Annotated in this window: 44 protein-coding genes (2 of these 44 only partly in view); 27 read left to right on the top strand and 17 right to left on the bottom strand. The window is 56.9% G+C overall.

Going from position 1 to position 57,671, the window contains the following annotated elements:
• From PMYSY11_RS18895 to PMYSY11_RS18880, 4 genes are all read left to right on the top strand, one after another.
• On the top strand, positions 1-533 hold the end of the coding sequence (locus PMYSY11_RS18895) for a cyclic di-GMP phosphodiesterase (protein WP_150547721.1). It extends 724 nt beyond the left edge of the window; 533 of the gene's 1,257 nt are visible here — the last part of the coding sequence; its start codon lies off the left edge, out of view; the stop codon is at positions 531-533.
• Between the two features lie 68 nt (positions 534-601).
• Entirely contained in the window at positions 602-1,117 is a 516-nt protein-coding gene (gene rloA2, locus PMYSY11_RS18890) for a retropepsin-like aspartic peptidase RloA2 (protein WP_069898175.1), read from the top strand.
• A gap of 202 nt (positions 1,118-1,319) precedes the next feature.
• Entirely contained in the window at positions 1,320-2,036 is a 717-nt protein-coding gene (locus tag PMYSY11_RS18885; RefSeq protein ID WP_090509396.1) for a hypothetical protein, read from the top strand.
• A gap of 124 nt (positions 2,037-2,160) precedes the next feature.
• The gene (locus tag PMYSY11_RS18880) at positions 2,161-4,191 is read left to right on the top strand and encodes a methyl-accepting chemotaxis protein (protein WP_150547720.1); all 2,031 of its coding nucleotides are present in this window, start codon (positions 2,161-2,163) and stop codon (positions 4,189-4,191) included.
• A gap of 142 nt (positions 4,192-4,333) precedes the next feature.
• Here PMYSY11_RS18880 and PMYSY11_RS18875 read toward each other — a convergent pair whose 3' ends face one another.
• Positions 4,334-4,963, bottom strand: a complete 630-nt coding sequence (locus tag PMYSY11_RS18875) for a glutathione S-transferase (protein ID WP_150547719.1) — start codon at positions 4,961-4,963, stop codon at positions 4,334-4,336.
• 244 nt (positions 4,964-5,207) lie between these two features.
• Here PMYSY11_RS18875 and PMYSY11_RS18870 point away from each other — a divergent pair, with 244 nt between their 5' ends.
• Together PMYSY11_RS18870 and PMYSY11_RS18865 are read left to right on the top strand one after the other, a co-directional pair.
• Positions 5,208-5,474, top strand: a complete 267-nt coding sequence (locus PMYSY11_RS18870) for a DUF4212 domain-containing protein (protein ID WP_069898171.1) — start codon at positions 5,208-5,210, stop codon at positions 5,472-5,474.
• Positions 5,475-5,484: 10 nt separating this feature from the next.
• Positions 5,485-7,251, top strand: coding sequence for a sodium:solute symporter family protein (locus PMYSY11_RS18865; protein WP_069898170.1), 1,767 nt, complete (start codon positions 5,485-5,487; stop codon positions 7,249-7,251).
• 76 nt (positions 7,252-7,327) lie between these two features.
• Here PMYSY11_RS18865 and PMYSY11_RS18860 read toward each other — a convergent pair whose 3' ends face one another.
• From PMYSY11_RS18860 to PMYSY11_RS18840, 5 genes are all read right to left on the bottom strand, one after another.
• The gene (locus tag PMYSY11_RS18860; protein WP_170827712.1) at positions 7,328-7,492 is read right to left on the bottom strand and encodes a hypothetical protein; all 165 of its coding nucleotides are present in this window, start codon (positions 7,490-7,492) and stop codon (positions 7,328-7,330) included.
• Complete coding sequence (locus tag PMYSY11_RS18855; protein ID WP_150547718.1) at positions 7,489-8,619, bottom strand: PepSY-associated TM helix domain-containing protein; 1,131 nt, start codon at positions 8,617-8,619, stop codon at positions 7,489-7,491. Before PMYSY11_RS18855 ends, PMYSY11_RS18860 begins: the two co-directional genes overlap by 4 nt.
• Positions 8,620-8,672: 53 nt before the next feature.
• Positions 8,673-11,066 carry a TonB-dependent receptor gene (locus tag PMYSY11_RS18850; RefSeq protein ID WP_150547717.1) on the bottom strand — a complete coding sequence of 798 codons (2,394 nt, stop codon included), beginning with the start codon at positions 11,064-11,066 and terminating at the stop codon, positions 8,673-8,675.
• A gap of 97 nt (positions 11,067-11,163) precedes the next feature.
• Positions 11,164-12,147 carry a FecR domain-containing protein gene (locus PMYSY11_RS18845; protein WP_150547716.1) on the bottom strand — a complete coding sequence of 328 codons (984 nt, stop codon included), beginning with the start codon at positions 12,145-12,147 and terminating at the stop codon, positions 11,164-11,166.
• Positions 12,144-12,662: a sigma-70 family RNA polymerase sigma factor gene (locus PMYSY11_RS18840; protein ID WP_172970637.1), complete on the bottom strand. Its 519-nt coding sequence runs from the start codon at positions 12,660-12,662 to the stop codon at positions 12,144-12,146. The genes PMYSY11_RS18845 and PMYSY11_RS18840 overlap by 4 nt, the downstream gene beginning before the upstream one ends.
• A 264-nt stretch (positions 12,663-12,926) precedes the next feature.
• On the opposite strand from PMYSY11_RS18840, the gene trhP reads away from it, so the two are divergent.
• From trhP to PMYSY11_RS18820, 4 genes are all read left to right on the top strand, one after another.
• Positions 12,927-14,240 (top strand): prephenate-dependent tRNA uridine(34) hydroxylase TrhP, encoded by a 1,314-nt coding sequence (gene trhP, locus PMYSY11_RS18835; protein ID WP_150547714.1) that lies wholly within the window; start codon positions 12,927-12,929, stop codon positions 14,238-14,240.
• Between the two features lie 518 nt (positions 14,241-14,758).
• The gene (locus tag PMYSY11_RS18830) at positions 14,759-15,754 is read left to right on the top strand and encodes an ABC transporter substrate-binding protein (protein WP_150547713.1); all 996 of its coding nucleotides are present in this window, start codon (positions 14,759-14,761) and stop codon (positions 15,752-15,754) included.
• Positions 15,755-15,827: 73 nt separating this feature from the next.
• Positions 15,828-16,694: an ABC transporter permease gene (locus PMYSY11_RS18825; RefSeq protein WP_069898163.1), complete on the top strand. Its 867-nt coding sequence runs from the start codon at positions 15,828-15,830 to the stop codon at positions 16,692-16,694.
• Positions 16,691-17,878 carry a quaternary amine ABC transporter ATP-binding protein gene (locus PMYSY11_RS18820; protein ID WP_090509415.1) on the top strand — a complete coding sequence of 396 codons (1,188 nt, stop codon included), beginning with the start codon at positions 16,691-16,693 and terminating at the stop codon, positions 17,876-17,878. Before PMYSY11_RS18825 ends, PMYSY11_RS18820 begins: the two co-directional genes overlap by 4 nt.
• A 213-nt stretch (positions 17,879-18,091) precedes the next feature.
• Here the strand turns inward: PMYSY11_RS18820 and PMYSY11_RS18815 are convergent, their stop codons facing one another.
• From PMYSY11_RS18815 to PMYSY11_RS18805, 3 genes are all read right to left on the bottom strand, one after another.
• Positions 18,092-18,796, bottom strand: coding sequence for a 3'-5' exonuclease (locus tag PMYSY11_RS18815; RefSeq protein WP_150547712.1), 705 nt, complete (start codon positions 18,794-18,796; stop codon positions 18,092-18,094).
• Positions 18,793-20,721 carry a putative nucleotidyltransferase substrate binding domain-containing protein gene (locus tag PMYSY11_RS18810; protein ID WP_150547711.1) on the bottom strand — a complete coding sequence of 643 codons (1,929 nt, stop codon included), beginning with the start codon at positions 20,719-20,721 and terminating at the stop codon, positions 18,793-18,795. Before PMYSY11_RS18810 ends, PMYSY11_RS18815 begins: the two co-directional genes overlap by 4 nt.
• A 160-nt stretch (positions 20,722-20,881) precedes the next feature.
• Positions 20,882-23,059 (bottom strand): malate synthase G, encoded by a 2,178-nt coding sequence (locus PMYSY11_RS18805; protein ID WP_069898159.1) that lies wholly within the window; start codon positions 23,057-23,059, stop codon positions 20,882-20,884.
• Positions 23,060-23,357: 298 nt separating this feature from the next.
• Between PMYSY11_RS18805 and PMYSY11_RS18800 the strand changes: the two genes are divergently transcribed.
• Together PMYSY11_RS18800 and PMYSY11_RS18795 are read left to right on the top strand one after the other, a co-directional pair.
• On the top strand, positions 23,358-23,819 hold the full coding sequence (locus PMYSY11_RS18800; protein WP_150549613.1) for a GNAT family N-acetyltransferase: 462 nt from the start codon (positions 23,358-23,360) through the stop codon (positions 23,817-23,819).
• 59 nt (positions 23,820-23,878) lie between these two features.
• Positions 23,879-24,397 (top strand): glycine cleavage system transcriptional repressor, encoded by a 519-nt coding sequence (locus PMYSY11_RS18795; protein WP_069898157.1) that lies wholly within the window; start codon positions 23,879-23,881, stop codon positions 24,395-24,397.
• 295 nt (positions 24,398-24,692) lie between these two features.
• Here PMYSY11_RS18795 and rarD read toward each other — a convergent pair whose 3' ends face one another.
• The gene (rarD, locus tag PMYSY11_RS18790; RefSeq protein ID WP_150547710.1) at positions 24,693-25,598 is read right to left on the bottom strand and encodes an EamA family transporter RarD; all 906 of its coding nucleotides are present in this window, start codon (positions 25,596-25,598) and stop codon (positions 24,693-24,695) included.
• Between the two features lie 261 nt (positions 25,599-25,859).
• On the opposite strand from rarD, the gene PMYSY11_RS18785 reads away from it, so the two are divergent.
• On the top strand, positions 25,860-26,837 hold the full coding sequence (locus PMYSY11_RS18785) for an SdiA-regulated domain-containing protein (RefSeq protein WP_150547709.1): 978 nt from the start codon (positions 25,860-25,862) through the stop codon (positions 26,835-26,837).
• 40 nt (positions 26,838-26,877) lie between these two features.
• On the opposite strand, the gene PMYSY11_RS18780 is transcribed toward PMYSY11_RS18785, so the two are convergent.
• From PMYSY11_RS18780 to PMYSY11_RS18765, 4 genes are all read right to left on the bottom strand, one after another.
• A complete protein-coding gene (locus PMYSY11_RS18780; protein WP_150547708.1) occupies positions 26,878-27,852 on the bottom strand; it encodes a serine/threonine protein kinase in 975 nt (324 codons plus the stop codon).
• Positions 27,853-28,059: 207 nt separating this feature from the next.
• Positions 28,060-29,961: a PhoX family protein gene (locus tag PMYSY11_RS18775; RefSeq protein WP_150547707.1), complete on the bottom strand. Its 1,902-nt coding sequence runs from the start codon at positions 29,959-29,961 to the stop codon at positions 28,060-28,062.
• 81 nt (positions 29,962-30,042) lie between these two features.
• Complete coding sequence (locus PMYSY11_RS18770) at positions 30,043-30,807, bottom strand: TOBE domain-containing protein (protein ID WP_150547706.1); 765 nt, start codon at positions 30,805-30,807, stop codon at positions 30,043-30,045.
• Between the two features lie 82 nt (positions 30,808-30,889).
• Entirely contained in the window at positions 30,890-31,609 is a 720-nt protein-coding gene (locus PMYSY11_RS18765; protein ID WP_150549612.1) for a ComF family protein, read from the bottom strand.
• A 236-nt stretch (positions 31,610-31,845) separates the two neighbouring features.
• Here PMYSY11_RS18765 and bioB point away from each other — a divergent pair, with 236 nt between their 5' ends.
• From bioB to PMYSY11_RS18725, 8 genes are all read left to right on the top strand, one after another.
• Positions 31,846-32,901 carry a biotin synthase BioB gene (gene bioB, locus PMYSY11_RS18760; RefSeq protein ID WP_090509445.1) on the top strand — a complete coding sequence of 352 codons (1,056 nt, stop codon included), beginning with the start codon at positions 31,846-31,848 and terminating at the stop codon, positions 32,899-32,901.
• A 132-nt stretch (positions 32,902-33,033) separates the two neighbouring features.
• On the top strand, positions 33,034-34,206 hold the full coding sequence (gene bioF / locus PMYSY11_RS18755; protein WP_150547705.1) for an 8-amino-7-oxononanoate synthase: 1,173 nt from the start codon (positions 33,034-33,036) through the stop codon (positions 34,204-34,206).
• The gene (locus PMYSY11_RS18750) at positions 34,199-34,930 is read left to right on the top strand and encodes an alpha/beta fold hydrolase (RefSeq protein ID WP_150547704.1); all 732 of its coding nucleotides are present in this window, start codon (positions 34,199-34,201) and stop codon (positions 34,928-34,930) included. Before bioF ends, PMYSY11_RS18750 begins: the two co-directional genes overlap by 8 nt.
• Entirely contained in the window at positions 34,923-35,741 is an 819-nt protein-coding gene (gene bioC / locus PMYSY11_RS18745; RefSeq protein WP_150547703.1) for a malonyl-ACP O-methyltransferase BioC, read from the top strand. Before PMYSY11_RS18750 ends, bioC begins: the two co-directional genes overlap by 8 nt.
• A complete protein-coding gene (bioD, locus tag PMYSY11_RS18740; protein WP_150547702.1) occupies positions 35,738-36,427 on the top strand; it encodes a dethiobiotin synthase in 690 nt (229 codons plus the stop codon). The genes bioC and bioD overlap by 4 nt, the downstream gene beginning before the upstream one ends.
• 546 nt (positions 36,428-36,973) lie before the next feature.
• Positions 36,974-38,779: a phenylacyl-CoA dehydrogenase gene (locus PMYSY11_RS18735; protein WP_069898145.1), complete on the top strand. Its 1,806-nt coding sequence runs from the start codon at positions 36,974-36,976 to the stop codon at positions 38,777-38,779.
• Positions 38,780-39,016: 237 nt separating this feature from the next.
• Entirely contained in the window at positions 39,017-40,813 is a 1,797-nt protein-coding gene (locus PMYSY11_RS18730; RefSeq protein ID WP_150547701.1) for an acyl-CoA dehydrogenase C-terminal domain-containing protein, read from the top strand.
• Positions 40,814-40,983: 170 nt separating this feature from the next.
• Positions 40,984-42,762, top strand: a complete 1,779-nt coding sequence (locus PMYSY11_RS18725; protein WP_090509460.1) for an acyl-CoA dehydrogenase C-terminal domain-containing protein — start codon at positions 40,984-40,986, stop codon at positions 42,760-42,762.
• 67 nt (positions 42,763-42,829) lie between these two features.
• Here the strand turns inward: PMYSY11_RS18725 and PMYSY11_RS18720 are convergent, their stop codons facing one another.
• On the bottom strand, positions 42,830-42,967 hold the full coding sequence (locus PMYSY11_RS18720) for a hypothetical protein (protein WP_172970636.1): 138 nt from the start codon (positions 42,965-42,967) through the stop codon (positions 42,830-42,832).
• A gap of 243 nt (positions 42,968-43,210) precedes the next feature.
• On the opposite strand from PMYSY11_RS18720, the gene PMYSY11_RS18715 reads away from it, so the two are divergent.
• The 5 genes from PMYSY11_RS18715 to PMYSY11_RS18695 all read left to right on the top strand — a co-directional run bounded on the left by PMYSY11_RS18715 (position 43,211) and on the right by PMYSY11_RS18695 (position 52,114).
• Positions 43,211-43,729, top strand: a complete 519-nt coding sequence (locus PMYSY11_RS18715) for an Hcp family type VI secretion system effector (protein WP_069898142.1) — start codon at positions 43,211-43,213, stop codon at positions 43,727-43,729.
• Between the two features lie 136 nt (positions 43,730-43,865).
• Entirely contained in the window at positions 43,866-45,914 is a 2,049-nt protein-coding gene (locus PMYSY11_RS18710; RefSeq protein WP_150547700.1) for a type VI secretion system Vgr family protein, read from the top strand.
• Positions 45,915-46,016: 102 nt separating this feature from the next.
• Positions 46,017-49,229 (top strand): toxin VasX, encoded by a 3,213-nt coding sequence (locus PMYSY11_RS18705; protein WP_150547699.1) that lies wholly within the window; start codon positions 46,017-46,019, stop codon positions 49,227-49,229.
• Positions 49,226-50,236: a hypothetical protein gene (locus tag PMYSY11_RS18700; RefSeq protein ID WP_239655504.1), complete on the top strand. Its 1,011-nt coding sequence runs from the start codon at positions 49,226-49,228 to the stop codon at positions 50,234-50,236. Before PMYSY11_RS18705 ends, PMYSY11_RS18700 begins: the two co-directional genes overlap by 4 nt.
• Positions 50,237-50,653: 417 nt before the next feature.
• A complete protein-coding gene (locus PMYSY11_RS18695) occupies positions 50,654-52,114 on the top strand; it encodes an anion permease (protein WP_069898139.1) in 1,461 nt (486 codons plus the stop codon).
• 158 nt (positions 52,115-52,272) lie between these two features.
• Here the strand turns inward: PMYSY11_RS18695 and PMYSY11_RS18690 are convergent, their stop codons facing one another.
• Both PMYSY11_RS18690 and PMYSY11_RS18685 read right to left on the bottom strand, forming a co-directional pair.
• The gene (locus tag PMYSY11_RS18690) at positions 52,273-54,066 is read right to left on the bottom strand and encodes an Lnb N-terminal periplasmic domain-containing protein (RefSeq protein WP_150547698.1); all 1,794 of its coding nucleotides are present in this window, start codon (positions 54,064-54,066) and stop codon (positions 52,273-52,275) included.
• Between the two features lie 190 nt (positions 54,067-54,256).
• Complete coding sequence (locus PMYSY11_RS18685; protein ID WP_150547697.1) at positions 54,257-55,942, bottom strand: cation:proton antiporter; 1,686 nt, start codon at positions 55,940-55,942, stop codon at positions 54,257-54,259.
• Positions 55,943-56,210: 268 nt separating this feature from the next.
• Here PMYSY11_RS18685 and PMYSY11_RS18680 point away from each other — a divergent pair, with 268 nt between their 5' ends.
• On the top strand, positions 56,211-57,671 hold the 5' portion of the coding sequence (locus PMYSY11_RS18680; RefSeq protein ID WP_150547696.1) for a Lon protease family protein. The gene runs 1,035 nt beyond the window's last position; only the first 1,461 of its 2,496 coding nucleotides appear in the window; it begins with the start codon at positions 56,211-56,213; its stop codon lies off the right edge, out of view.

Here is a 57,671-nt window from a genome sequence, read left to right as displayed (position 1 = left end):
TATTGCTGGAAAACAAGCAGATCAGTGCGCTGGCGCTGGATGTTTGCATGCATCACCACGAGAAATACGACGGCACGGGTTATCCACACGGCCTGCAAGGTGAGCAGATCAGCGTCATGGCGCGAATGGGCGCCATCTGCGATGTGTATGACGCCGTCACCTCTAATCGTGCCTACAAAAAGGCATGGGACCCGGCCACCTCAATCAGCCGCATGGCCAGCTGGAAAGGCCACTTCGACGAGATGATGTTCCACGCCTTCGTCAAGGCGGTGGGGATTTATCCGATTGGCTCGCTGGTGCGCTTGCAGAGTGGTCGTCTTGGCGTGGTGCTGGAGCAGGGCGAGGGTTCGCTGCTGGCGCCCAAGGTCAAGGTTTTCTACTCAGCGGAAACCCGGATGCCGATTATCCAGCAAACCATTGATCTGGCTGAGACCCCGGCGCGCGATAAAATTATTAGCCGTGAAGCCCCCGAAAAATGGGGCTTTCGCAACCTTGAAGCACTCTGGTTGGATCTTCCCGCCACTCCTGTCTGAGGCAAAAAAGCTGAACCAATCGAATCGAGACGAGTCCGAAACCGTGAATTTAAGGAGGAGTACTTGGTTTGAGAAGTTTAATTGCATTGATCGCGTTAGTTGCACTGCCAGTGATGGCGAACGAACCAGCCAGTGACCCAACTTTGTACGGCCGTTACGAGTATGTTGCTGTGCCTCAGGTTGGCCAGACCTTTAAAGCTAAAATGGATACCGGCGCGATGACCTCATCGCTCTCCGCCAAGGACATCGAGCGCTTCAAGCGCGATGGCGATGACTGGGTGCGTTTTCGTCTGGCAACAAAAGATGCTGATCCAACCCTTTTCGAGCAACCGCTGACGCGCGTCGCGCTGATCAAGAACCGTGCAGAAGAGGGTGATGAACCCAACAGCAGCCCGACCATGGCTGAGCGGCCGGTGATTGATATGGAAATTTGCGTGGGCAACGAGTCACGCACCATTGAGGTCAATCTGGCGGATCGCAGTCACTTCGATTATCCGCTGCTGATTGGTGCGGCCGCCATGCGTAAGCTCGGCGCCGCGGTGAATCCTGCGCAGCGCTATACCGCCGAGCGCCCAGAGTGCTGAGTTGAGCGGAGCATTCGATTGGCTTGATCTATTCGGGGCGCTGTCTGATGACCGCGCCCCGATTGTATCCACGGTATTTATGCACGCCGTGATTGAACGGCTCGCCTGCACGGGTGCCGGATTATTGCTAGGCTCAGATTGATGTTTTGGCATACAAGGATGCTGTGCATGCAATTGGGGTGGCTTATTCACGGCTGGACTAATGGGGGTTGAGTCCGGGCAGGCAGATCGCCTGCGAATCATCTGCTGGCTCCGACTGGCCATTTTGAGTGCTGTGGCAGGTGGCTTGCTCGCATGCACCAATCAGGAAGTTTCACTGCATAAAGTCGCCAAGACCGACATCGACATGGTGCACGATCTGCACTGGAAGACTGTCGATCAGCGGCTCACGGTGCTAATGGGCAAGCTCTATGAGCGTAACCCGGATGAGCTGCATAAAACCCCGAACGCGACGATTCTTTCACGGCAAAAACTGCTCTGGAGCACGCCGCTAAATCGTCAGACCTCCTACCTCGGTGTCGATGAACTCAGGGCGATGGATCTGGCGCTTGATCCCAATTTCCCGGGCGACCGCGTGTATGCAGTGATGGCCGGGCTGCGCGGCATGCTCAGCCGTTCCTACGACTATAAAGACGACTTCTACCTGTTCGACACGCTCGACCAGCAGGCGCTGTACAACAGCGCGCGTAATGTCGAAATTCTGGTGTGGCGGCTCAAGCACCGGCTGGATGCCAAGGGCGCTCGCCTTCTGTTCACCAACGGTTTTGACAAACCGCCTTATAACCTCAGTTATGAGCGTCTTTTCGGCAAGATCATCGCATATCAGGACATGATGGCAATCATCACCTCCGAGCGTACCCAGCGCGGAATAAATTATGCGACGCACAGCATATTGCGCATGGCTTTCCTGCCGATATAAATCCTAGCGGGCTTTATCCGCGCTGATCAGTGCGGGTCAGCAGGTGGCCGCGTAGCTTTTGTTAGAACCTAACCTATGCCGCGCATGCGTTAAAACATGCATTAAAGTGTTTTGAGGTATCCCCATGACCGCAGTACTCAAGCCGGGTGTGAACCTGCTCGAACGATTTAGCTTTGCCCGGAAGTTTCAATTATTAGCCGTGCTGTTCATTCTGCCGCTGGCCTACGCCTCATGGACGCTCTGGGACGAGTACCGGGCAGGGCAGCAACTGATGGACCGGCAGATCAATGGCCTGCATGACATCAATGCGCTGGCCAAGGTGCAGCGTGAAGTGCTGGCTCAGCGCACGCTTTTAGCACGCTGGAAAGGTACGGACACCCCGGCGCAGGCCTTATTGAGCAGCCGCGAGGCTCAGCTCGATGAAAGCCTCAAGAATGCCAGTGAGCAACTGAACAGTGCTGCGCTGTCGAAGCAGGCGCGCGAGTTGCTGAGCAGTTTGCAGGCGGACCGAAAGGGGATTTCTGTGGCTACGTTGTCAGGTATCTCGCTGCCCGATGCGTTGGTGCAATATCAGAAAACCTTGCAGCAATTAACCGCTTTGCGTGAGCAGATTGCTACCGACAGCGGGCTGATTCTCGATCCGCATCTGGACACGTATCTGATGATGGAACAGCTGACGTTTACCCTGCCGCGGCTGTTGGAAAATCTCTCCAGTTTTGCCAGCCGTGGTTATGGCGCCGTGGTGTCCGAGCACTTCACGTTGCAAAGTCGGGTGGGCATTCGCGATTTGCGCAGCAGCCTCGACGAGTCGAATGCGCAACTGCTCAAGGCGCGAAATTCGCTCGCGCAAATTGCCCCGGAGTCGATGAATACATTGCAAACGCCGTTCAATAATGTCGAGCAGGGTTTGCAGGTGTTCCTCAAGGAAATTGACCGCGACATGTTCGATGCCAATCCGATGACATTGACGCCTGCGCAATTCATTCAGCGTATCGACGTGCTGGAGCAACTGCTGCAAGACCTGCAGCAGGCGCAGTTTGAGCAGTCCGAACAGAGTCAGGGAGCCTATCGCAGCGCCGCGCAAATCAGGATGTTCAACGTGGCGCTGATTTTTGCCCTGCTCACACTGGCCGCGCTTTATGTGCTGGCGTGCCTGAATTGGTCGATCCGTCGTGGTGCGCGCGAGATTATCGAGGCGGCGCAAGGCCTGCGCGACGGCGATATGCGCGTGCACATGCAAACTTATGGCGAGGACGAGCTGGCGCAAATTTCATCTGCGCTGAACACCGCAATCGGGCAATTGCGCGGCTCGTTGCAAGGGGTTAATGATGAAACCCAAGGCATTGGTGGAACCGTAAAACTGCTTAATCAGGAGTCTCAAACGGCCTTGCAGGCGGTTGAGCAACAGCAAGGTCAAATGAGCCAGATTGCCGCTGCGGCAACCCAGATGGCAGCTACCGCGCAGAGTGTTGCGCAAAGCTGCGAGGAGGCCGCAGTCGAAGCAGAGCAAACCCGCGAAGTGGCCAACCAGAGTAATCAGCGTAGCGAACGAACCAGTGCAAGCATGCGCCAACTCAGCTCGCGCCTGGGTGAAAGCTCGGCGACCCTGAAGCAATTGCAGCAGCAAACCGAGCAGATCACCCGCGTGGTAGATGTGATTCGCGGCATTGCCGAGCAAACCAATCTGCTCGCCCTCAACGCTGCAATTGAAGCGGCGCGGGCTGGCGATCAGGGCCGCGGTTTTGCGGTGGTCGCTGATGAGGTGCGCAACCTGTCGCAGCGTACTCAGAACTCCACGCAAGAGATCGCTCAGACGGTTGCGGATTTACACAAAGTGGTTGGCGAGTCGGTGGACATGATGGATCAGGCCGTGGCTCAGGCCGAGGGCGATGTCAGCAGTGTGCTGGCCATGAGTGATGACCTCAATGGGATCGTCGAGTCGGTCCAGCGGGTCAGCGATCGGCTGGCGCAAATTGCCACGGCAGCTGAGGAGCAGGCCGCAACCGCCGATGAAGTCAGCGGCAACATCCAGCAGGTCGATCAGGCGGCCAGTGCCTTGCTCGACGGCGCGCAGGCGGTCAATCAGGCCTCGGAGCAATTGCGCTTGGGCAGTCAGGGCTTGTCGCAAAATACCGGCCGCTTCCGCCTCGGCTAACCCGCCAGCGAACTTGCCAACTTTGGTTTGCGCAGGCTTCAAGCCGGCACGGCGTTGGTTACCGTGCCGGCGCATTTGTGGGCTACTGGCCTGCGCCTCCAATCCGCGCGAGGCGCTCAGTATTCGATAGCCTGGCCTCTGCTTACGCCGGCGGCTGGGTCTTGCTTAGGGAGTCACGCTGGCTGACTTCGCTGTACCAGCTTGCGAGTTTGGGGAAGCGCTCACGCCATGCCAGTTGCGGCTGGCGGAAATCCAAATAGCCGAGCGCGCAGGCAAGGCTGATCGTGGCGATATCAAATGTGTTCAGTGCGCCCGTATCGGCTTGTGCTTCGAACTCGCCCAGCGCGCGCTCAATTTTTGCTTGCTGGCCTTCGAGCCACTGCGGCCAGTGCAGTTCTTCCGGGCGCAGGGCAGTCTCGTAACGGATCAAAACCGCCGCATCAAGTATGGCGTCTGCCAGCGATGCCAGCGTCAGTCGTTGCCAGCGCTGCGGGCCGCTGCGTGGAATAACCGGCTCGCCGCTGTGCTGGTGATCGAGATAGTCGAGAATCACCCGGCTGTCATGCAGGGTGTCGCCGTCAGCGAGTTGCAGCGCCGGAATTTTGCCTGAGGGATTGCGCGCGACAACGTCGCTGTTCGGAGCAACCGGGCTCAGTTGCACGTTGTGTAAATCCACTTTCTGCAGCTGCCCTGTTTCGTGCAACAGCACCATGATCTTGCGCACGAAGGGCGATGCGGGCGAGTAAAACAGCGTCATGTTGTTGCTGGGCATTTGTTCAACTCCATATTTTTTGAGCGTTGCATCACGTTTCGTGAAGATAAATCGAGCGGCGCCGTATACGACCTTGGTCGAGAGTCTACGCCTACCTTGGCTGCTTGTGCCTCTGTATGCCCCAGAAACCGTGAGGCCTGCGCTGCGCCGGGGCGGCACTCGACCAAAGTCTCACTAGCGCTCGCTGTGGGTACTGCTAAGTTTTGACTGTCAAAACAACAAAAACAATTGAGGAGAACCTCACATGTCTGGGTCTAAGGAAGAGGCTGCCAAAGCCTATTGGAAAGATAACCTGCGGCTGATGTTGTGGCTGCTGGTGGTCTGGTTCGTGGTGTCATTCGGCTGTGGTGTTCTGTTCGTGCATGAACTCAACGCCATCCAGTTCTTCGGCTTCCCTCTGGGATTCTGGTTTGCCCAGCAAGGGTCTATCTACGTATTTGTGGCGATGATTTTCTTCTATGTCTGGAAGATGAATCAGTACGACCGCAAGCACGACGTCCACGAAGAATAAGGCGCCGAGAATGGATACCCAAACTCTGATCTACCTGTTTGTCGGCGCAACCTTTGCGCTGTACATCGGTATCGCGATCTGGACCCGTGCCGGGTCTACCAGCGAATACTACGTTGCCAGCAAAGGCGTTCACCCAGTCCTCAATGGTATGGCCACCGGTGCAGACTGGATGTCGGCTGCCTCGTTCATCTCGATGGCGGGGATTATCTCGTTCACCGGTTTCGACGGTAGCGTGTACCTGATGGGCTGGACCGGCGGCTATGTGCTGTTGGCCATGTGCCTGGCCCCGTACCTGCGCAAGTTCGGCAAATTCACCGTACCGGAGTTCATCGGCGAGCGTTACTACTCGCAGACAGCTCGCGTGGTGGCGGTAATCTGCGTGATCTTTATCTCGTTCACCTACGTTGCCGGCCAGATGCGCGGCGTTGGTATCGTCTTCTCGCGTTACCTTGAAGTCGACATCAACACCGGTGTAATCATCGGCATGTGCATCGTGTTCTTCTACTCCGTACTCGGCGGTATGAAGGGCATTACCTACACTCAGGTTGCGCAGTATTGCGTGATGATCTTCGCCTACATGGTGCCTGCGATCTACATCTCGATGCTGATCACCGGTAACCCGATCCCGCAGCTGGGCTTTGGTAGCGAAGTTATCGGTACTGGCCAATCGGTGCTTGAGCGCCTGAATGGTCTGGGCACTGAGCTGGGCTTTGGCGTTTACACCGATGGCAGCAAGTCGACTATCGACGTGTTCTTCATCACCATGGCGCTGATGGTTGGTACTGCCGGTCTGCCACACGTAATTGTGCGCTTCTTCACCACCCCAACCGTGCGTGCAGCGCGCCTGTCTGCCGGTTATGCACTGCTGTTCATCGCGATTCTGTACACCACCGCTCCGGCTGTTGCTGCGTTTGCGCGCACCAACCTGCTGACCAGCATTCCAGGTGTTGAATACGTCAATGCGCCGCAGTGGGTGAAAAACTGGGAGAAATCCGGTCTGATCGCCTGGCTCGACAAGAACGGCGACGGCAAGATCCAGTACGGCCCGGGCGCTCCATTCGCCGGTGCTCCAACCTTCTCGGCTGAAGCCGGTGCTCATGGTGAGCGTCAAGTCACCAACGCGCCGACCGATGCTGCAACCGAGCTCTACGTAGACCGCGACATCATGGTATTGGCCAACCCGGAAATTGCTGATCTGCCGGGCTGGGTAATTGCACTGATTGCGGCGGGTGGTCTGGCGGCTGCGCTGTCTACCGCTGCAGGTTTGCTGCTGGTTATCTCGACCTCTATCTCGCACGACTTGCTGAAGAGCAACATGATGCCAAACATCAGCGAGAAGCAAGAACTGCTGGCCGCGCGTGTCGCTGCAGGTGTGGCGGTTGTGGTTGCTGGTCTGTTCGGGATTTATCCGCCAGCGTTCGTGGCGCAAGTGGTGGCATTCGCCTTCGGCCTTGCCGCGGCATCGTTCTTCCCGGCCATCGTCATGGGGATTTTCTCCAAGAAGATGAACAAGGAAGGCGCTATCGCCGGTATGGTTGTCGGCCTCACGTTCACCTTCAGCTACATCGTTTACTACAAGTTCATCAACCCAACTGCCGGTGCTGCTGACTGGTGGTTCGGTATCTCGCCAGAAGGCATTGGTACCCTGGGCATGATCTTCAACTTCGTTGTAGCGGTTGCGGTGGCCTCCGTCACCAGCGCTCCACCAGAGCGTATCCAGCACCTGATCGAAGACATCCGTGTTCCTCGTGGTGCCGGTGCTGCAATCGATCACTAAGTTGTAATGCACTAAGCACAACGCCCCGATTATCGGGGCGTTGTCGTTTCTGGCGGTTAGTAGTGGGCGCTGTGCTTCAACGTTTCAACAGTGGCCAGCAGCCCAGTAACGCCGGGATTCCCAGACCGACCCAGGCGACGGTATCCCACAGGCCGTCACCCAGTAATGCGCTGATCAAACCTACCGCACTGAGCAGGCCGATAATAAGTGGCAAGGCAAATGTAGATTGACGCCAGTTCATGCGCGCACCTCGACGGCGTTGGCTCGCGCTGCTGAGCCATAGCGTTTTACCCACCACAGATACAGCCCGCTGAGCAGGACAATAATGGTCAGCACGTCGAGCACAGCCCAGAGGATTTGCATGGGGCGGCCGCCGTAGTCGCCGAAATGCAACGGTGACGACAAGGACAGCGCATCCATGTACCAGGGACGCTGGGCGACAGCGGTGACTTCGAGCGTGCGGGCGTCGATCAGAATCGTGGTCAACAGGTGCGACGTGAGGTGCGTGGAGCCTTTCATAAACACGCCGTAATGGTGCTCGCTGGAAAAGCGCGTGCCGGGAAATGCAATGAAGTCGGGCTGCATGCCAGGCGTGGCTTGTTTGGCGATGGCCAGCAAGTTATTGGCGGAGGCGCGTTCGGTCAGCGGCGGCGCATTGCGATAGGGTTCTACCAGCGCGCTCAGGGCATCATTGCGCCATGCGCTGATCAGAATATCGGCGCAGGCACTGATGACCCCCGTGGTTCCGACCACAACTGCCCAGGTTAGCGTGACGATGCCGATCAGGTTGTGCAGGTCGAGCCAGCGCGTGCGCGAGGATTTATCGCGGCGTACGGTGGCAAAATCGAGGCGGCGCATAAAGGGTGAGTAGAGCACCGCACCGGATACGCAGGCGATCACAAATAGCAGGCCCATAAAGGCCAGCAGCAATTTACCCGGTAAGCCGGCAAACATATCCACATGCAAACGCAGAATAAACATCAGCACACCACCGTTGGCGGCCGGCATGTCTATGGCTTCGCCTGTGCGTGCGTCGAGCATGAAGGTGTGTGAAGAGTTGGGTTCGGTGCCCGCCGTGGCGGCCATGATGAACACCACGCCATTGCTGTCTTCGTCGTCGTAACCGATGTATTGCACGACTTCGTGAGGGCGTTCGCGTTCGGCTGCTTCCACCAGCTGTTGCAGGCTCAGATGCGGCGTATCCGCCGGCATTTCGCGCAACTCGGGCGCTTCGCCGAGCGCGTGTTCAAGTTCGTGATGGAAGATCAGCGGCAAGCCGGTCAGGGCCAGCAGCAGTAAAAATACGGTGCAGATCAGGCTGGTCCAGGTGTGAACCTGTGACCAGCGTTTAATAGTGCGACTGCGCATAACAGGGAGTCCATTGGAGGAGGCGACCCGCTGGCAGCAGGTCGCCACTCAACTCAGAATTCGAGTTGAGCCGAGAAGGTCACGGTGCGAGGGGCGCCCAGGTACGAGCTGTTGAGCCAGTATTCCTTGTTGGCCAGGTTGCTGACATTGGCGCGCAGGGTCAGGTCGTTGTCGCTTGAGAAGGCAGTGCGGTAGCGCATGCCGGCATCAAATGTAGTGACCGATGGCAGGCTGTGGTTGTTGGCCTCGTCGGTGTACATTTTGCCGGTGTAGTAAATCCCACCGGTGAGTGCGACGCCTGGCAATGCACTCAGCTCATATTCGTTGTACATCTTGGCGAATTGGCTGGCGACGTTGACCGGAGTCTGGCCTTCGTTGACGGCATTGTTCGACTCTTTAACTTCCGCGTCGAGCACGGTAAGACCACCGACAACTGTCCACTGCGGCAGTGGCTTGCCGGTAACGCTCAGCTCCAGACCGGTGTTCTCCTGACGGCCGTCCTGGCTGAAGATGCGCGCCGAGTTGGTGTAGCTGTTGGGCTTCTCGATATTAAACAGCGCAGCGGTGAGCAAGACTTCACCAACGGTGGCTTTAACCCCCAGCTCATACTGCTCGCTGACTTCCGGGCCGAGTGCTTGGCCGGCATTGAGCGCGGTGCTTGGAGCAATGCCGCCTTCCTGAAGGCCTTCGATGTAGCTGGCGTAGGTGGTCAGCCAAGGGAGCGGCTTGTAGACCAGCGAGAAGTTCGGCGAGGTTTCGCTTTCTTTATAAGTGGTCGCGGTTTCGCCGTAACCAAATGCGTTGGCCCAGACGAAGTCGTTGCTGTAAGTCTCGATGGTGGTGCGGGTCAGGCCCACAATGGTCGACCACTGATCGTTGAAGGTAATGATGTCACCGATCAGGAAGTTATCGCTTTTGCTACGGCTGGCGAGGCGCTGATCGCCGTTGCCAATGCTGTAGTTGGGCTTGTCTACCTGCGGGTGTTCAGTCAGTGGCAGCTCAGGCGTGACTGAGTTGTATTGCGGGCCAGGGTACGGAATATGATCTTCGTAGTTGCGCACGCGCGCAACGTTGCCCTGATAACCGACGGTCAGCTTGTGGCCGGTGGTGGCGGTGTTGAACACCGAGTCGAGGAACAAGAAGCCCGAGGTTTCCTCGGTTTCGACCGGGGCGAATGCATACAGCGGCTGTGTGTAGACACCGGCACTGTTAATTTCCGGTCCGGTGTAGGTGTATTCGTTTTCGTACTGGCTGTAACCCAATGCACCGCGAAGGGTGAAGGTGTCATCCAGACGCCAGTTGAAACGGCTGCCTACGCGGTCGTGCTCGCTGTCGGAGAACGCCCAACGCTGGCTGTACAACTCGTCGTTATTCAGTTTGTCGGCATCCGGGCGCAGGCCCTGATCGGCAAAATACCAGTAGCTGGTCAGGCCGCGTGTTTCACTTTTCTTGTGCGACGCATCGAACTGGACCAGCAGGTCGTCACTGACATTCCAGTCCAGCGCGAGGGAAATCATCTCGCGACGGTCTTTCTGCATCTCGATGGCGGTTTCACCGTCTTGCCCAAGCACGTTCAGGCGGTAGGCGAACACGCCGGCTTCATCGATCGTGCCGCCGAAGTCGCCGTGCACGTAATAGTTTTCGCCGCCAGCGTTGCCCAGTGTCACGCTGTTGTAGCGCTGATATGTCGGGCGCTTCAGCACATAGTTGACCAGGCCGCCGGGGTTGGCCGGGCCATAAAGGAAGCCACTGAGACCACTGAGAATCTCTACCTGCTGCATTTCTTCGATGTAGTTGCCGCCGTCGTAGCCAGTGCTGAAACGCAGGCCATCGTTAGCGATGCTCAGGTTACCGGCGTCGCTGAAGCCGCGCATGCTCACCGAGCTGGCATAGCCTGCCGTGGTTGGCGAACGCAACTGGGTTGATGGGTTGATCTTGAACACATCGTCAATTGAGGTGGCCTGGATATTCTCCAGCAGATCATTGCTGATCACATTGACCGAGTATGGCGTGTCCTTGAGCGGCAGGCCGCCCAGCGCGCCGACGTTCTGCACGGCGTCATTGCGATAACCATCGGCTTCGCTGCCGGCGGTGAGTTGGCTGCCGGTCACGGTGACATCAGGTAGTGCAGCGGCATCGGTTGCTGCCGGAATTACGCTGTAGCTGCCCGCACTGCTGCGCTGCAATTGCAGGCCGCTGCCTTGCAGGGCGGCGTCCATCGCGGCGGTAGCGCTGAACTCGCCCTGTACCGGGCGCGACATCTTGTTGGCGGTGAGCGCCGGATCAACACTCAAGGCAATGCCCGCTTGCGCAGCAATGCTATTCAGCGTGCTGCCCAGAGGCGCGGCAGGCAATTGATAGTTTTCGGCCATGGCCAGAGAACTGAAACCATTGAGGGCGAAAGCAGCCGCCAACAGGTGACGCTTTTGCAGAGGAGGGCGCAGCATTGTCAATTACTCCCAAAGGATAATCATAATCATTACCTTTGTTACCGAAGCAAAATCAAAAAGTGACAGGGCTGCTGCGCATTATTTTCATTTTTTTTTAGGGGCGGGTTTGCGTGGCCGGCAGCGGGGCTGCAGGAACGACTTTTACCCACCATTTGCTGTGCTGTTCAATCTGCACCGGCAGGCTTGGCGGCAAGGCGGCCAGTGCCAGATCGGTATTGAACAGCGGAAAACTGCCGCTAATACGCAAATTGGCAATGCTCGGGTCGACGCTGAGAAAGCCCGAACGGTATTCGCCAAGCGTGTCGAGCAAATCGCTCAGGCGCAGGTTGTCTGCCAGCAGCATGCCGTGACTCCAGGCGTCCGCAGCCAAGGGGGCTGGTGTAGGCGAACTGATGCCCTTGGCATTAATGACGACTTGTTGGCCCTCTTCAATGATGGTGTTGTCGAGCACTGCTGCCGGGGTAACTTCTACGGCAGACTTGAGTACCGTCAGGCGGGTGATATTGGCGTGCTCGCTGACCAAAAACCGGGTGCCCAGCGCATGCAGGCGGCCTTGCGCTGTTTCGACAATGAACGGTCGCTGATCGCCGTGAGCCGTTTCGATCAGAATTTCACCGTTAAGTAACACCAGGCGCCGTTCTTTTGCCGTGAACTTGATGTCGACTGCGGTGCGGCTGTTGAGGGTCAGGGTCGACTGATCAGCCAATTGCAGCTGGCGATGCTCACCGCTTTGGGTGATTTCGTCTGCCATATAATCGGTTAACGGGCGTTGCTGGTTGAGCACGCTCAGGCCAAGCGTCACGGCAAGGGTTAAACCAAGCGCTGAAACGGTGATCGTTTTGGACTTTTTCTGGGCCTTCACATGCCCTTCAAGCAGGGTGGCGCGTACCAATGGCGTGCTGTCGCGGTTGATGTCTTGCTCGATCTGATGCAAGCGCACCCACGCTTCTTCGTGCTCGGGGTCGGCCTGACGCCAGACTTCGAAGGCGCTGCGCTGGGCAATATCCAGCTCGCCAGAAGAGAACTCAAGATGCCAGTCAATGGCCTGCTCAAGTGCAGTGCGGCTAACCCTCGTCATTCAGGCATTCCATAGCGGGCGACATAACATTGGCGTAATCCCTGCGCCAGGTATTGGCGAACACGTGATACCGACACGCCGAGCAGTTCGGCAATTTGCTGATGCTTGAGGCCGTCTACCTGGCTGTAGAGGAAGGCGGCACGCGCTTTGGCGGAGAGTTTGCCGAGTAGCTGGTCGATTCGCAAGAGCGCTTCCAGTGCCATTTGCTGCTCTTCCGGGCCGGGTTGCAGCGGCAATGGCAGCTGCGCCAGCTCACAAAGGTAGGCTTGTTCCAGGCGCTTGCGCCGATGCTGATCAATCACCAGGCCTTTGGCGATGGTGGTGAGCAGGGCGCGGGGCTCCTTGGGCAACTCAAGATCGGGTTTGGCCAAGAGTCGGACGAAGGTGTCCTGACTGATGTCTTCGGCAAACTGCGGGCATTTCAGGCTCTTGCGCAGCCAGCCGAACAACCAATCTCGGTGGTCAAGGTAGAGCGTGCCTACCAAATGATGATGGGGTGGTCGGGGTGTTGTCACGCAAGAGGCTCTGGTGGGTGTATCGAGAATTATTCGCATATGATCGCAGAGCGGTGCTCGTCTGTGCAATCGCTGGCACGCTGCGCTGTGATGAGCGGTAACTTTCGCGTGTGTTGCCGACATATTGGCGTCATTTGTGCCCGGTTATGCGCCGCAGACAGTGCTTCAGGCTTATTTCGCGCATGCATTCATAGATGCAGATCAATACGCCTGAGTTGTTTAGTACCTAAGCTTTGCGGCTGATTTTTTTATGTGTGCCTTGCCATGACTGTTGCTCAAATCACCGAATTGCTGGCGCCCGCCGGCAGCCTGAAAAACATGCGCTACGCCTTTGCCTATGGCGCCGATGCTGTGTATGCAGGGCAGCCGCGCTATAGCTTGCGGGTGCGTAATAACGAGTTTGATCACGCCAATCTGGCCCTTGGCATCAATGAGGCACACGCCCAAGGCAAGCAGTTCTATGTAGTGGTCAATATCGCCCCGCATAACGCCAAGCTGAAAACCTTTCTCAAGGATCTGCAGCCGGTGATCGAAATGGGGCCGGATGCACTGATCATGTCTGATCCGGGTTTGATCATGCTGGTGCGTGAGCATTTTCCTCAAATGCCGATTCATTTGTCGGTGCAGGCCAATGCCGTGAACTGGGCGAGTGTGAAGTTTTGGCAGCAGATGGGCTTGGCGCGGGTGATTCTTTCGCGAGAACTGTCGCTGGAAGAGATCCGCGAAATTCGCCAGCAAGTACCCGACATGGAGCTTGAGGTGTTTGTCCACGGGGCCTTGTGCATGGCCTACTCCGGACGCTGCCTGCTCTCTGGTTACATGAACAAGCGCGACCCCAATCAGGGCGCCTGCACCAATGCCTGCCGCTGGAAGTATCAGGCAGAGCCGGGCAAGGAAGATGAGCTGGGCAATATAGTCAAAGTGGTTGAGCCAACGCTTGGTGACGGCGCGCCTACTGATCAGGTATTCGTGCTTAACGAGAGCAGCCGGCCGCAAGAGCAGATGACCGCATTCGAGGATGAGCACGGCACTTACATCATGAACTCGCGTGATCTGCGCGCCGTGCAGCATGTCGAGCAACTGGTGCAGATGGGGGTGCATTCGCTGAAAATCGAGGGTCGCACCAAGTCGCATTACTATTGCGCCCGTACCGCACAGGTTTACCGCAAGGCGATAGACGATGCGCAAGCAGGCCGGCCATTCGACAAGTCGTTGATGGACACCCTGGAATCACTCGCGCACCGCGGCTATACCGAGGGCTTCCTGCGCCGCCATGTGCATGACGAATACCAGAACTATGAACGCGGCTCCTCGGTGTCGGAGCGCCAGCAGTTTGTCGGTGAACTCACCGGCAAGCGGGTTAACGGTTTGGCTGAGGTGTTGGTCAAGAACCGTTTTGCCGTGGGCGACTCGCTGGAGCTGATGACGCCCAGGGGCAACATGCATTTTATTGTGGAGTTGCTGCACAACAAGCGGGGCGAACCCGTTGAGGTTGCGCCGGGTGATGGCCACGTCATGTATTTGCCGGTACCCGAAGCAATTGAGCTGGAATACGCGCTGCTGATGCGCGATCTCTGATCAACGCTATACGCGTTATCGCAGCCACCCAATGAGTCGCTCGCGCTTGTGGATTTAAACCACGGCGCGAGACCGACACATATTCTGCTGCTCTGCTATTGCCCTTCTGCTGCAAACCCACACCCATCGATCAATCATCGCCCGCCCGCTCAAGCGCGGCGGTATCCGCTTGTCAGCGTCTCAGGGCTTTGCAGGCAGGCGCGTGAGGAGTTAGTGCGGTGCTGGGTTTATGCTATCAGTTGAAACCATATTTTTTGAATGCTGCTTGATAAATTGCATATTTATGCTTATTTCAATGTGAAAGATTGATTTGCTGATTTTTGATTAGTTTGAGCTGAAAGTATATTTGCGTTAGGATGCGCTGATGCTTTTCAATGGTTTTACGCTTTTTCCTTCCTTTTTGGGTGTCCACCTCTTGGTCACCTGCTTTTGCGTTGTGGCCTGCGCCGCAACCTTCGTTCCGCCTCGGCGGCTCTCTTGCTTAGTTTTTAGCAAGCAAAAAATGACTGGAGATAACAATGAAACTGTCAACTAAGTTGGCCGGCTGTCTGGCCCTGGGCGTATCTGCTGCTTCGATGCAAAGCTCTGCTGCCCCACAATGTGAAATCGACCGTCCTGTTAATTTTGGTGGCATGGCCTGGGAATCCAACATGCTCATGGTCGAGGTAGAACGCTTCATTCTCGAGCACGGCTATGGCTGCAAAAGCCAGGTCCAACCGGGTGGTTCATTGTCGATCCTTGCTGGTTTGCAGCGCGGTGATGTCGACGTTATCTCTGAAACCTGGAAAAACAGCATCGCCGATGCATGGAAAAAGGCCGAGAAGAGCGGCAAGGTTTCCTCGATTGGTACAGCATTTGTCGGTCAGGAGTCCTGGTATATCCCGGCCTACACCGCCGCCAAATATCCAGAGCTGAAGTCGGTAACCGACCTGCCGAAGTACAGCGACAAGTTTGCTGATCCGGAAGAGCCGGGCAAAGGCCGCTTCTATGGTTGCCCGGCAGGCTGGGGCTGTGATGTCAGCTCGCACAACATTTTCAAAGCACTGAACATGGGTGAAACCTACAGCTACTACTCGCCAGGCACCGCGGCTGCACAGCGCGCTGCAATTACTTCGGCAGTGAAGCGTAAGCGTGACATCGTGTTCTATTACTGGGTGCCAACGCCAATGGTCGGCGAGATGGACCTGGTGCGTCTTGAGATGCCTGAGTACAACGAAACCAACTACCTGTGCATCACCGATCCTGACTGCGTGAAGCCTGTCGCCAGCGATTACCCGCAGACCGAAGTGCTGACCGCCGTGAACAACGAGTTCAAGGCCAAGGCGCCGAAGCTGGTCGAGTTTCTGTCCAAGGTTTCGGTCAAGCCGGATGACCTCAACGCCGTTATGGCTTGGGCGAATGAGAACGGCGCCGAAAGCGACGAAGCCGCTATGCATTACATGAAACAGCACCCGGACGCCTGGAGCAAGTGGCTGCCGGAAGACGTAGCTGCCAGTGTCAAAGCAGCGCTCTAAGCGCTGGTGCAAGTAGGTTGAGCACTGCTGCGGCTTAGGCCGCAGCAGTTGGATTGAACTAGAGAACGTGCTTATGTCTGATAATTTTCCTCAAGTATTTGATGCTCGCGGCATGCGTCACTCCATCGACCAGTTTGTCGAAGGTCTGGTGACTAACTATGCCGATGTGCTGGAAACCATCTCGGCGCCGTTCCTGCACATGCTGGTATGGATTGAACAACTGCTGCGTACCGCTCCCTGGTGGAGCGTGGTTATCGCGGTTGGAGTGATTGCCTGGCTTGCAAGCCGGCGGATTTTGATGGCGCTGGGTATGGCGCTGATGTTGTGTGTGGTGGGCCTGCTCGGTCTGTGGGATCAGGGCATGCAAACCCTGGCGTTGATGATCATGTCGACGGCCATTTCTGTAATTATTGGTATTCCTGTGGGCATCATGATGTCGCGCTTCAGTTGGTTACGGCGGATTATGCTGCCGGTACTGGATGTGATGCAGACCATGCCCGGCTTTGTTTATTTGATTCCAGTGGTCATGCTCTTTGGTCTGGGCAAGATCCCGGCGATTATCGCCACGGTTATTTATGCAGTACCGCCACTGATCCGCCTCACGGATCTGGGCATTCGACTGGTTGATCAGGACGTACTTGAGGCATCGCGTGCCTTTGGTGCCAATCCTCGCCAGCAACTGTTTGGTGTGCAGCTGCCGCTGGCGCTGCCCAACATCATGGCTGGCATCAACCAGACAACCATGATGGCGCTGTCGATGGTGGTGATTGCCTCGATGATTGGTGCGCGTGGTCTGGGTCAGGAAGTTCTGCTCGGGATTAACCGGCTTGAAGTCGGACGCGGCCTGCTGGCGGGTACTGCGATTGTGGTGTTGGCAATTATTTTTGACCGCATCACCCAGGCCTATGGCAAACGTCAGACGGCGGGGGGCAACTCATGAGCAAGATTGAAATTCGTGGCATCTACAAATTGTTTGGTGATGACCCCGAGAAGCACCTTGAACAAGCCAAGGCTGGCATGAGCAAAGAGCAGATGCTCGCCGATAACGGCCATACCATTGGCTTGCGCGACATCAGCCTGAGCATCGAAGCGGGCAGCATCTTCGTGATCATGGGCTTGTCCGGCTCGGGCAAGTCAACGCTGATTCGCCACTTTAATCGCCTGATCGAACCGACTGCCGGCGAGATTCTGGTCGATGGCCAGAATGTCATGGAGCTGGGTACGCGTGACCTGGAGACGTTCCGCCAGCAAACCATGAGCATGGTGTTCCAGCGCTTCGGATTGTTGCCGCACCACAGCGTGCTCGACAACGCCGCTTATGGCCTGAAGATTCAGGGCAAGGGCCGCAAAGAACGCGAAGAGAAAGCCACGCACTGGCTTGAACAAGTCGGCCTCGCAGGTTTTGAACAGCAGTTCCCGCATCAGTTGTCGGGCGGCATGCAGCAGCGTGTCGGCTTGGCGCGTGCGTTGGCTACAGACGCAGAAATTCTGCTGATGGACGAGGCCTTCTCGGCGCTCGATCCACTGATCCGCCGCGAAATGCAGGATCAGTTGCTGGCGCTGCAAGCCAAGCTCAACAAGACCATCGTGTTTATTACCCACGATTTGGATGAGGCGTTGCGTCTGGGTAACCGGATCGCGATTCTCAAGGATGGCGAACTGGTTCAGGAAGGCACGCCGGAAGACATTCTGCTGCACCCGGCCAACGATTACGTGCAGTCATTCCTGCAAGACGTTAATCGCGGCAAGGTGCTGACAGCATCGCACGCGCTCAGCCGGGGTTCGCTGACCCTGACCACGCGTACTCAGCCGGCCAAGGCGCTGCAACTGCTCCAAGACAAAGCGCGTGATTATGCGCCGGTTCTGGATGGCAAGGCGCTGCGCGGGGTGATTACTGTCGCTTCGGTGCAGAAGGCTCAGGCGGATGGCGCGCGAGACATTGCCAACTACCTTGATGACGTTACCTCGGTGCCCGCCGATACCGGGTTGGATGAGGTGCTCGGGCACATGCTCCGCGAACAGCAGCCGTTAGCCGTAACCGGTGAAAACGGTGAGTTTGTTGGCTGGCTGTCACGCAGCAAAGTCAGCGAACTGGTCAGCCCGACGCCAGAAGAGTCGCAATGACCCGCTGACCTGCAATGAATAAAAAACGCCTGATGCTTAACCGCTCAGGCGTTTTTTTGTGGGCGAAGGCCGTGAATAAATCGTCCGTCACCTTCACTAATTCACCCCATAACATCCGGAGGATGAATAGCCCCTGCGGGGCAATCCGTCAAAGCGATCTACACCTCACCCCTGTAACTATGCCTCCACCTCACGCCGAATTGTGTGTCGGCTTCACGGGTGAAACTGCTTACGTCGACGATAACCCTCAAGCGCCTCAGTCAGCTGTTGCAGGCTGTCCAGCCCGTTCTGGCGCGCCTTGCTGAACATGATCAGCGCCAGCTCGGCCGTCACCATCGCGTCGGCACTGGCGTGATGACGCTGATGCACCTGCAAGCCGAATTGCTCGGCCCACGCCTCAAGGCTGCCCCGGCGGGGCGCATTGTCTGGACACAGCAGTGGCGCCATTTCGGCGACATCAAGAAATGGGTGGCGTAACTTGATCCCCAGCGTTTGCTTGAGGGCGCGGCCGAGCATGCGTTTATCGAAGTTTGCATGAAAGGCCAGCAGCGGGCTGTCACCAAGGAACTCCATAAAGCTCAACAGCGCTTCACTCGGATCAATTCCGGCGGCGATATCGAATGGCCGCAGGCCGTGGATGAGAATGCTTGCGTTGATCTTCAGGTCATGGCGCTGGACCACGCATTCGAATTGCTCGCCGAGCACAATTGCGCCCTGATTGATCACCACCGCGCCGATCGACAAGACCTGATCGCGGCGGGTATCAAGCCCCGAGGTTTCCAGATCGAGCACCACAATGCGTTGCTCGGCCAGTGGTGTTTTATCGAGCGCGACGGGTTTGCCAAGCGCGTCCACGCGCGCCTGCTGCTCAGCATCGAGTGAGGGTTTTGCGCCAGTAAGCCAGGTTAAAGCATTCATAGTTGGTAGCGTTGCGCGAGGCTGCTTTGCAGGCGCTGAGCCTGGCGGAATGATTCACGCAGGATGCGCCGATCCAGATGGTTGAGGGTGTCTGGATCAAGTCGGTTGGAGTAGGGCAGGTTTTGTTTGGCTTGCAGCTGGTGTTGCTGCATGCGGGTTTGCTGAATGAAATGATAGGCCTCTTCATACGCCGCGCCGTCGAGTTCATCGATCACGCCTTTGCGAATCAGCGCGCGCAGACGCTCAAGGGTGTTGCAGACACCCACGCCGTTGGCCAGCGCCAGTAGCCGGGCGCCATCGACAAACGGCGTAAGGCCTTGGATCTTGAGGTCGAGGGTGTCTTTTTCGACGCCCTTGCGCGCCACGACAAAATCACGAATCAGCCCCAGCGGTGGTCGGTGACGCAAAGCGTTTTCGGCCATCATGCGTTGAAACAGCGTGTTCTGGGCAATTTTGGCGAGTAACGCTTCGCGCAGTTGCTTGACGCCTTTTGCAGGGCCCCAGACCGCGCGCAAATCAAAATAGATGCTTGAGCGCAGCAGGTGCTCGGGCGTGGTGGTGGCGATGAAACTATCAAAGCGCTGACTCCACTGCTGTTGCGACAGGCACAGCTCAGGGTTGCCGGCCATGATGTTGCCGGTACACAGGGTGAAGCCACAGCGGGCCAGGCGTTGATTGATTTCCTGTGCCAGCGGCAGGAGCTTCTGGCGGATGCTTTCGGCGGCGGCATCAGAGTCGGCGGTGAATACGATGCCGTTGTCCTGATCGGTGAGCAGGGTTTGTTCGCGGCGCCCTTCACTGCCAAAGCACAGCCATGTGAATTGCACGCCCGGATCGCCGAGATCGGCAATGGTCAGTTCGATCACCCGGCATACGGTCTGGTCGTTGAGCAGGGTGATGATGTGGGTAATCTGCGTCGAACTGGCGCCATGCGCCAACATGCGGTCGACCAGCATATTGATGTCGCTGCGCAGGGCGATCAGGGTTTCAAGTTTGCTGGCCGTGCGCAGTGTGCGCGCCAGATGCACCAGATCGACCCGCTGTAATGAAAACAGATCGCGCTCCGAAACCACGCCACAGAGTTGCTGGTCCGTGATCAGGCAAACGTGGGCGATGTGCCGTTCGGCCATGGCAATGGCGGCGTCAAACGCGCTGGCTGAGGGCGGCAGTGCAAAGGGATTGGGCGTCATCAGCAGTTCGATCGACTGATCGAGGGATTCGTTGTCGGCGATTACCCGGCGCAGATCGCGCAGGGTAAAAATCCCCAGTGGATGCTGCGCGCTGTCGACTACCACAATGCTGCCGACGTGCTGCTCATGCATCTGCCGCACCGCATCGCGCAGGCTGCACTCCGCTGTGCAGGTTACGGCTGTGCGCATGGCCAGTTCGCTGAGCGGGGTGTTCAGCGAATATTGCTCGCCAAGGCTTTCTGCCGCCCGTAACTGCACCTGTTGATTAACCTGATCGAGCAGGCTGCTGACCCCGCGCAGGGCAAAATTGCGCAACTGCTCAGAAACGCTGAACAACTTGCGGAACGCTGGTTTATCCAGCAACAGGCAGAAGCTGTCTTCGCCCGCCAAGTGCCGCGTGCGCGTGGCGCGTTCACCGATCAATGCGGCCAGCGGGAAGCATTCGCCTGTGGATATCTCGAAGGTACTTTGTTCAGGTTGCTTGCCTGCGTGCGGGCGTTCGCCCACTACACGACCCTGTTTGACGATATAGAAGAACTCGACCGGGCCATCTTCCGGATTGAGGATGGTTTCGCCCTGTGCATAAAAGCGCAGCTGACAGTGCTCAACCAGATAGGCCAGATGCGCCATGTCCATCTGGTTGAATGGCGGGAACTGCTGCAGGAAGGCCATAGTGCCTTGAATGTTTTGCAGCACCGCGCTCTTGCCGGTTTCAGCGAAGGTGTTGTCAGCCATAGCCGGGCCCTGGTTATTAACCTGTATTTTTTAGCCAGTGTGCGTTGGCAGGCGACTAGCGCCCATTGGACGTAAGTCTAGGCGGCCGGGCTGAATCGCAGGCAAAAAAAGACCGCCCGGAGGGCGGCCGTTTTCTTCAGCGGTTCACGTCAAAGGTGAGTTATAGGCCGTTGGCAGCCTTGAACTCACGACGACGACGGTGCAGAACCGGCTCGGTGTAGCCGTTTGGTTGCTTGGCACCTTCGACGACCAATTCCAGCGCAGCCTGGAAGGCGATGTTGCTGTCGAAGTCCGGTGCCAGTGGGCGGTAGGTCGGATCGTTAGCGTTCTGACGGTCAACCACCGGCGCCATGCGCTTGAGGCTGGCGACAATCTGCTCTTCGGTGGCAATGCCGTGGCGCAGCCAGTTAGCCAGCAACTGGCTGGAAATACGCAGTGTGGCGCGGTCTTCCATCAGGCCGACATCGCTGATGTCCGGCACTTTCGAGCAACCAACGCCCGCGTCGATCCAGCGCACTACATAACCCAGAATACCCTGCGAGTTGTTGTCCAGTTCGTTCTGGATTTCCTCGGCAGACCAGTTGGTATCAGCGGCCAGTGGGATGGTCAGAATGTCATCAACCGAAGCCGGTGTGCGGCTCTTGAGTTCTTCCTGACGGGCGAATACGTCAACCTTGTGGTAGTGCAGCGCGTGCAAGGTGGCAGCAGTCGGCGACGGAACCCAGGCGGTGTTGGCGCCGGACATCGGATGGCCGATTTTCTGCTCAAGCATCGCGGCCATCAGGTCAGGCATGGCCCACATGCCTTTACCGATTTGCGCACGGCCTTGCAGGCCCGTTGCCAAGCCAGCGTCGACGTTGTTGTTTTCGTAAGCGCCAATCCACTTCTCGGCTTTCATGGCTGCTTTACGCACAACGGCGCCAGCTTCCATCGAAGTGTGGATTTCGTCACCGGTACGGTCGAGGAAGCCAGTGTTGATGAACACCACGCGCTCGCTGGCCGCTTTGATGCACGCCTTGAGGTTGACGGTGGTGCGACGCTCTTCGTCCATGATGCCGACTTTCAGCGTGTTAACCGGCAGGCTCAGCACCTGCTCTACACGGCCGAACAGTTCGGTGGTGAAGGCGACTTCTTCCGGGCCGTGCATTTTCGGCTTAACGATGTAGATCGAACCGGTGCGGGTGTTGCGGCGGCTGGTGTTGCCGTTGAGGTTGTGGATGGCGATCAGGCTGGTCAGCAGACCATCCATGATGCCTTCCGGCACTTCAAAGCCGTCTTTGTCGATGATCGCGTCGATGGTCATCAAGTGGCCAACGTTACGCACGAACAGCAGTGAGCGGCCGTGCAGGCTCAGTTCGCCGCCATCAACCTGGGTGTAAACGCGATCCGGGTTCATGGTGCGGGTGAAGGTGGTGCCACCTTTGGAGACTTCTTCAGCCAGGTCGCCCTTCATCAGGCCGAGCCAGTTGCGGTAGATCACGACTTTGTCGTCGGCATCTACGGCGGCTACCGAATCTTCGCAGTCCATGATGGTGGTCAACGCCGATTCCATCAGCACGTCTTTAACGCCAGCGGCGTCAGTGCTGCCAACCGGAGTGTTGGCGTCGATCTGAATTTCGAAGTGCAGGCCGTTGTGCTTGAGCAGCACGGCTACCGGAGCGCTTGCGTCGCCCTGGAAACCGATCAGCTGTGCATCGTCTTGCAGGCCGGTGTTGCTGCCGCCTTTGAGGCTGACAATCAGCTTGCCGCCTTCAATGCGGTAGCCTGTCGAGTCAACGTGCGAGCCTGCAGCCAAAGGCGCTGCCTGGTCGAGAAACGCGCGAGCGAAGGCAATAACCTTGTCGCCACGAACCTTGTTGTAGCCCTTGCCCTTTTCGGCGCCATTCTCTTCGCTGATCGCGTCGGTGCCGTACAGCGCATCGTAAAGCGAGCCCCAGCGCGCGTTCGAGGCGTTCAGGGCGAAGCGTGCGTTCATGACCGGCACTACAAGTTGCGGACCCGCCAGACGCGCGACTTCTTCGTCGACGTTCTGGGTGGTCGCGGCGAACTCAGCCGGTTCAGGCAGCAAGTAACCGATTTCCTGCAGGAAAGCCTTGTAGGCCACTGCATCGTGAGCCTGGCCGGCGCGAGCCTGATGCCAGCCGTCGATTTGCGCTTGAATAGCGTCGCGCTTGGCGAGCAGAGCGCGGTTTTTTGGGGCCAGATCGTTGATCACAGCCTCAGCGCCTGCCCAGAACTTGTCGGCAGCAATGCCGGTACCGGGGATGGCTTCGTTGTTTACGAAGTCGAACAGCACTTTGGCAACCTTCAGGCCACCTACTTGAACGTGTTCAGTCATCACTTGCCTCACTCTGTTCAGCTTTACTCAATAGCCACGACGGACTGCCGGAAACAGTCTTGTAGTCCACGGCGCGGCATACTACATCAAGATCTTGGGAAAATCAGTCGCAAGCGCGTCGTACTCCGACCGAAAGTCGATTTCTAGTCACGCAAGGAATGTTGTGTGTGCAAAGAAGGTCAATATTGTTTCATAAAAGTGCGGAAACGGTACACGATTAATTGCTTCTAGATTCTATACGTTCGTCGATCTTGCTTTGCCCACCTATACTGAGGTGGAACTGAACAGGAGCTCCTCAATGCATATAGAGCAGGCGACGCTTAGCGATCTGGATGATTTAAGCCCACTTTTTTCAGCCTATCTGCACTTCTATGGGGTCGAGAAAAGCACGCAGCAGGTCAGCGATTTTTTGCATGACAGATTGCTACAAGGTCAGTCGATCATCTTCATCGCCCGCGACTTAAGCACTAAAGCCCTCGGTTTCGTCCAGCTCTATAAGTTCTTCGCATCCTTGCATCTGGCGCCTGCGCTGTTGCTCAGCGACTTATATGTCGCGCCCCATGCGCGCCGTCAGGGAGTTGGGGAGGGGTTGATGAATGCGGCCCGCAACTACGGCGAAAGCACGGGTGTCTGCGGTTTGCAACTTGAAACAGCCAAGGACAACACGGCGGGCCAAGCACTTTATGAGCGCCTGGGTTATTGCCGCGACAATGCGTTCTACACCTATTGGCTAGGCTTGCCTGCGCGAGCAAACAGTTAGTTTGAATGGGCGCAGACACTTGCGGTCCCATGTCTATCTCCACAAACGCGAGGCTCACAATGGAACATTTAGTCGTCACGGTAATTGCTCAGGATCAGCCCGGGTTGGTCGAGCGTGTTGCGCAGTGCATCGCTGATCACGGCGGTAACTGGCTTGAGAGCCGGATGTCACGCATGGCCGGCCAGTTTGCCGGGATTCTGCGCGTGGCCGTGCCTGCCGAGTCGCATGCCGAGTTGGTCGAGGCGCTGCAGGGGCTGAGCATTCACGGCATTCGTATTCTGCTGGCGCCGAGCGGTGATGAGCCGTCGTGTGTGGCCAAGCCGGTGCTGCTGGATTTGGTCGGCAATGACCGGCCAGGCATTGTTCGCGACATCACCCGTCTGTTGACCGAGCTTGGGGTCAACGTCGAAAGCCTGATCACTGATGTTATGCCGGCGCCGATGAGCAGTGAGCCACTGTTCCACGCCGAAGCCATGCTGGCAGTGCCTGTGTCGCTGACCCTAGATGCGCTGAAAATCCAGCTGGAGACCCTGGCGGATGATCTGATGGTCGAGCTGAATATCCGCGCCGAAAGCTAGTGCTTGGAGTTTTGTAGCGGCGTATATGGCGCTACACACAACTATCCAAGTTCTGCGTGCGTAGGCCTGTGGATAAACTGGGGAGACCCGCTTGCGCTCTTAGTGCTGCAAGGTTTTGTCAGGATTGATCAAAAAACAGTCAGGGTTTTCAGCTTGTGCACAACGGCTGGGGATGCCTCTGTGGATAAGTTTGGGATGAGTCGATGCAGCCCATGAGCGCTATGGGTTGCATCGACTTGAGTGTTTTTTGATCAGAATTTAGGCCGTCGCCACAGCATTGCGGCGACGGTTTTGGTCAGGCTTGCGGTTCGATGGGCGGCCGGCGACGCAGTGTGAGCCACGCATCCACGCTGTAAATCACCAACCCGGCCCAGATGCAGATGAAGGCCAGCAGTTTGCTCGAATCGAATGTCTCGCCGAACAGGAATACGGCCTGCAGCAATACCAGCGTCGGTGCCAGGTATTGCAGGAAACCCAGTGTGGTGTAAGGCAGATGCCGCGCCGCTGCGTTGAAGCACACCAGCGGCACCAAGGTAATCGGTCCGGCAGCGATCAGCCAGAACGCCTCGGATGTTGTCCAGAATTCAGGGTTGCTGCTCATCGCGCTGGGGTTGAGTACGATCCAGCCAATCGCCAGCGGCAACAGCATCCAGGTTTCAACAACCAGACCAGGCAGCGCTTTCACCGGCGCCTGCTTGCGGATGAGGCCGTAGAAACCGAATGTCAGGGCCAGTACCAGCGATACCCAAGGAATACTGCCGACCTGCCACAACTGCTGCAGTACCCCGAGCGCGGCAAGGCCAACTGCAATCCACTGCAAGCGACGCAGGCGCTCACCGAGAATCAGCATGCCCAGCAGAACGTTGATCAATGGATTGATGTAGTAGCCAAGGCTGGCCTCAAGCATGCGCCCATGATTGACCGCCCACACGTACACCAGCCAGTTACTGGCAATCAGTACGCCGCTCAGCGCTAAAACCGCAAACTGCTTGGGGTTGGCGCGCAGCTCGCGCAGCCAGCCGGGGTGTTTCCACACCAGCAAGAGCAGGGCACCGAAAATTGCCGACCACACAGCGCGGTGGACAATGATTTCGAGTGCAGGCACTTCGGAGATGGCCTTGAAGTACAGCGGGAATAAACCCCAGATCGTGTATGCCGTGAGGCCGAGAATATATCCGCGCTGCGGATTGGCGGTGGCCATGAGAGTCCTTGCTTAGGGTGCTAACGAAAGTGCCAATTCTAGTCTGCGCTGCACTTTTTGTCTGGTTGTTCAGCTTTATTGTCGGCCCGTGGCCACACAAAAACGTAAGCCTTTTTTTACATCGGGGAACGCCTATTCGCATTGTTGTCATATGTGTGCATGCAAAATGCACCGGCACTCGCGATTCCTATCTTTTTTGCGGGTGACATTCAGATTTTTAACCGAGTGCTTCGGTGCTTTAAATGAGTTGGGACGGGTCTTTTGAAAAGCAGTACTTCTATTTTTAGTCAGCTCAAATCCTGGTGCGTATTGCACCCACGTAAAGCCGCTCTGGCTGGTGTGTGCGCAGCGGCGTTGGTGTTCACGGCTGCTTCAGTATTACGGGTAAAGGAGCGTATCTACTTCAACTGGGTCGACATGGCGCAAGCCAGCACACGCATAGATAACGCAATCTGGCTGCCGGATTACCGTGTTGATCTGCAGGCGTTGCCGGTGGCAGGCGTTCCGGATGATTTGTCGGGCATTACCTATGACTACGATCAGAACCGTTTGCTGGCCATTACCAACTCCGGGCCGATGCAGATCGTCGCGATGGATAAGTCCTCCAACGTGCTGGCGAGTTATCCACTGATTGGTTTCAAAGACACCGAAGACATTACCTATATGGGCGATGGCTTGGTGGCCGTTGTCGAGGAGCGCAGCCACAGCATCAGCTTTTTGACGATGCCCGCGACGCCTGGACCGATTAACCGCAACAATGCGCACAACGTGACCTTGGGCCTTAATCAGTCCGACACCGAAAACAAAGGCCTGGAAGGCATTGCCTACGACGCGGTTGAGGATCGCCTGTATGCGGTTAAGGAGCGTGATCCGCGCCAGCTGTTTGCAATTACCGGCGTGCGTGAGTCCCTTGCCGGCAACTTGCAACTGGAGGTTCGCGATTTGAGCGAGTGGCTCGACCGCAGCGTTTATTCGACCGACCTGTCGGCGGTGCATGTTGATCCCGTGACCGGGCATTTGCTGCTACTCAGCGATGAGAGCAAGGCGCTGTTCGAATTGAATAGCGACGGGGACCTGGTCAGCAGCCGCACATTCTTGAGCGGCCTCAGCGATGTCAAAGAAAGCGTGCCGCAAGCCGAAGGTGTGACGATGGACACCTTGGGCAATCTTTACGTGATCAGCGAACCGAACCTGTTTTATTCATTCAGCAAAAAGCCCGTCACAGTCGCTCAGCATTAATGGCTGGGGCTGTGTACGGGCTTGCAATCGCGGCCTGTGCTCAGAACAGTTTCAGCGGTTCTTCATCGAGCGCAGCCATCTGCTCACGCAGCATCAGGATTTGCTCGCCCCAATAGCGCTCGCTGCCAAACCAGGGAAAGCTGTGCGGGAACGCTGGATCATCCCAACGCCGCGCCAGCCAAGCGCTGTAATGCATCAGGCGGAGTGCGCGCAGGCCTTCAATCAGCGGTAATTCGCGCGGATTGAAATCGTGGAATTCCTGATAGCCGTCCATGAGTTCCGAGAGTTGCCCCAGGCGTTCATGGCGCTCACCGGCCAGCATCATCCACAGGTCCTGCACGGCGGGTGCGGTGCGGCAGTCGTCGAGGTCGACCATATGGAAGGTGTCGTCACGGCACAGCAGGTTACCCGGGTGACAGTCGCCGTGTACCCGAATGGCGATTACTGGATTGTTGGCGAACAGTTCATCCAGACGTTTGAGCAAATCGCGCGCGACCGATTCATAGGCCGGCAGCAGGCTTTTGGGTATGAAGTTGCCCTCCAGCAAGGTGGCCAGTGAGGCGTGACCGTAGTTGCTGACCGTCAAGGTGTCGCGGTGCTCAAACGGCTTGGTCGAACCCACGGCGTGCATGCGCCCAAGCAATTGCCCCAGTCGGTAAAGCTGATCGAGGTTGCCCGGCTCTGGCGCGCGGCCACCCCGACGCGGGAACAGGGTGAAGCGATAACCGGCATGTTCGAACAGGGTTTCACCGTTTATCGCCAGCGGCGCAACCACCGGCACATCGCATTCCGCCAACTCAAACGTGAAGCTGTGCTCTTCGCGAATGGCGGCGTCGGTCCAGCGATCTGGCCGGTAGAACTTGGCGATCAGCGGCGTCTCATCCTCAATGCCCACCTGATAAACCCGGTTCTCATAACTGTTGAGCGCAAGGATGCGCGCATCGCTCAGAAAGCCGATGCTTTCAACTGCATCCAGTACCAGATCGGGTGTAAGTGCAGCAAATGGGTGAGACATGACCGCTCCTTCGCGCAGCTGGCTGCTGCGATTAGGCGGCCATGGTAACGCAGGCGCGGGTGGCGCGTACTACGCAAGCGCTGAAGAAGTATTTCGGCACATATTAGCGCTCTGGCAACAGGCTTTGGACGCCCATTTGCAGCGGCTGGTTCTTGCTGTTTCCGCCGTTCAATCGCGACCGTTCTCAGTGGCGCTGGTGCTGTTTTTTCAGCTGCCGATGATCCCGCCATCTTCGCGGCGTATGGCGATCACCGAGGAGCGCGGTGTGCCGTTGGGTTGGTAGTCGGGAAAGGTCGAGGTGCCTTTTTCGCCTGGATGCTGGATACCGACAAACAGCGTGCGCTGGTCTGGGGTGAAGCTGATTCCGGTGACCTCACAGCCGACCGGGCCAACCATGAACCGGCGGATTTCACCGCTGGCCGGATCGGCGCAGAGCATCTGGTTATTGCCCATGCCGGCAAAGTCGCCGCTGTTGCTGCTGTCGCCATCGGTGAGAATCCACAAACGTCCCGCCGCATCGAAACTCATGCCGTCCGGGCTGTTGAACATGTTCTGCGCCGTGATATTGCCGGAGCCCGCCTGCGGCGAACCTGCATGCTGTTGTGGATTGCCGGCAATCAGGAACAAATCCCAGACCAGTGCGGTGGAGGCGTGGTCGTCGTTGGCTTCGCGCCAGCGCAGGATCTGGCCGTAGATATTATGGGCCCGCGGGTTCGGACCGCCCACTGGCTGGCCTTCATTGCCGCGCTTGGCGTTGTTGGTCAGCGTGCAGTAAACCTTGCCATCAATCGGGCTGACCACGATCCATTCCGGGCGATCCATGCGCGTGGCGTTGACGATGCTGGCAGCGAGGCGGGCATTGATCAGCACCTCGGCCTGGCTGTTAAAACCGTTGGCGGCGGTGAGGCCGTTCTTGCCGTGGCGCAGTTCGATCCAGCTACCATGACCTTTCGGGTGATTCTTGTCGCTGTCACCGGCATCAAATTGCGCGACATAAAAGCTGCCGTTATCCAGCAGGTCTTTGTTAGCTTTAGGGTTCTTGCGGTTGATCTTGTCCCGGCTGATGAACTTGTAAATAAACTCGCCACGTTCATCGTCGCCCATGTAAATCACGGCGCGCCCGTCCTTGGTTTCGGCAAAGGCTGCGTTCTCGTGCTTGAAGCGTCCGAGTGCTGTGCGCTTGACCGGAACAGACTGCGGGTCGAATGGGTCGATCTCGACAATCCATCCGTGACGATTCAGTTCATTGGGATGCTTCGCCAGATCGAAGCGCTCATTGTGCTGATGCCAGTTGATGTCTTCGCTCTCAACACTTACGCCATAGCGCTGCTGGGCCGGGGTGAACGCTTGCTGAGCATCGCTGCTGCCAAAACAATCGGTGAAGTTCTCTTCGCACGTCAGGTAGGTGCCCCACGGCGTTTGACCGTTGGCGCAGTTCTGGAATGTGCCGAGCACCTCGATACCGCTGCTGTCGGCTGCGGTTTTCAACCAGTCGTGCCCCGCCGCCGGGCCGCTTACGCGGATCGGGGTATTACCGTGGATGCGACGATTAAAAGGCGAGCCCTGCACGAACTGCCAGGATTGGCCGCGGCGCTCGACCTCAATGATCGAAACACCTTCACTGGCCAGCGCCTTGCGCACATCTTCCGCGGACTGCGGCGCTTTGCCATGGGCGAACAGGAAGCGGTAGTCCGTGGCCTCGTTATTGATCGCCAGCAGTGCCCGATTCTCGTCGTCGGGCATGGCAAACAGGCTCATGCCATCGTTGCTGTCACCGAACTGTACTTCCTGATCGCTCGCCGTGTTTTTGCCGTGCGGGTCAAAGGCCGGGCCACCCGTGTGCAGCGGCTGCCCCCAACTGATCAATACCGACGAGGTATAGCCAGCGGGCAGGCTGATGGTGTCGGCGGTGCTCGCGGCAATATTGACAAAACCGAGCAAGGCACTGGAACCGGCATTTGCGGTTGCTGCCATCACGCTGCGGCTGAGCAGATTGCCACTGAGGAACAGCGCGGCGCCGCAGGCTGCACCGGCCCCGATAAAGCGGCGGCGGCTGAGTTGGGTCAGGTTTTCAAAGTCGCTGGATTGCAGGTCGTCTAACAGCTTCATGGCAGGCTCCTTGCCGGTGGTGCAGCCACCATAGAGACCCTGTGTGAAGTTATTGTTGCAGCTGTGTTACGCAATTGGCGCTTAAATCGGGGTGCCCAACAAAACGTTGCTCGGCGCGCACTGCACCTGCACAGCGCTTCCTGTTTTGAGTGCCAACACTTGCAAATGCTCGGGCTGGGCCAGCGCGCAGAGGGTCTGCTGATTACTCAGGCGGATGCGTACTTCGGTGGGGCCATCTTCGGCATCAAGGATCTCGCTGATCTCCCCGGTCAGGCTGTTGTTGCCCGGTATTGCCGGTGCATCGACGGGGTGCAGTTCAAGCCAGCCGGCCTTGATCAGCGCCAATACCGGCGCGCCCAGTTGCAGTTCTAGGGTGTGCGTGCTGTCGCGGGTAATTTGCGCGGTTAATGTCAGCCCGCCCGCGAGTTCCAGCGTAATCAGGTCATTGTGGCCAAGGCTGTCGATTAGCCGGATTCGTCCATGCAACTGGTTGCGAGCGCTGGTGCGCAGCATCAGGCGACTGAGCAGATCGAGGTCGTCTGCATCTTCTGCCGCTTCGAGTATCTGGCTTTGCAGCAATTGCAGGCGCTGATACAAACGCAGCACGCGTTCGCCTTCGGCAGACAATCTGGCGCCGCCGCCACCTTTGCCGCCCACACTGCGCACGACCAGCGGTTGGTTGGCCAGGTTGTTCAACTCGTCAATCGCATCCCACGCGGCCTTGTAACTCAGGCCGGCGCTTTTTGCTGCCCGCGTAATCGAGCCTTGCTCGGCAATGTGCTGGAGCAGGGCGATGCGCTGTGGGCGGCGCACGATGTACTGGGCGAGCAGGCTGGGTAAAGACATGGGCATTCTGTTGAGTGAGGCGGTTGTCGGGCAAAGTGGCGTTTAGGCTGGCGTAAGTCAAGCCGCGCTTAGCGAGGCACGCTCAAGTGCTATCACCCGGTTTCGGCGTGCGTGCCAAACAGTAAACATCGACCCGTGTGGCGCCTGCACGCAACAGCAGGCGGGCAAGGGTGTCGGCTGTGGCGCCGGTGGTGAGCACATCATCAACCAGGGCCAGATGCAAACCGTTGACCGAGGCATCTGGGTGCAGGTTAAAGGCGTGGCGCAGGTTGCGTTTACGCGATCTGGCATCAAGTTGCTGCTGCGCGGGGGCGTCGGCGGTGCGGATCAGTACGTCTTTTAATGTGTCGATATGCAGCTGTCGGCTCAACCACTGGCTAAGCATCTGCGCCTGATTGAAGCCGCGCTGGCGTTGCCTTGTTCGCGATAAAGGTACCGCAATCAGGCCATCCGGCCTCGGCAGGCCCTGATCCAGTGCGTGCTGCACATGCTGGGTGAGCAAATCTGCCAACAGTCGCCCGAACGGCATATCGGCCCGGTGTTTGAAGCGGTTTATCAGGCTCGCCACTGGAAATTCATAGCGCCAGGGCGCTTCTACCCGTGCAAAAGACGGCCGACGTTTCAGGCATTCACCGCATGTCAGGCCGTGATGGGTGAGCGGCAGCGCGCATACCAAGCAATGCGCGCCCAGCCACGGCAGATCAGCTTCGCAACCACTGCAGATAGCCAGCGGCGGATTGTCTGCGTTGGCATCGCAAAGCAGGCACCTGCCTGACGCCCGCCAGTTCAAGGCGCGCAGCATCCGCTCGGATAGCGTTTTCAGCGGGCTCATGGCGACTCCTTGTCGGGTGTATGTGCTGTGGCGTGGTTAGGGTGATGGCTGCTTACGCTAGATCAATAATTGATCAGATGTAAACCTGTGTCTTGCTCTGGGTTGACAGCGTCAATACACAACTTATGATGCCTTAAGCCTGAATTGCGGCGCTTTGGCCGTTATCCCTGACAACAGACGCCGCCAAGCGTCGAAGGAACTCTTTCATGAATGCAACCGCATCTATCGCAACGCGTCACGACTGGTCGCTAGCTGAAGTCAAAGCACTGTTCGAGCAGCCTTTCAACGACCTGTTGTTTCAGGCGCAGACCGTGCACCGCGAGCATTTCGATGCCAACCGCGTGCAGGTCTCAACCTTGCTTTCGATTAAAACCGGCGCCTGCCCGGAAGACTGCAAGTACTGCCCGCAGTCCGGCCACTACAACACCGGCCTGGAAAAACAAAAACTGCTGGAAGTACAGAAAGTCCTGCAAGCTGCTGCCGACGCCAAAGCCATCGGCTCGACTCGTTTCTGCATGGGCGCTGCCTGGAAGCATCCTTCGGCTAAAGACATGCCCTACGTGCTGGAGATGGTCAAAGGCGTCAAGGCGCTGGGCCTGGAAACCTGCATGACGCTGGGCAAGCTGGACAAAGAGCAAACCGCAGCGCTGGCTGATGCCGGGTTGGATTACTACAACCACAACCTCGACACTTCACCTGAGTTCTACGGCAACATCATTACTACGCGCACCTACGCGGATCGCCTGGAAACACTGGCCTATGTGCGTGATTCCGGCATGAAGATCTGCTCCGGCGGGATTCTCGGTCTGGGCGAGTCGCTGGATGACCGGGCGAACCTGCTCATTCAGCTGGCCAACTTGCCTGAGCATCCGGAGTCGGTGCCGATCAACATGTTGGTCAAGGTCAAAGGCACGCCGTTGGCTGAAGAGAAGGACGTGGATCCATTCGACTTCATCCGTACGCTGGCGGTTGCGCGGATCATGATGCCGAAATCGCATGTGCGCCTTTCTGCCGGCCGTGAGGCGATGAATGACCAGATGCAGGCATTGGCGTTCTTTGCCGGTGCCAACTCGATTTTCTACGGCGAGAAGCTGCTGACCACGGTCAACCCGCAAGCCAACAAGGACATGGAGCTGTTCGCGCGTTTGGGCATCAAGCCGGAAGAACGCGAGGAACACGCCGATGAAGTGCATCAGGCCGCTATCGAGCAAGCCCTGATCGAACAAAAAAGCAGCGAGCAGTTCTACAACGCCGCGGTTTGAGCCGTTGCTGTGAACGCTGCCTGCAGGCTCATGTTCTTGAGTCTGCAGGCGCCCGTAATCGTTTGCCTGCCTTGTTACTGCAATCACTTTAGCCGCTACAGGTTTTAGTGATTGCGCACCTTCGGGACTGCTATGCCATTTGATCTCGCCACACGCCTAGCCGAGCGCCGCGCCGCGCATCTGTACCGTCAGCGTCCCTTGCTGGAGTCGCCGCAAGGTCCTGTGGTGCAGGTTGATGGCCGCGAGTTGCTGGCGTTTTGTTCCAACGACTATCTGGGCCTTGCCAATCATCCTCAGGTGATCGAAGCCTGGCGCGCGGGTGCTGCGCGCTGGGGTGTTGGCGGCGGCGCTTCGCACTTGGTGATTGGCCACAGCACGCCGCATCACGAGTTGGAGGAGGCGCTTGCCGACTTTACCGGGCGTCCGCGTGCGCTGCTGTTCTCGACTGGCTACATGGCCAATCTGGGCGCGGTTACCGCGTTGGTTGGTCAGGGCGACACGGTTCTGGAAGACCGCCTCAATCATGCCTCTCTGCTCGATGCCGGCTTGCTCAGCAATGCCCGTTTCTCGCGCTATTTGCACAACGATGCGGCCAGCCTTGCCAGTCGCCTAGAGAAGGCCACGGGCAACACGCTGGTCGTCACCGACGGTGTGTTCAGCATGGACGGCGATACGGCTGACCTGCCAGCGCTGTGCGCCGAGGCCAAAAAACGTGATGCCTGGGTGATGGTTGATGATGCCCACGGGTTTGGGCCTGTGGGCGCAACCGGCGGCGGCATTGCCGAGCACTTCGGGTTGGGCGTGGACGCTGTGCAGGTGTTGGTCGGTACGCTGGGCAAGGCCTTCGGCACCGCTGGTGCATTTGTCGCGGGCAGTCAGGAATTGATCGAAACCCTGGTGCAATTTGCCCGGCCCTACATTTATACAACCAGTCAGCCGCCCGCGCTGGCCTGCGCCACGCTAAAAAGCCTTGAATTGCTGCGCCGCGAACATTGGCGACGCGAGCATCTGGATGCGCTGATTCAGCGTTTTCGTGCAGGGGTCGGCAATATCGGCCTAGAGTTAATGCAGAGCACCACGCCGATTCAGCCAATTGTGATCGGTGACAGTGACCGCGCCATGCGTTTTTCGCAGCTACTGCGCGATCGCGGGATTCTGGTCACGGCCATTCGCCCGCCAACGGTGCCGGCTGGCAGTGCGCGGCTGCGGGTAACCTTGTCGGCGGCGCACAGTGTCGAGCAGCTCGATGTGTTGCTTGAGGCGTTGGCGGACTGCAACGCAATAATGGAGGCCGAGCATGCGTAATCGCCTGGTTCTATTGGCCGGTTGGGGCTTGGGCACGGCGCCATTGCAGCCGTTGGCAGATGCCTTGCGCGGACTCGATGAGCGCTTGCACGTCGAAATTGAACCGTTGCCAGAATTGCCAGGCAGCGACCCGCAAGCCTGGCTCGAAGAACTGGATGACCGACTGGCCGACAATGCCTGGTTGGGTGGCTGGTCGCTTGGTGGCATGCTTGCGGCCGAGCTGGCGGCCTATCGCGGTGAACGTTGTCCTGGCTTGGTGACATTGGCCAGTAATAGCAGTTTCATTGCGCTGGACGACTGGCCGAGTGCGATGGCGGCTGAAACCTTCGATGCCTTCCGTCAGGCCTGCGCGACCGAGCCTGCAACTATTCTCAAGCGATTTGCGCTGCTCTGTAGTCAGGGCGCGGCAGATGCTCGCGGGCTTTCGCGGTTGCTGGTTGGCGGCGCTCCGCATTGTCCGCCAGCAGCCTTGTTAGCCAGTTTGGATTTACTCGCTTCACTGGATACCCGTGAGGCACTGCAAGGTTATGCCGGCCCGCAACTGCATCTGTTCGCAGGCAGCGATGCGCTGGTGCCGGCTACGGCTGCCGGGCAATTGCTCGATCTGTTGGCGGATGTCGAAATCGGACTGATCGACAACGCCAGTCATGCTTTTGTGCTGGAGCGCCCGCACGAAGTGGCGGCAGCGATTGATGCGTTTTTGACCGAGGTGAGCGATGTCTGAATATATCCAGGCGTCGTTGCCCGACAAGCGTCAGGTTGCCGCCTCGTTCTCGCGTGCGGCATGCAGTTACGACAGCGTCGCTGAATTGCAGCGCACCGTGGGTCATCAGTTATTGCAGCAAGTGCCTGACGACTTGCAGCCACAGCGCTGGCTCGATCTTGGTTGCGGAACCGGCTATTTCAGCCGCGTGCTGGCGCCGCAATACGCCGGGGCAAGCGGCTTGGCGTTGGACATTGCCGAGGGCATGTTGGCACACGCTCAACCTCAGGGAGGGGCCGGGCATTTCATCGCCGGTGACGCCGAAAAGCTGCCGTTGCGCAGTGGCTCGGTCGATCTGATTTTTTCCAGCCTGGCGCTGCAATGGTGCGCGGATTTCTCCAGCGTGCTCAGCGAGGCCGCTCGCGTGTTGCGGCCCAACGGTGTGCTGGCATTCAGTAGCTTGTGCGTGGGCACGCTGTGTGAGCTGCGTGACAGCTGGCAAGCGGTAGACGGTTTTGTGCACGTCAATCGCTTCCGTCAGTTCGACGATTATCAACGGTTTGCTGCAAGCAGCGGCTTGCAGCTTTTGAGCCTGCAAACCCGCCCTGAAACCTTGTATTTCCCGGATGTGCGCAGCCTTACCCATGAGCTCAAAGCGCTCGGGGCGCACAACCTCAATCCGGGGCGTCCCGGCGGCCTGACTGGCCGCGCGCGCGTGCAGGCTTTGCTCAAGGCTTATGAGCAGTTCCGCCAACCGCAAGGTTTGCCAGCGACCTATCAAGTTGTTTACGGCGTTTTGCGCAAAGCAAGCGCCAGCGAGGTACCTGTATGAGCGCAGTATTTTTTGTCACCGGCACCGATACCGAAATCGGTAAAACCACCATTGCCGCCGGCTTGCTGCATGCCGCACGCCTGGCCGGTTATTCAACCGCCGCGGCCAAACCGGTTGCATCCGGCTGCCATAAAACCCGTGAAGGCCTGCGCAATGAAGATGCGCTGGCGCTGCTGGGCGAATGCACCTTGGCACTGACATACGATGAGGTTAATCCACTGGCTTTCGAGCCGGCGATTGCCCCGCATCTGGCAGCCCGTGAAGCTGGAGTCGAATTGAGTGTTGCCAGCCTGCGCGGGCCGGTGCAGGCGGTGATAGATAAAAGGGCTGACTTCACGCTGGTCGAAGGCGCGGGCGGTTGGCGCGTGCCCTTGGCGGGACAGGCTTCGATTTCCGATTTGGTGATCAGCCTCAAGTTGCCGGTGGTTTTAGTGGTCGGCGTGCGCCTGGGCTGCATCAATCACGCGGTGCTGACCGCCGAAGCCATCGCCCGTGACGGCCTGGAGCTGGCAGGCTGGGTCGCCAATATCGTCGATCCAGACACTTCGCGCCTTGAAGAAAATCTCGCCACGCTGGCCGAGCGCTTGCCTGCGCCTTGCCTGGGTCGTGTGCCGCGTCTGGCACAGCCGACTCCAGCGGCCGTTGCCCAGCATCTCGAGTTCAGCCTGATCGAAGAGACGCTCTAGGCGCTGGTCTTTCACGGGTGAGTTTATGGGCGTTTCAGCGTGTTGAACCGTGCTGGGCGTCTGATCCTGCGACTGCGCACCTCGCAATCACCAGGCGTATACCATTGGCGTATGTGGTTTCAGCTTTAGCCCCAAAGCTGAAATCACTGGGTTCACTCATCTGAATCCGATAGACGGCTGCGCCACTCATCCAGCTCATCGCGCCATTTCTGATAAGCCCGTAAACCTTCAAACCCTAATTCCTCCTTTATGCCACGCGGCGTATGCCTTGGTTTACGGGGCATACATGCGTTATCAGCCGCTGTTTCATCACTGCATCCCGCGAACCCGCGTGCGCCATTTTTGAGCATCGCGCTGCCGATAATGCGCGGGCGAGGGATATTTGCATCTGGCTGATTGAGGTGCTTGACAAGGCGGGGGCGTAAACGTATGTTTCAAACACCTGTTTGATTGTGGCGTTTCGTCGCGGTCAGACATGCGGGATTCACCCGTAATCGAACCCTTTTATTCGGTCATCCATACCGACCACCGCAGAGGTTATTCGCTATGCCTGATTACAAGGCCCCCTTGCGTGATATTCGCTTCGTACGTGACGAGCTGCTCGGCTATGAAGCGCATTACCAGAGCCTCCCCGGCTGCCAGGACGCCACGCCAGATATGGTCAGTGCCATTCTTGAAGAAGGCGCCAAGTTCTGTGAGCAGGTGCTGTCTCCGCTGAACCGTGTGGGTGACATCGAAGGCTGTACCTGGAGCGAAGAGGGCGTTAAAACCCCGACTGGCTTCAAAGAAGCTTACAAGCAGTATGTTGAAGGCGGCTGGCCGAGCCTGGCCCATGACGTCGATCACGGCGGCCAGGGCCTGCCTGAGTCGCTCGGTCTAGTTATCAGCGAAATGGTTGGCACTTCCAACTGGTCGTGGGGCATGTACCCGGGCCTGTCCCACGGTGCAATGAACACCATCGCTGCTCACGGTACCGACGAGCAGAAGCACGCCTACCTGGACAAACTGGTAAGCGGCGAGTGGACCGGCACCATGTGCCTGACCGAGCCTCATTGCGGTACTGACCTGGGCATGCTGCGCACTAAAGCAGAGCCGCAGGCTGACGGTTCTTACAAAGTTTCCGGCACCAAGATCTTCATCTCGGCCGGTGAACACGACATGGCCGACAACATCGTCCACATCGTGCTCGCACGTCTGCCAGATGCACCGGCGGGTACCAAAGGTATCTCGCTGTTCATCGTGCCTAAGTTCCTGCCGAACGCTGAAGGCGGCGCGGGTGAGCGCAACGCGGTTACCTGTGGCTCGCTTGAGCACAAGATGGGTATCCACGGTAACGCGACCTGCGTGATGAACTTCGACGGCGCTACTGGCTTCCTGATTGGCCCGGCCAACAAAGGCCTGAACTGTATGTTCACCTTCATGAACACTGCGCGTCTGGGTACTGCTCTGCAGGGCCTGGCTCACGCCGAAGCCGGTTTCCAGGGTGGCTTGAAATATGCGCGTGAACGTTTGCAGATGCGTGCTCTGACTGGCCCGAAAGCGCCGGAAAAAGCCGCTGACCCGATCATCGTTCACCCAGACGTGCGCCGCATGTTGCTGACCATGAAAGCGTTCGCCGAAGGCAACCGCGCAATGGTTTACTTCACTGCCAAGCAGGTCGACATCGTCAAGTACAGCCAGAACGAAGAAGAGAAGAAGCAGGCAGACGCACTGCTGGCTTTCCTGACTCCAATCGCGAAAGCATTCATGACCGAAGTTGGTTTTGAAGCGGCGAACCACGGCGTGCAAATTTATGGCGGCCACGGTTTCATCGCCGAGTGGGGCATGGAGCAGAACGTTCGCGACAGCCGTATCTCGATGCTGTACGAAGGCACTACCGGTATTCAGGCACTCGACCTGCTGGGTCGTAAAGTTCTGATGACTCAGGGCGAAGCACTGAAAGGCTTCACCAAGATCGTGCACAAGTTCTGCCAGGCTAACGAAGGCAACGAAGCGATCAGCGAGTTCGTTGCGCCGCTGGCCAAACTGAACAAAGAGTGGGCTGATGTGACCATGAAGGTCGGCATGGCTGCGATGAAAGATCGTGAAGAAGTGGGCGCTGCATCGGTTGATTACCTGATGTACAGCGGTTACGCCTGCCTCGCTTACTTCTGGGCTGACATCGCGCGTCTGGCTGCTGAGAAATTGGCTGCCGGTACCAGCGAAGAAGCGTTCTACAAGGCCAAGCTGCAGACTGCGCGCTTCTACTTCGCCCGCATCCTGCCGCGTACCCGCACTCATGTTGAAACCATGCTGTCGGGCGCCAACAACCTGATGGACATGAGCGAAGAGAACTTCGATCTGGGCTATTAATCAGCCCACCGGAAACTGCGTCGTGATGCGTTAGTTTCCGGGTTCATCGCAGGTACAAAAACCGCTGCCGTTAAACGCAGCGGTTTTTTTTCGCCTGCCGTTTGTCGCGCTCATTTATGCAGGTGCATTCAGCAAGGCGAGTTCTGTTGTTCCCGTCGCTCACACGCAGTAGCGTAGAGACATTATTGCGCGCCCCTTAAATTAGGTGCCATACGCGCCTGCTAACGGAGAATGAATATGCCTGACTACAAAGCACCGATGCGCGACATGCGCTTTCTGGTCGATGAAGTTTTTGATTTTCACTCAAGCTATGCCGCGCAGGGCGCAACCGATGCCACGCCAGACATGGTCAGCGCCATCCTTGAAGAAGGCGCCAAGTTTTGCGAACAAGTGCTGGCACCGATCAACCGCACCGGTGACGAGCAGGAGTGCCAGTTCAACAATGGCGTCGTCACCACGCCTGAAGGGTTCAAGGAAGCCTTCGCGCTGTATGTCGAAGGCGGCTGGAACGGCCTGGCGGCGGACCCAGCCTATGGCGGGCAGGGCCTGCCAAGCTCGCTGGGTCTGATGGTCAGCGAAATGGTCGGCGCCAGTAACACTTCGTGGGGCATGTATCCCGGCCTTACGCATGGCGCCATGTCGGCGATTCATGCACACGGCAGCGAAGAGCAGAAGCAGACCTACCTGACCAAGCTCACCGAGGGTACGTGGACCGGCACCATGTGCCTGACCGAAGCGCATTGCGGTACCGACCTGGGCATCATCAAGACCAAGGCGGTGCCACAAGCTGACGGCAGCTACGCGGTGACGGGCAGCAAGATTTTCATCTCGGCTGGCGAACATGACATGAGCGAGAACATCGTTCATCTGGTCCTCGCCAAACTGCCGGATGCACCCGCTGGCACCAAAGGTATTTCGCTGTTTATCGTGCCCAAGTTCCTGCCGGATTCGGCGGGTAACGCCGGAGAACGCAACGGCGTGTCGTGCGGCTCGATCGAACACAAGATGGGCATCAAGGCGTCGGCTACCTGTGTGATCAACTTCGACAGTGCCCGCGGTTATCTGATCGGTGAGCTCAACAAGGGCCTCAACTGCATGTTCACCATGATGAACCATGCGCGTTTGGGCACCGGCATGCAGGGCTTGTGTCTGGGCGAGGCCAGCTTCCAGGGCGCCATCAAATACGCCAACGACCGTCTACAAATGCGTTCGCTGACCGGGCCAAAAGCGCCGGATAAAGCGGCTGATCCGATCATTGTGCATCCCGATGTGCGCCGCATGTTGCTGACCATGAAGGCCTTCAACCAGGGCAATCGTGCGCTGGCCTACTTCACGGCGCAGTTGCTTGACCAGGCTCACCACGGTGTCAGTGACGAGGCGCGTGAGGAGGCTGAAAACCTGCTGGCGCTGCTGACGCCAATCTGCAAAGCCTTCATGACCGAAACCGGCCTTGAAGTGACCAATACCGGCATGCAGGTGTTTGGCGGCCACGGCTACATCCGCGAGTGGGGCATGGAGCAGTTGGTGCGCGATTGCCGGATCTCGCTGATCTATGAAGGCACCAACGGCATTCAGGCGCTCGATTTGTTGGGTCGTAAGGTGTTGGGCAGCCAGGGCAAATTGCTCCGTGGCTTCACCAAGATCGTGCACAAGTTCTGCGAGGCGCAGGCTGATAACGCCGAGTTCAAACCTTACGTTGCGCAACTCGCCGGCTTGAACAAGCAGTGGGGCGAACTGACTCAGCAGATTGGTATGGCCGCCATGAAAAATCCGGACGAGGTCGGCGCGGCATCGGTCGATTATCTGATGTTCTCTGGCTACGTGATTCAGGCGTACCTGTGGCTGCGTATGGCACTGGTTGCGTCGGAAAAACTGGCCGCGGGCACCGATGATGCCGAGTTCTACAAAGCCAAGTTGGCGACCTGCGAGTTCTTCTTCAAGCGCCTGTTGCCACGTACCACTGCGCACCTGGCTGCCGCTCAGGCGGGCAGTGATTGCATGATGGCCATGAGCGCTGAAAGTCTCGCTCTCTGACGAACGGCTTAACGTTTACAGACCCGCCATTCGGCGGGTCTTTTTATTTCAATAATCTGCGAACATTTCGTGGATATGCAGTCACAACTCGACCCTATGTGTCGGTAATGTTGTTCGGGTACACTCGAAAGTCTGTTGCAAATCTGTTTTTCATGTTTGAGGAATGACCCATGGCGGATTACAAAGCTCCCCTGCGCGATATGCGCTTTGTGCTTAACGAAGTATTCGAAGTATCTAAGCTGTGGGCCGAATTACCGGCTCTGGCCGAAGTGGTGGATGAAGACACCGCCAATGCAATTCTTGAAGAAGCGGGCAAAGTTACTGCCGGCATCATCGCGCCACTTAATCGCAGCGGCGACGAAGAAGGCTGCACCTGGACCAACGGCGCGGTGAAAACCCCGGATGGTTTCCCAGCGGCTTACAAGACCTACGCTGAAGGCGGCTGGGTTGGTGTGGGTGGCGACCCTGTGTTCGGCGGCATGGGCATGCCGAAAGTAATCTCGGCGCAGGTCGAAGAAATGGTCAACTCGGCCAACCTGTCGTTCGGCCTGTACCCGATGCTGACTGCCGGTGCGTGCTTGTCGATCAACGCTCACGCCAGCGAAGAACTCAAAGAAAAGTACCTGCCTAACATGTACGCCGGTACGTGGGCGGGTTCCATGTGCCTGACCGAACCGCACGCAGGTACCGACCTTGGCATCATCCGCACCAAGGCCGAGCCACAGGCTGACGGCAGCTACAAGGTCAGCGGCACCAAGATATTCATCACCGGCGGTGAGCACGATCTGACCGAGAACATCATTCATTTGGTTCTGGCCAAGCTGCCAGACGCGCCAGCAGGCCCTAAAGGTATCTCGCTGTTTCTGGTACCGAAGTTCATGGTCAACGCTGATGGCTCGCTGGGCGAAGCCAACAGCCTGTCGTGCGGCTCGATCGAACACAAGATGGGCATCAAGGGTTCTGCGACCTGCGTAATGAACTTCGACGGTGCTACCGGCTACATCATCGACGCGCCTAATCGCGGCCTTGCAGCCATGTTCACCATGATGAACTACGAGCGTCTGGGCGTAGGCATCCAAGGCCTGTCGACTGGCGAGCGTTCTTACCAGAGCGCGATTGAATATGCCCGTGAGCGTATTCAGAGCCGTGCGCCGACTGGCCCTGTGGCGACTGATAAAGCTGCCGACCCGATCATCGTTCACCCCGATGTACGTCGTATGCTGTTGACCATGAAGTCGCTGAACGAAGGCGGTCGCGCTTTCTCCAGCTACGTTGCCATGCAGCTCGATACTGCCAAGTTCAGCGAAGACCCAACGACCCGCAAGCGTGCTGAAGAGCTGGTTGCATTGCTCACGCCGGTGGCCAAGGCCTTCCTGACCGACGCAGGACTGGAAACCACTATTCACGGCCAGCAGATCTTTGGCGGTCACGGTTTCATCCGTGAGTGGGGTCAGGAGCAGCTGGTTCGCGATTGCCGTATCACTCAGATCTACGAAGGCACCAACGGTATTCAGGCGCTCGATCTGGTTGGCCGTAAGGTCATCGGTAGCGGCGGTGCGTTTTACAAGCACTTCGCTGACGAGATCAAGGCGTTCACTGATTCTGCCGACGCATCGCTGGCCGAATTCGTTGAGCCGCTGAAGGGCGCAATCAGCATCCTTGAGCAGATGACCGCTGACCTGCTGGAACGCGCCAAGAGCAACCCGAATGAAATCGGTGCGGCTTCTGTTGAATACCTGCATGCCTTCGGCTACACCGCTTACGCTTACATGTGGGCACTGATGGCGCGCACTGCGCTGAGCAAGCAAGGCGAAGATGATTTCTACGTCAGCAAGCTTGGCACTGCACGCTTCTACTTCGCCCGCGTTCTGCCGCGTATTCACTCGCTGAGCGCCTCGGTCAAAGCCGGTAGCGAAAGCTTGTACCTGCTCGATGCAGAGCAGTTCTGATAGCCGGGCCGCGCGGCTGTTTAGCGCGGCTTAAGCTGTATCAAGGAAACGCCCCGACTGATTCAGTTCAGATCGGGGCGTTTTCGTTGTGGGCTTGAGCGGCTTGTTCCATCCGTTCATTGTCCTGCTCAATTCGCCGTTCCTGAGCGAAACGATGATGCGCAGTTTGTTGCATCGCGTAGTCGCTCAAGCTGATCAATTGCACGTCAATCTCCAGCGGGGCCGAGGCGAATGCGTTATGGCAACTTCACGTAAGTGATCGAGCAAGTTCTTGCTCACTTTTAAGTGATTTCAACTGGAGTGCGTGACCGCAAAAGCTCATGCAAAAGCTAAGCAGTTGATTGCTTGTGGTTTTTTAGTGCGTGGCATATTTCTTGTGTAGGTAGGGGGGACGCTGGCCATTTAAATCGCCCGCGCACTCCCTTCAATTAGTTCAAGGAATGTACTAATGCCTACTCCCGCCTATCTCTCCATCGAAGGCACCAAACAAGGCCTGATCACCGCTGGCACCTTCACTCAGGACTCAGTCGGCAACATCTATCAGGAAGGTCATGAAGATCAGGTTCTGGTCGAAGCGTTCGAGCATCAGGTGATCATCCCGCGTGACCCGCAATCCGGTCAGCCGACTGGCCAGCGGGTGCACAAGCCGCTGATGATTACCAAGGTGTTTGATAAGTCTTCACCGTTGCTGTTCAGCGCCCTGACCTCTGGCGAGAAACTCAGCAAGTGCCGCCTTGAGTGGTTCCGTACGTCGGCAGCCGGAACTCAAGAGCATTACTTCACCATTGAGCTGGAAGACGCGATTCTGGTGGATATCCAGTCGCGCATGCCGAACTGCCAGGACCCTGGCCTTTCGCACTTCACCCACCTTGAAGACGTGTACTTCACCTACCGCAAAATTGTCTGGACTCACGAAGTGTCAGGCACCTCCGGCTCAGACGACTGGCGCACGCCGGTTGCCGGTTAAGTCCGGTTGGGCGCTGTGCTCTAAAGCGATTTGAGAAAGCGCCTACACCACATGCAGCCTATGCCTGGCGTTATTGGTATTAGGCTGCGTGAGGTTTTCAGCTGAGAGTTGCAGCTCATCACGTAAGGAACATGGAATGTTCGCGCCAGCCAACCAAGCCTCGTTCACCTTGGCGATCGAAGGGCTTGATCACGACTTTAAAGTGTTGGGATTTACCGGCCGAGAAGCACTGAATCAGCCTTATGCTTTCGATGTCGAGCTGGTCAGTGAACAGCCTGATCTTGCGCTTGAAAGCCTGATGCACAAGCCGGTTTTTTTGCAGCTGTCGGCAACCGGTAGCGGTGTTCACGGCCTGATCTATCGAGCTGGGCAAGGTGATGCAGGCAAGCGTTTAAGCCACTATGAAATCACCATTCGCCCGCAATTGGCGTACCTCGAACACAGTATCAATCAGCGTATTTTCCAGAACCAGACCGTCGAGCAAATCATCGAACAAGTGCTTGAAGCCCACGGCATTCTCGGCACGGCTTATCAGTTTCACCTTGGCGCGGTTTATCCGGCCCGCAACTACTGCGTGCAGTACGATGAATCAGACCTGCATTTTATTCAGCGCCTGTGTGAAGAGGAGGGGATTCACTACCACTTTCAGCACAGCCGCGACGGCCACATTCTGGCCTTTGGAGACGACCAGACCGGCTTTCCAAAACTTGCTCCCACCGCCTATCAGCAAGACTCCGGCATGGTCGCCGATGAGCCGGTGATCAAACGCTTTAACCTGCGTACGCAAACCCGCACCACACGCGTAACCCGCCGTAATTATGACTTTGAAAAGCCCAGCACAAAGCTTGAAAGCGCTGCAGAAACCACCTTCATGCCCGACCTTGAGGATTACGATTATCCGGGGCGCTTTACTCAGCAAGAGCACGGCAAACAACTCACCAACCGGGCTCTTGAACGCCAGCGTAGTGACTATGAATTGGTTGAGGGGCGCAGTGATCAGCCGAGTCTGGTAAGTGGTCACTTTCTTGCTCTGAGCAATCATCCAAAGTCTGAGTGGAATGACTTGTGGCTGATCAATGAAGTGCGCCATGAGGGCAAACAGCCGCAAGTTCTCGAAGAGTCAGTGAGCAGCGATACGACCGAGCTCAAGGATGACTTCGACCACGGCTATCGCAATGTCTTTATTGCTACGCCTTGGGCGGTGATTCATCGGCCCCCTTTACGCCACCCCCGACCGCGCATTCTCGGCAGCCAAAGCGCAGTGGTTACCGGCCCTCAAGGGCAAGAAATTCACTGCGATGAATATGGCCGGGTCAAGGTTGTGTTTCATTGGGACCGCGCCGGCATTGTTGATGATAAAAGCAGCTGTTGGTTGCGCGTAGCCTCAAGTTGGGCAGGCGCCAAATATGGCAGCGGCGTCACGCCGCGCATCGGCATGGAAGTGCTGGTGAGCTTTTTGGAAGGCGATCCCGACCAGCCATTGATCAGTGGCTGCCTGTATCACAAAGAAAACAGCGTGCCTTATCCGCTGCCCGCCAACAAAACCATCAGCACCTTCAAGTCCCTCAGTTCACCCGGCGGCGCCGGCTTCAACGAACTGCGAGTCGAAGACAAAAAAGCCCAGGAGCAGATTTTTATCCACGCTGAGCGCGATTGGGATCAAGAGATCGAGCACGACCAGAAAATCACCGTGCTCAACGAGCGTCACGACACGGTTACCGCCAACAGCTACAGCGAGTTCAAAGCCGAAGAACATCGCACCACGCATGCGGATCGCAAGGTGGAGATAAAAACCGATGATCATTTAAGCGTTGGCCAGGATCAGCACATCAAACTCGGCGTCGCCCAACTGAGCCACGCAGGCAGTGAAATACACATACAAGCGGGACAAAAAATAGTCATCGAAGCCGGCGCTGAAATCACCCTCAAAGCCGGCCCCAGTTTTATCACTATTAGCGCGTCGAGCATCAAAGCGGTGGGGCCAACCATCCGGCTCAATGCCGGTGGCAGCCCAAGCAGTGGGCGAGGGGCTACACCGGTGCTGCCGGGGCAGGTGGAGACTGCGGATAGTGCTGAGGCGGGCAGATTGTTAACTATCGCACAAGGAAACGCGTTGTTAAGGGAGAAGCCGGTATGCCTCGTATGTGCAGCGGCAGAGCAGGAGGCTCGTAAAGATGCAGTTTGAATTACTTGAAATGCCAGCTGATCTGTCATGGCAATTACTGGCCTACCTGTGTACGCAACAGGAATTCCTTTCCTCAGGGCAACTTGCACAAGGAGTTGGCCTGTGAGTAATCCTAATCTGCTCGACAAAAGCACGACTGATGTCCGAAGCCCAATCGGCGTATGTCCCGCCTGGCAAAATGAGGTGTTTATCGTTCCAGTGCGTTACGCCCTGTCTGAGCATCCAGCACAGCACAGCTGCTTCAGCCTGCCTGGCACAACCGAAAGTCACCCGATGGCACTGCGCCGACTGCGCGCGGGTTACTTATATCTTTGGCATGCACGAGGGCCGCTCAAGCGATATGCGATTGCCGCCGATGGTTGCTTACAGCTACAGGGGCTTGATGATCCACACAGCGAACTAGCGAGCGCCAGTGATGCTGGGATTGCCCTGAAAAAGACTCATGACGCCTGGCTTCTCTACACAGAAAGACCCATTGGTTCAGAGCACTACAAACAGTTAGAGAATGCGCAGCAGCGCTCTGCACGGATGCGCAAAATAGCCTTGCCTCAGGTTGCAATTGATCTGCACAGCACACACTCTCCAAGGCTGGAAGATTCGTCGACATTGTTGGCAGAACTGATGCCTGAAGTGCGCGAGCAAGCACTGGCAGAAGACCAACAAAAAAATGGGAAAGCGTACGCCGAAGGCATTGAGCAACTTAATCAGCACATGCTGGAAAATCCCTCATTCGACAACATCAAATCCTATACCGACGCCATGCTCTGGCAAGACCAGCGTGATAAAGCTGCCGCTAAATACCCCGACGCCAGTGAGCAGCCAATTGGACAGTGGAGTGCAGTGCCTTGGGATGTCAGCGGAACAGAGGTGTGGCTTCAGCGTGCGCAGAGCCAGGCGGCAGGTCTGTGGTCAGTATTCGCTGCAGTTGATGATGATCTGGGCGTACTGCGGGATATAAATCACGAGCAAGAGCAACTAGAAGAGGATCACAGCCAATGGGTTGCGGATAACAATATTCGCCTGACCGTTGGCGGGTTCGTTCGCAGCCTGATCCAAGAAGACGGCGGCGAAGTTGCCAGCATGCTCAATTACCGTTTTCAAGGCCACGACATTCGCATGACGTCGGAGCAAGGCGAGCTGATGCTCGAAAGCCAGCACCAGCTTGATCAACTGCTTGCAGAGGAAACGCGGATCAATCAGGGCCGTGGGCAGATCTATTCCCATGAGTCGGCTGACGCCTTGCTCGGAAAGATTCATCGCGATATCGAGGCAACTCTAGCGCCAGTAAAACAATTCTTACCTGCAGAGCTGAATAGCCAGGCGCAATTAGTAATTAGCCAATATCGCAAGAGCAAAGTCAGCAACCTGGAAGGGGGGCAGGGCAGCGCCAAAGTAGCTGAGTACATCGACCTTGAGCGGATGAACACATGGTTGGAGGACACCGCTCCGGCGCATTTTCAGTACGTTGAAAAACGGCACGAAGCGCTCTATGCCGATCGCGGCCAGTATTTACGTCGCCACAGTAGCGGTACATGGTTTGTCGATTATGAAGCTTCAGAGCAGCTCGACTGGCTCGACCAGCTTGCTGTCGCCTGTCTCAGCGCTCAGTGCATTCGACAGCTGGGGGCTGAGCAGTTCAACACGTATATCCGCTCCCCCGATGAGGGCGCATTACATTTAGTTTTCATGGCGTGGAGCCCTTCATTGGAAGGTGTGATCAACAGCCAGACACGCATCAGCGAAATAGTCGAGGCACTGAGCAGCGACAACCTCGCCAACACTCGGGCACTGCTGGCGCAGACTCTCGATGAATCTGCCTTGCGTGCACTGGACCGCGTTGCTAACGACGTCGAAGGCGTATGGGCCGCAATAGTCAGCCGCTTAGGCGCATCGCTACTGGCCCTTAAAAGTCAGGGAGGTGTTTCTAAGCAGTGGCTGGCAACGCTAATCAGTGTGCGGCTGGGCAATGACGCGTGGCTGACATCGCGTGCAGTGAACGGTGCCACGGTATGGCAACTGCTGGGCAACAAGGCCAAGGCGCTAAACGACTGGAGCAGACGCACAGCCGAGGCGATTGGCTTGGGTAGCGCAAAAGACATCCTTGATTCTCCCGCGATTAAGAACAGCGGTGGATTGTTGCCTTTGGCGGCTTTGTTGCTCAACGGACTCAATGCAGAGAATTATCTTAGCCAGGCCGCAAATCTTGATGTGATGGATCAACAGCGTATGGCAGAGACAGTCTCTGCGAGTCTTTATGCTGCTGCTGCATTGACCGCAGTGGTTGATAGTTGGGTACGAGTTGGTAGGGGGATTCAGGAGTTAAAGCTAGGTAGGTCTCTTGCCCCTACCTTGACGCTATTCGGTGGGTTTCTTGGCTTAATTTCGGCCGCCGCTGCATTTAATGAACATGTTTCAATTCAAAATAAAATTGAAAGTGCACAAACCCGGATTGATCCTTGGCTAAGGGTGCGCTATGGCATTGTGGCTGGGCAGTTTGCAGTTTTCACAGCTCAAGCTGTATTAGGCCTTGGGCTCACTTCGATGCGTTTGGCGGGCATGATTGATACCGCCACAGCTATCGCTCGTTTTAAGCTGGGCATGGGGCCAATAAATTTATTGCTGCTAGGTCTTGGCGTTGCTTATTTTTATACTTGGTTGAAGCAAGCGACTCCATTGCAGAGTTTTTTAGCTGGCTGCTGTTGGTCGCATACGCGTGCTGTCAAATATGAAAAAATTGTATCTGATGAGCAAGCTAGTGAGCTTGAGCAGCTATTAAAGCTGCTCTACACCCCGCGTGTAAGTGTTGAAACTAGCGGCAGCCTGTTAGGTTCATCTAGTTATATTAACCAGTTGAGTATAGACCTGCCCGGCGCGATACCCACAACCGCACGTTTGGCTTTCGCTTTAGCGGGTAACCCAGTGTATATGCCCGCTTCTCATGGGCAATCATTGTTTGGTGGTGGCCGTATGATTGATATTGGTGCGCACTGGCTAAGTACCAGTGAATGCACATGGATCCCAGCAACTGAAGGTCAGGGGTTACGTCTAAATGGGCCATTCTTGATTAATCATCTATTCGGCTCCCAGCCAAGAAAAGTCTCAATGCGTTTGGGTTATCACAGTCCCATCGCCAGTTTGGCAGGTGTTGAACCCATTGTTGGAGGGGTTCATGGCTTGGCATTCACTGTAGATAGTGATTGCGAAATATTCGAATTGCGCTCAACGGAAATGCCAAGCGAATTAATCCAGGCAACCATTTACCCCCTTGGTAACGCTGAGTGCTCAATATACCTGCAACCTAAAGGTCATCCATGAGTACCCCTCAAGCGGGAACAAGTAAAAAGGGCTTCATGTCACGAGATGACTATCTGGCTCCACTAGCCATACCAACAGGACAGTCACCAAAGGATGTTTTGAATACGATTTGGCGCAAGAATGATGTTTTTATTGATATCGGTGATTACAGTGTTGGTTCATTTGTACTTGTAACTTGGCCATTAATAATCACCTTTGGAGCCTTTACTTACTTTGGGATATTTGGAAACTTTGGTTGGATGTTCTGGTGGATGTTTGCATGTTTTGTTGCTTTTCCTGTGATCTTGTTGGCGTTAATTTTATTACGCACTGTTCCTCTTCCTGTTCGGTTCAATCGTCAGCGCCGCGAAGTATGCGTGCCACAAAAAGACGGTAGTTACTGGATCGTACCTTGGGAAACTGTCACCGCTGCCGCGACTCAAACCTCATCTGTAAGTCAGGCGGGAAAAACCACGCAAGGTTTGTTAGTCGTTGGCTTTAGAAACCCCGACCCTAATGCCAAGAAGGGCAAAACTGACTGGAGCATGGGCTTTAACTGTGGTGGTGGTAAAACGGCCATGTGCCTATGGGAGTGCATGCGCAGCTATATGGAAATTGGCCCTGAAGTTGTGTCCGATAACACTTATAGGTTTTCTCGGGAGAAAGGTATTTGGGCTTCATATGTCGATGATGTATTCGAAGCAGCAGAGCGGAAAGGCTGGTTTTTGGCGCTGTTATGGGAAGGCTTTTGCGGTCTAATAGTTTTCAATACTCTGCTTATTGACTTGATTGAGCGTAGAAAGTTAACGCCCCCTCCTGATTTAACCGATCCCACCATCATTGAATGGTCAAAACCATTGCCCCCAGAACAATGGGCCAAGCGTTCTCCAGAACTGGATTTGGCGATAAAACAGCGTGAAGCCGAGCTTGAAATTATTCACGCCGAAGAAGCTGCAAAAGAAGCGGCCTATCGTGACTCGTTGCCTAAAAGCACACGCCCTGAAAAGTCTAACTGGCCAACTGAATAGCTATGAGTACTCCTACTGCAGTATTGATTGAGCTGACTATGGAAGTATTTGTGTGATGAGCTACATGCGCTTCTATGCTGCCACAGCCTATAACCCAGCTAATATTCCTGGCTAACCCAGTCAGTAGAGCGCTGTGACACTGATTTAGAAACTGTTGTGTAGCCACTAACTAAGCCCGGCTATCGCAGCGGACGATGGCGCTGTTTCAGCGCAGTCAAATCTTAACCATGCGCACAACTGCCATGTCTCCCCGCCAGAACATCCATCTCTATTGATGCAAGACACATCAGGCTCCGGCAACAACCAAGACAATAGCGCGCCGTGGCTGGCTCTGCGCCGCAATTTGCGGGCCGCCAGCTATAGTGAATCAGCAGCATCCGTGAATTAATTTTTCTGCGCTGGAGCAAGGAGCGCCGCATGTCCTACGCAAAGCCGATCCCCTCAATGGTCGCATTGGCTCTTGGGTTAATTATTTGGTTTGTGATTCCAGTGCCAGAAGGGGTGACCCCGCAGGCGTGGCATCTGTTGGCGATCTTCATCGGTACGATTGCTGGGATTATCGGCAAGGCCATGCCGATTGGTGCGCTGGCGATTATCGGCATCATGCTGGTTGCTATTACCGGGGTGACGAGTGACAAGCCGAGCCAGGCGATAGCCGATGCACTGAGTGGCTTTTCCAATTCGCTGATTTGGTTGATTGGTATCGCCATCATGATTTCGCGGGGCCTGATCAAAACCGGGTTGGGCAATCGGATCGCGTATTACTTCATCTCCATATTTGGTAAACGCACGCTCGGGATTGGTTACGCGTTGGCCATTTCCGAGTTGACGCTGGCGCCGATTACGCCGAGTAACACGGCGCGTGGCGGGGCGATCATGCATCCGATCATGCGTTCGATTGCAGATAGCTTTGGCTCAACAGCGGAGAAGGGCACTGAGCGCAAAGTGGGTGAATACCTGGCGCTGGTGAACTACAACGCCAACCCAATCACTTCGGCGATGTTTATTACCGCCACAGCGCCCAACCCGCTGATTGTGAGTTTGATTGCCAAGGGCACGGAAGCGAATATCACTATCAGTTGGGGCATGTGGGCGTTGGCCGCCTTGGTGCCGGGCATCGTTTCGTTGCTGGTGATGCCGCTGGTTTTGTATTTCTGCTTCCCGCCTGAATTGAAGCAAACCCCGAATGCGACGGCATTTGCCAAGGAAAAACTCAGTGAGTTGGGCGCGTTCAAACTCAATGAGAAAATTTTGCTTGGGGTGTTCGCCCTCCTGCTCTTGTTGTGGGCTGGCGTACCGGCAGCGATCTTTGGGCCGGAGTTCAAGTTTAATGCGACCACTGTAGCCTTCCTTGGGCTCTCAATTTTGCTGGTGACCGGCGTGCTGACCTGGGATGACATCCTCAAGGAAAAGACGGCCTGGGATACCATTACCTGGTTCGCGGCGCTGGTAATGATGGCCGGCTACTTGGGCAAGCTTGGCTTGATTGGCTGGTTCTCAGGCGTCATTCAACAAAACGTCGGTGCGCTGGGCTTCGGTTGGGCTGGGGTGATTGCGATGCTGGTGTTGGTGTATTTCTACGCCCACTACTTCTTCGCCAGCACCACCGCACACATCACCGCGATGTACGCCGCTTTCCTCGCCGCCGGTATTGCGCTGGGCGCTCCGCCGTTGCTGCTGGCGCTGATTCTGGCGTTCTCTTCTTCACTGATGATGTCGCTCACTCACTACGCCACTGGCACCGCGCCAATCGTTTTTGGTTCCGGCTTTGTGTCGCTGGGTCGTTGGTGGATAGCGGGCTTCATCATGAGTGTTGTCAACTTGCTGATCTGGGCGGTCGTCGGCGGTGCGTGGTGGAAGGTGTTGGGTTATTGGTGAAACGATTCCAGCTCAAGCAACCTTCGCTGGAGGCGTGCGCAGTGCGATGAGTCTGGATTTTGCTAGCTCAGCTTGAATGGCCCGCGTTCCCATCAGGCTGAGCCGCGGGCCAAGGCGAGACAGCGCAGGCAGCAGCTTCCAGCGGCTATTGTTCACTTTCAATAGTCGTACCACCTGAGTTCGAGCTTCAAAGTGTTTTCCGGTGTACTCAAGTGGCTGAACTCGCGTTCTGCCGCCAAGCGCAGGCCAAGGTTGGATGAAATTTCCCATTGTTGGCTCAGCGCCATGCTGCGGCGAACTTCGCCGTTGATGAAGTAATCGTTGTTGACCTCGGCGAGCATGTTGCCCAGCGGGTTGCGCCACAGCAGACCTGTGTTGAAACCGGCGGCAGGCACCAGATAGGCGGCGAAGTCACTGTGGTGCTCGATACGCATGGTGGCGAGGGCAAAGGCTTGTACGTTGTCTGTCAGGTTCCAGCTGCCACCCGCACCGCCGTTGATATGCGCGGCTAATACTTCATCGTCGTCTTTGCCGGGCACGCGTTCGAAGCCAGCGGCGACTTGCCATGACAAAGGTTTGAGCAGTTCGCTGCGCGGCGTCAGCGAGCGGATACTGACCAGATCGAGGTTCTGCAGCTGCCAGTGGTTGCCTTCGTACTGGCGCAACTTCATCTGCATGATTTCAATCTGCGCGCCTGCCGGAAATCCATATTGGTTGTCGTTGAGGTCGTGATACGCCATGCGCAGGCCGTACTCGGCAAACGCTTTGTCGCCGCGGCTGCCTGCGCCCAGTTGCCAGGTGCGGGATTCATGGCCTTCTTCCGGGAGCCCTGGTCGTTCTACTGCAAGTTCGGGCGGTGGATTGCTGTTGATTTCACGCAGCAGATTGAAGCTGCGTTTCACCGTTTGCGGTTCACGACCTTCACCGCTGGCGCGATAACGCAGCAGGCGGAATGCTGCATCGGTGATCAGCGCGCGGCGTGCTTGTCCCAGCTTTTTGAAGTTTTCGTCTTCAAGGGCAATGTCTTCATCGGCCAGGCGTTCAACCCATACAAGCTCGCTGGCATCAAGTGGATCTGTGCGGGTGACCAGTTCACGCTCCCGTGAGGGGCGATAATCCGTGCGCTCGATCAGGCCTGCTTGTTTGATCGCCCGAACGGTGTCAGTCGGAATCGCGGTGATCGGGAACTGGTCTGTCAGCTCTAGGCCGGGACGCGCGATTTCAAGCAGTTCGAGCAGGCGGAATGAGCAGTTCTCATCGAAGAAGAAGTAATCAAAGCGGATGTCTTTGAGTTCCCACACGTGCTGGATCATGCGACGGGTTTCAACCGGTGTCAGGTTCAGCCGGTACTCCCACAGGTCGCGGTTTTCCAGGCTGCGGTACTCGGCCAGCTTCTCGCGATAAGGCACCAGTGAGAACAGCCCCGGATAGCCGCCCATCAGGCCTTTCCATGCATACAGAATGCTGTTGTCCATGCCCTCGATGTACGCGCCAAAATTCAGTGCGTAGCTGAGCAGGGCGGTGTTGTTGCTGTCGATGTCGGCCTGATCAATGCGCAGCAAGGTATGGCCAAACATGGACGACGGGCTGTTCAGGTAGGCGGCTGGAAACACCAGCACGGTGCTGTTAGGGGCGACATCGGTCATCCACTTGTCGTATTCGGCGCACGTTGGCTGCGGCAAGTCGCTGAGCTGGAGTTGTTCGCTCAGCCAGCGAGTACGGGCCGGATACCGACATTGTGCATGTTCGTCGTTCAGCGGCGTAGGTTGGTATATCGCTTCAAGGGTGGCGCGCAGCTCCGCTTGCGGGTTGCTGGCGCCATCTTCGGCAAGGAAGAATTTCTGCTCATCGACGTAACTGCGCCAACCGCCGAGCTTGCCGGTTTCGTAATGACCGAGTGCAATCCAGTACGGGTCGCTGGCCAATTCGTTCAGGCGGGCTTCGCTCGGCATTGGGTTTGCCTGCGTCGCGCCGGCGATGCAGAGCAGCGCAAGGGGTAAAGTCCGTTTCAAGTAACACTCGTGGTTGTCCGCCTATGATTCCTGAGCTTTGGCGATGGAGCCGTAAAGTGTCAAGCGCAACGCACGCATACCGGACCTTTCAAGGCCGGTTGCGGTGATCCGGATATTGTCTGTGTGCGTATTAGTCCTGTGTCGGCAGAGCAGCAACGTGCGGCGGCGCGGCTGGTTTGGATGCCGGCATGCACTCGTCAAGCAGGCGGCGGGCAGCGCTTTCGGCGGCGTCTGCATACGGGATAAGGACACTGCCAGCGCCCGCATGGCGGAACGCCTCGGCGTCGCCTTCATGGAAAGCGCTCAAGGTGATTTGCCCCTTGAAACCGTTGCTGCGCAGAGCGCGAAACAGAATCGCGTTGACCTCGCGCTGCGGAATGGTGCTGACCATGAGTTTTGCGTCATGCAGCGGCAGATGAGCCAGAAAGTCGGCGTCTTCTGCGTCACCGTAACAAACACTCAAACCACGGGCTTTCGCCAGCTTCAACTCGTCTGGCGCAAAGTCCACGCCGAGCACGCGTTTGCCGGCTTGTTGAAACTGTTCGGCCAATAGCCGCCCGTAGCGGCCCATGCCATAGATAATAATCTCCGGATGCCGCACCCGATTCGGTGTGTCGGAGGCTGTCTCGCGGTAGGCAACTTTACGCTCAAACAAACTCAGCATTGGCGCCAGGCGCGCAAACAGTGGCTGGGTGTACATCGCCATGTATGTCGACAGGGTAATTGTGATCAGCGCCACCAGCGTGATCAGGCCCAGCGCGGAGGGATCAATCACCTCGAGGCCGACACCGACGCCGACAAAAATAATCGAGAACTCACTGATCTGCGCCAGCGTCAGCCCCGCGACAAATCCGGTGCGTTTGCGATAACCCAGTGCGCCGACAATCGGCATGATGATCAGCGGTTTACCGATCAGGACAAATGCCGAAAGTACCAGCGCCGGAAATATCTGACCGTTGATATGACTGAAGTCGAGCTGCATGCCCAGATAGAGGAAGAAGAACAGCAGGAGAAAGTCGCGCAAGCTGGTCAGGCGGCTTGAGATGGCTTCGCGCAGCGGTGTCGAGGCCAGAGACACGCCCGCGACAAAGGCACCAAGCTCTTTGGACAAACCAAACGATTCGGCAATGCCAGCCAGCGCGGTGCCCCACGCCACTGCAAACAGCATCAGCAGTTCGGGGGAGCGTGACATGGCCTTTAGCAGCCATGGCATGGCCTTGCGCGAGATGAGGTAAATCCCGGCCACGGTAATCAACGCCAGCACACCCAGCCAGAAAAGGCTCATGGGTTGTTCAGCCGTGGCTTGTTTAGGGCTGAGCAGGTTGAGAACCAACATCGACGCGACTACAGCAATGTCCTGAATAATCAGGATGCCCATGGCGATTCGGCCATGCAGCGAGTCGATCTCTTTCTTATCCGAGAGCAGTTTGACCACGATAATAGTGCTGGAGAAGGCCAGCGCCATTGCCATGTACAAGGACATGCTGCTGCTCATGCCAAGCAGGATGCACAGCCCGTAACCGAGCCCGAGGGTCAGCGCTATCTGGCAGGTGCCGGCGATCAGTGCAACGCGGCCCAGAGAGCTGATCAGTTGAGTGTCGAGTTTGAGTCCGACAACGAACAACAGCACGGTAATGCCTATCTCGGCGAGCAGCGCCAGTGGCTCCATTTCACTGCTCAAGCCCATGAAGCTTGGGCCTGCAAGAATGCCGACTACGATGTAGGCGATGATCAAGGGCTGTCGCAACTTCAAGGCAATCGCGCCAAACAAGGCCGATAACACCAGTAATGCTGCGACTTCCTGAAATAAGCTCATGCGTCTGAATCCCTGATAGATGTATTGAGCATAACGCTTGGGCATCGGGCGAAAGCTGCGTTGTATCAGTATGGTGGCAGTTAGCCGTTGTGAAAGCCGAACATGACGTGGCGAATCAACGTCGTATAACTGCTAGGTGTGTTGCCATGTCCCATGAGTTTTGCCAGTGCGCTACACAACCTTGCACAGATATGCGGTTATCGCTTGTCGAGGCGGCTCGATACAGCCATGATTTCTCATGCGTGTGCCCCTCGTACAAGGATTTCCAATGCCAGACTCTGTTGCTACCCACCTGCGGTTAGCGCCTGAAGCTCTAACCCGCCCGTTTTCTCCTGAGCAATTCAACTTTAGCAACACAGATGATCTTGAACCTTTTCGTGGTGTTCTCGGCCAGGAGCGTGCCGTTGAAGCGTTGCAATTTGGCGTGGCGATGCCGCGTCCCGGCTACAACGTATTTGTGATGGGCGAGCCCGGCACCGGGCGTTTTTCATTTGTTAATCGCTACCTCAAAGCTGAAGGCAAGCGCATGGCGACACCGGCTGACCGGGTGTACGTCAATAATTTTGATGAGCCGCGCGAGCCGCGTGCATTAGAGCTGGAAGCCGGGACTGCCGGTGAGTTCATTACCGATATCGGGCTGCTGATCGACAACCTGCTGGCGACATTCCCGGCGGTATTCGAGCATCCGTCGTACCAGCAGAAGAAGAACGCGGTCGACCGTGCGTTCAATAAACGCTACGACCAGGCGTTGGATATTATCGAGCGCATGTCGCTTGAAAAGAGCATTGCCCTGTACCGCGACAGCAGCAACATCGCGTTTACCCCGATGCTCGAAGGCAAGGCGCTGGATGAAGCCGAGTTTGCGCAACTGCCCGAGGCTGATCGGGAGCGTTTTCACGCCGACATCGCCGCGCTTGAAGAATGCCTCAATGAAGAGCTGGCGAGCTTGCCGCAGTGGAAGCGAGAAACCAGTAATCAACTGCGTCAGCTCAACGAGGAAACCATCACCGTTGCATTGCAGCCGCTGCTGGCGCCGCTTTCGGAGAAGTATGCCGAGAACGCCGGGGTATGTGCCTACTTGCAGGCGGTGCAGGTCAATCTGCTGAAAACCGTGGTTGAGCAACTGGTTGATATCGAGAAGACCGATATCCCGCAGCGCAAGTTACTCGAAGAGCAATACTGCCCGAGCCTGGTGGTTGGTCATCATGCGCACGGCGGCGCGCCCGTGGTATTCGAGTCGCATCCAACCTACGACAACCTGTTTGGCCGCATCGAGTACAGCACCGATTCCGGGGCGATCTACACCAGCTTCCGGCAACTGCGCCCTGGCGCATTGCATCGAGCCAATGGCGGCTTCCTGATTCTCGAAGCCGAGAAAATGCTCAGCGAGCCGTTTGTCTGGGATGCGCTCAAGCGCGCCCTGCATTCGCGCCAGCTAAAAATGGAATCGCCGCTGGGCGAGTTGGGGAGGATTGCCACGATCACGCTGAGCCCGCAGGTGATTCCTTTGCAGGTCAAGGTGATCATCATTGGCGCGCGCCAACTGTATTACGCGCTGCAGGACCATGATCCGGACTTCCAGGAAATGTTCCGCGTTCTTGTCGACTTCGACGAGGACATTCCGCTGGGCGACGAAAGCCTTGAGCAATTTGCCCAGCTGATGAAAACCCGCACCACCGAGGAGGGCATGGCGCCGCTTACGGCGGCTGCGGTAGCGCGTCTGGCGACA

It is taken from the genome of Pseudomonas marincola, from assembly GCF_900682675.2.
GTDB lineage: Bacteria > Pseudomonadota > Gammaproteobacteria > Pseudomonadales > Pseudomonadaceae > Aquipseudomonas > Aquipseudomonas marincola.
The sequence above is the reverse complement of the archived record's forward strand: the minus strand, read 5'-3'. Positions and strand labels throughout refer to the sequence as shown.

Excerpts from the sequence above, each read along its gene's own strand:
- bioF (WP_150547705.1), top strand. The coding sequence starts at position 33,034 with ATGCCATTTGATCTCGCCACACGCCTAGCCGAGCGCCGCGCCGCGCAT.
- PMYSY11_RS18685 (WP_150547697.1), bottom strand. The coding sequence starts at position 55,942 with ATGAGCTTATTTCAGGAAGTCGCAGCATTACTGGTGTTATCGGCCTTG.
- PMYSY11_RS18695 (WP_069898139.1), top strand. The coding sequence starts at position 50,654 with ATGTCCTACGCAAAGCCGATCCCCTCAATGGTCGCATTGGCTCTTGGG.
- trhP (WP_150547714.1), top strand. The coding sequence starts at position 12,927 with ATGACTGTTGCTCAAATCACCGAATTGCTGGCGCCCGCCGGCAGCCTG.
- PMYSY11_RS18700 (WP_239655504.1), top strand. The coding sequence starts at position 49,226 with ATGAGTACCCCTCAAGCGGGAACAAGTAAAAAGGGCTTCATGTCACGA.
- bioB (WP_090509445.1), top strand. The coding sequence starts at position 31,846 with ATGAATGCAACCGCATCTATCGCAACGCGTCACGACTGGTCGCTAGCT.
- PMYSY11_RS18710 (WP_150547700.1), top strand. The coding sequence starts at position 43,866 with ATGTTCGCGCCAGCCAACCAAGCCTCGTTCACCTTGGCGATCGAAGGG.
- PMYSY11_RS18855 (WP_150547718.1), bottom strand. The coding sequence starts at position 8,619 with ATGCGCAGTCGCACTATTAAACGCTGGTCACAGGTTCACACCTGGACC.
- PMYSY11_RS18880 (WP_150547720.1), top strand. The coding sequence starts at position 2,161 with ATGACCGCAGTACTCAAGCCGGGTGTGAACCTGCTCGAACGATTTAGC.
- PMYSY11_RS18850 (WP_150547717.1), bottom strand. The coding sequence starts at position 11,066 with ATGCTGCGCCCTCCTCTGCAAAAGCGTCACCTGTTGGCGGCTGCTTTC.
- PMYSY11_RS18775 (WP_150547707.1), bottom strand. The coding sequence starts at position 29,961 with ATGAAGCTGTTAGACGACCTGCAATCCAGCGACTTTGAAAACCTGACC.
- bioC (WP_150547703.1), top strand. The coding sequence starts at position 34,923 with ATGTCTGAATATATCCAGGCGTCGTTGCCCGACAAGCGTCAGGTTGCC.
- PMYSY11_RS18865 (WP_069898170.1), top strand. The coding sequence starts at position 5,485 with ATGGATACCCAAACTCTGATCTACCTGTTTGTCGGCGCAACCTTTGCG.
- PMYSY11_RS18885 (WP_090509396.1), top strand. The coding sequence starts at position 1,320 with ATGGGGGTTGAGTCCGGGCAGGCAGATCGCCTGCGAATCATCTGCTGG.
- PMYSY11_RS18870 (WP_069898171.1), top strand. The coding sequence starts at position 5,208 with ATGTCTGGGTCTAAGGAAGAGGCTGCCAAAGCCTATTGGAAAGATAAC.
- PMYSY11_RS18735 (WP_069898145.1), top strand. The coding sequence starts at position 36,974 with ATGCCTGATTACAAGGCCCCCTTGCGTGATATTCGCTTCGTACGTGAC.
- PMYSY11_RS18875 (WP_150547719.1), bottom strand. The coding sequence starts at position 4,963 with ATGCCCAGCAACAACATGACGCTGTTTTACTCGCCCGCATCGCCCTTC.
- PMYSY11_RS18810 (WP_150547711.1), bottom strand. The coding sequence starts at position 20,721 with ATGGCTGACAACACCTTCGCTGAAACCGGCAAGAGCGCGGTGCTGCAA.
- PMYSY11_RS18825 (WP_069898163.1), top strand. The coding sequence starts at position 15,828 with ATGTCTGATAATTTTCCTCAAGTATTTGATGCTCGCGGCATGCGTCAC.
- PMYSY11_RS18800 (WP_150549613.1), top strand. The coding sequence starts at position 23,358 with ATGCATATAGAGCAGGCGACGCTTAGCGATCTGGATGATTTAAGCCCA.
- PMYSY11_RS18860 (WP_170827712.1), bottom strand. The coding sequence starts at position 7,492 with ATGAACTGGCGTCAATCTACATTTGCCTTGCCACTTATTATCGGCCTG.
- bioD (WP_150547702.1), top strand. The coding sequence starts at position 35,738 with ATGAGCGCAGTATTTTTTGTCACCGGCACCGATACCGAAATCGGTAAA.
- PMYSY11_RS18845 (WP_150547716.1), bottom strand. The coding sequence starts at position 12,147 with ATGACGAGGGTTAGCCGCACTGCACTTGAGCAGGCCATTGACTGGCAT.
- PMYSY11_RS18820 (WP_090509415.1), top strand. The coding sequence starts at position 16,691 with ATGAGCAAGATTGAAATTCGTGGCATCTACAAATTGTTTGGTGATGAC.
- rarD (WP_150547710.1), bottom strand. The coding sequence starts at position 25,598 with ATGGCCACCGCCAATCCGCAGCGCGGATATATTCTCGGCCTCACGGCA.
- PMYSY11_RS18715 (WP_069898142.1), top strand. The coding sequence starts at position 43,211 with ATGCCTACTCCCGCCTATCTCTCCATCGAAGGCACCAAACAAGGCCTG.
- PMYSY11_RS18690 (WP_150547698.1), bottom strand. The coding sequence starts at position 54,066 with ATGCCGAGCGAAGCCCGCCTGAACGAATTGGCCAGCGACCCGTACTGG.
- PMYSY11_RS18730 (WP_150547701.1), top strand. The coding sequence starts at position 39,017 with ATGCCTGACTACAAAGCACCGATGCGCGACATGCGCTTTCTGGTCGAT.
- PMYSY11_RS18750 (WP_150547704.1), top strand. The coding sequence starts at position 34,199 with ATGCGTAATCGCCTGGTTCTATTGGCCGGTTGGGGCTTGGGCACGGCG.
- PMYSY11_RS18815 (WP_150547712.1), bottom strand. The coding sequence starts at position 18,796 with ATGAATGCTTTAACCTGGCTTACTGGCGCAAAACCCTCACTCGATGCT.
- PMYSY11_RS18780 (WP_150547708.1), bottom strand. The coding sequence starts at position 27,852 with ATGTCTCACCCATTTGCTGCACTTACACCCGATCTGGTACTGGATGCA.
- PMYSY11_RS18830 (WP_150547713.1), top strand. The coding sequence starts at position 14,759 with ATGAAACTGTCAACTAAGTTGGCCGGCTGTCTGGCCCTGGGCGTATCT.
- PMYSY11_RS18725 (WP_090509460.1), top strand. The coding sequence starts at position 40,984 with ATGGCGGATTACAAAGCTCCCCTGCGCGATATGCGCTTTGTGCTTAAC.
- PMYSY11_RS18805 (WP_069898159.1), bottom strand. The coding sequence starts at position 23,059 with ATGACTGAACACGTTCAAGTAGGTGGCCTGAAGGTTGCCAAAGTGCTG.
- PMYSY11_RS18795 (WP_069898157.1), top strand. The coding sequence starts at position 23,879 with ATGGAACATTTAGTCGTCACGGTAATTGCTCAGGATCAGCCCGGGTTG.
- PMYSY11_RS18765 (WP_150549612.1), bottom strand. The coding sequence starts at position 31,609 with ATGCTGCGCGCCTTGAACTGGCGGGCGTCAGGCAGGTGCCTGCTTTGC.
- PMYSY11_RS18770 (WP_150547706.1), bottom strand. The coding sequence starts at position 30,807 with ATGTCTTTACCCAGCCTGCTCGCCCAGTACATCGTGCGCCGCCCACAG.